Source organism: Mesorhizobium sp. Cs1299R1N1 (genome assembly GCF_037179655.1).
Classification (GTDB): domain Bacteria; phylum Pseudomonadota; class Alphaproteobacteria; order Rhizobiales; family Rhizobiaceae; genus Mesorhizobium; species Mesorhizobium salmacidum.
Genome location: NZ_JAPYKR010000009.1, coordinates 1 through 56,863, shown reverse-complemented (window position 1 = coordinate 56,863; position 56,863 = coordinate 1). Strand labels below are relative to the sequence as shown.

Sequence of the window (56,863 nt, the reverse complement as noted above, 5' to 3'; positions counted from 1 at the left end):
CCGCACCAGGTCGGCGAACTTGTTTGCCCCTTCCCTGCGCACCGCCACCACTTCGGTGTTCAGGCACACCTCCACCCCCTCGCGCGCCAGCGCATCCGAAAGGATCTGCGCGGCGTCGCGTTCCTCGCCGGGCAGGAACATCGGATCGCTCTGCGCCAGGATGACTTTCGCGCCGAGCAGGCAGAAGGCCTGCGCCGTCTCGCAGCCAAGCGGCCCACCGCCGATGACGAGGAGCCGCGGCGGGCATTGCGTAAGGTCGAACATCGTCTCGTTGCTGAGATAACCGGCTTCGACCAGTCCCGGAATGGCAGGGAAGGCCGGATGCGCGCCTGTCGCAATCAGCGCCTTCTTGAAATGCAGCGTGCTGTCCGCGACCGTGACCGTATCGCGTCCGGCAAATCGCGCCTCGCCGAAATAAAGATCGATTCCTTCCGAAACCAGGCTCGCGGCGGAATCGGCACGGCTGATCCGCTGCCGGATCTGCCGCATCCGTGTCATTGCCCGTTGAAAATCGACACGAAGATGGTCCGGCGGGTCGCCGCCAAAACTCTCGGCATCGCGCATGTCGGCATAAAGCCTGGCTGTACGGATGATCGACTTCGACGGAATGCTGCCGGCATTGACGCAGGCGCCGCCGATCAGCCCACGCTCGATTAGCGCGACCTTCGCTCCAAGGCTCGCCGCGTCACGCGCAGCGGTCAACCCTGCCGGCCCGGCGCCGATGACGACGAGATTGTAGGGGCCGTTCGGGATCGGGTTCTTCCAGTGCGGGGGATGCGCGCCCCTGATCAGTTCGACGTCGTTGCGGTCGACGGGGAAGGCGGCGGCTCTCGTCGGTTCACCTGACATCGCGCCCCCCGGTTGCCGGCCGCGACAGCCACCCGCCGGTGAAGCCGGCCTTGCCCAAGCCGCGACGGATATGGGGATTGGAGCGCATGAGCTCCCAGATCAGGCCGGAACGGTGGTTTTCGATCATCATCACCGCAATACCCTGGTCCAGTCCGAAATGGCCTTCCGACACCCAGCCGTTGCGGCCGAATTTTCGCCGGTTGGCCAATGTCGGGTTGAAACCGCTCGGCAGCCGGAAATTGTCGATCACGTCCGGGTAACGATCGACGAGGTGGCGTAGCGCCGCCAGGCAGATATCCGGCGCGAAAGGCAGCGACGCCGGATAGGACCATGGCGCGATCGTGCCGTCATCCGGACCGAAAGGCGCGCCGCGCGCCGCATAACCGGAAAACCGGTGGCGCCGTCGCTCCACGCTGGCGCGGAAGCCGCCTGGTCCGTCGCCTGCCGAAAGGCCCCACAGGTTCTCGCCATAGCCGTCAAAGCCGTAAGGATTGTGCCGGGCGTAATCGCGGTGAAGGTGTGTCGAGCGGCGGCTGTTTTCGAAATAGTCCGAATTCTTCTCGCGCATGAAAGCGTCGCGGATGCCGGCGAAATCGATCCAGGCATGTGAGAACTGGTGCATGAACAGCGGTCCGCCATAGAGCACGTCGTGGCCGTAGATGTTTTCCCATTGATAGGTCGCCGTCCAGGCCTCGTAGCTGCCGTCGGAACTCGGGCGGTCCGGTGAGGCCATGGACAGCACATAGAGGATCGTCGCCTCGTTGTAGCCTTCCCAGCCATAGTGCAGAAAGCCGCTCCTGGCCTTCCAGCCCTGGCGGAGCGTCGGGCTGCTGCCTTGCGCCCATCGCCAGTCGACGCGCCTGTAGAGCGCCTCGGCCAGTTGGCGGATTTCGGCCTCATCGTCATTGTTCCCGGAAAAATAGGCGCCCGCCACCAGCATGCCGGCGATCAGCAAGGCGGTGTCGACCATCGACAGCTCGCAGCGCCAGACGCGCAAACCAGTCCGCATGTCGAGGAAGTGGTAGTAAAAACCCTTGTGGCCGGTGACGTCGTGGCCGCTGCCTTGCGTGCTGGTCTGGAAGAAGCGTAGCGCCGCAAGGGTCAGCCTGGCAGCCGCGTCGCGCGCTATCCAGCCACGTTCGACGCCGATCGGATAGCAGGACAGGGCGAAACCGACGACGGCGATGCTGCACGGTGAATTGGGCCGCGACGTGTCGGCGACCAGCCCGTTGCCGGGGTTCACATTCTCCAGGAAATAGCCGAAGGCGGCGCGTTGATAGCGGTCCAGAAGCTCGTCATCGGCCAGCGCGGCGGGATCTGCTCTAAGCAAACGATGCAAACTCCAACATGATGATCGCGGCTCCCGTTGGTCGCACGCCACCGGCACGGTGGCCGGGGGGCGTCGCACCTGCCGGGCTCTCTCGTCGTGTCATGGCATTTCCCTGTTATGGCACGTTCATTGAGACGTCAGCTTCCATAAGCCTGTCCAGCTCCAATCGTTGCTTCGTCACGCGGAATTGTAGTTGGCTCGCGCCAACTCGGAACTGCCTCGATACGGCTCAATAAGTGGCGCGGCCGCCCGAAACGTCAAACACGGCGGCCGTGGTGAACGAGCATTCCTCCGAGGCGATCCATGAGATCAGCGCCGCCACCTCCTCGACCTCGCCGAAGCGAGCCATCGGTATCTTGGACAGCATGAAGTCGATGTGCTCCTGGCTCATCTGCTTGAAGATCGCTGTGCGTACGGCGGCCGGCGTCACGCAATTGACCGTCACCTTGGTCTTGGCGAGCTCCTTGCCGAGCGACTTGGTCAGGCCGATCACCGCCGCCTTCGACGTGCTGTAGGCGGAAGCGTTGGGATTGCCTTCCTTGCCGGCGATCGAGGCAATGTTGACGATGCGGCCATAGTTGCGCTCGAGCATGTGCGGAACCAGCGCCTTGTTGCAGTAGAAGACGCCGTTGATGTTGATGTCGACAACTTTTTGCCAATCCTCGGCCGAATAGGACCAGGTTGTCATGTTCGGCCCAGTGATGGCGGCGCTGGTGACCAGTATGTCGACGCCGCCGAGGGCTTCGATAGTCGATTGTGCGGCGGCCTCCACACTTGCCGCATCCGCAACGTCCATCATCACCCCATGCAGGCCGGGAATAACGGCTTTCGCCTGTTCGATCTGTGCGGGATCGCGATCCCAGACACTGACGCGCCCGCCTTCGTCGACGATCCTCTGCGCGACCGCCAGGCCGATGCCCGAGGCGCCGCCGGTAATCACCGCCGCGCGGCCGGCGAAGCGTCCCGCGAAATTCATCGGCATGTGATTCCCCCTGTCCATCTTGACTGAAAGCCGATCTATGTGATGGCCTTTCCATCCGAGACTGTGAGGTTACCGCCGGCCGAGTTCAAGTCGGTATCCGGTCGGATCGTCTGGGCCAACACCGGCCGGATTATGGGGTGTGATCTCTCGGCGATCGCCGCGCTGTAAGACAAGGTGACCGGATTTGCCATTGAGCATGGGGTGCGATAGGTTATATTGCACTGCACAATGGAGACGCCGTTTCTTGCACGCCCATGTTTGCGGATATGCCGGCTGGTTTGCGACCTGCCGGTCCCGGGTCGTGTCGACGGGACCCTTTAGATGAAAATTCCCAAATCCCTGATCGTCGATCCCGAGAAGAATTCGGTCTATGGCAGCTTTGCCGTTGCCGTCTCGATCTGGGCGTTCTCCTATTCCGTCATTTTCGGCCAGGTGCTGATCCTGGCCTATTATGCCGTCTGGCTTCCGCTCATCCTGGTCGACTACCGCCGGTTCCTGCGGCAACTGTCCAGTGCCTGGCTGCCGCTGCTCTTCGTGGCCTATGTCTGCTTCTCCGTGTTCTGGTCGCAGGCGCCCGGCGTCACCGCCAGAACGGCGGTCCAGTACTTTTCGCATATCGCCTGCGCCTATGTCGCGGCGCGCACCGTCAGCGTGCGCACCCTGACGATAGGCGCCCTGGTCGGCATATTCTTCGTCCTGGTCTATTCTCTGAAGGTCGGTGGCTATTCCGAGGACGTGCTCGACGGCACCTATAATTTCGTCGGCGCCTTCGCCTCCAAGAACCAGATCGGTTTTGTCGGCTCGCTCGGCATCTATTTCTCCGTCGTGTTCCTTGCTTTTCTGCGGCGTGGCCGGCTGAGCTTCATGCTGACCGTGCCAGTCGTGCTTTTGTCGGCCTATGTGCTGGTCGTCTCGCATTCCGCCACCTCGATGGCCTCGATACCGGCCGTCCTGGCGCTTATTGCGCTTCTTGCGATGAGCAAGCTTTTGTCGCGGCGTTATCGCCGGGTGATCTTCCTGATCGGCGCCGGCATGATCGTCGTGGTGGCTATTGTCGCCCTCAATCTCGGGCTGATGGATTTCGTGCTTGGCATCTTCGGCAAGGATTCGACGCTGACAGGGCGGACCTATCTGTGGGAGCAGGGCTGGGACGCCGCGCAGCGCTCGCCGATTCTCGGCGTCGGCTATGCCGCCTATTGGGTGCAGGGTTTTGCCGAGCCCGAGCGGCTTTGGAACGAATTCTACATCGCCAGCCGTACCGGCTTCCACTTCCACAACACCTATGTCGAGGCCCTTGTCGAACTCGGCTTCACCGGGGCGGTGCTGATATCGCTGATCTTGCTGCGCACGCTCTATGGCCACGTCGCAGCGGTGATCTTCAAGAGGTGGCAAGCCGAACCGGTGGTTCTCTTCGGCGTGATGGTATTGCTGCTCATCCGTTCCTTCGTCGAGGTCGAGACCCTCAACCCTTACATCATGGGCTCCTTCCTGATGTATTTCAGCTACTTCAAGCTGGCGCGGCTGCCTGTTACCCGCACGCGACGGTCCCCCGCCATCGAGCCGGCGAATGCGAAGGGCGGAGAGGCCTGGCCTCACCGTCCGGCGGCGGCCGAGTAATGATGAGGTTCGCTGGATAGAGCCGTTCCAGGAAAAGTGCGTGGCGGTTTTCCGTCCGGCGCTAATGCATGTCGCGCAAAAGTGACCTCGGCTTTGCGACAACGGCATGCATCAAGCAACAGCCTAAAGCGCGCCGCATGAATCCGTTTCGACGCGACGCGCTTTAGGTAAAGCTGGAGCGGGTCAGAGCCATTCCAGGAAAAGAACGTGAGACGGTTCTCCGCCCGGTGTCGCGTCAACAGCCGTTCTGGTTTCCCGGTGTAGGAAATCCTGCCAGCAAAAACCTCCGCCCGGCAGGCCAGGCGGAGGTTCAAAGTCTTTGCGTTATGGATCGACCGCGACGGGCCGCGCGAACTTCCGCTTTCCTACTGGCTGGCCAGCGGTGCCAGCTTGATCTTGATCACATCGCCAGGCAGCACCGGTGTGTCTTCCTTGGCGGCGATTTCGCTGGTCTTGCCGTCGACATTGCGCACCAGCGAATAGAGCAAGCTAGGCTGCTGGTCGTTGGTGATGGCGGCCGTCGTCGCCGGATCCGTGGCCTGGGTTATCAGGCCTTTTTGCATATTCACCTTCAGCGCGGCCTCGTTCAGGTCGGCTTCGGTCTGCTGCCGGTCCACGGCAAGCTTCGAGCTCAAGGTGTTCTGGGCGTCGATGGCGTCCTGCGTCGCCTTGCTGATAGCCTGCTTGGCGGTGAGGATGGCCGTCTCATAATCCAGGATCTTGCCCTGCAGGTCGGTGACGGACTGCTGAGAATCCAGAAGTCTCGCATTGGCGACCAGGCCTTTCTGGGCAAGCGGACCGATGCTGGTCAGCTGTTGCTGCGCCAGGTCGACCTGCTTCTGCTGGTTGACGATCTTCTTCTGCAGCGATTCGATTTCGGCCTGCAGCACACCCTTGAGATCGTCCAGCGCCTCGAGCTTCAGCTTCAGCGCCTTCTGGTCGGCGGTCAGGATCGTCATCTCGTCATTGACGATGGTCGGCAGCCGCGGATCGCCCTCGACCTCCTTCGGCGCTTCGAAGCTCGTCTTGCCAGCCATATCGGCGTCGATGCGGGCGCGCTTGACGAGCAGTCGCACGCGCAGGTCGTCGGAGATATCGAAATTGCCCTTGGCTGTGACCAGGTCCTTGCCGAGCTGGGGACCGTAGTCGGCGTTGCGCCTGATGCCGCCGGCGACGCTGATCGCCTTCAGCACCGTAAGGTCGGGCACATAGGGAAATTGGCCGGGGTTCTGCACTTCGCCCGAAATGTAAAACGGCCGGAATTGTGCCATTTCGACCGAGGCTTCGGGCTTGTCCGACAAAGCGAGCTTGTGCTGCAGCGCCTCGCCGATCGCCGCGGCGATCTCCGCCGTGGTCTTGCCGGCCGCCGGCAGTTCGCCGACGAAAGGCACCGACAACGTGCCGGCCGGACCGACCGTGTATTGGCCATTGACCGACGACCAGTCGCGGAACGCGCTTTCGACGGTCTGCCATTCGGCAATGCGGATGGTGAGCTTGTCCTGGGAACCCAGACGGTAATCGTCGGCGGCGGCCAGCTGGGGGAAAGCGAGCGACATCGCAAGGCACGTCGCCACGAGCCGCGAGCGGCCGGAAAATGGGCCGCTGCCAAAGGCTTCCAACATGTCTATCTTCAACTGAACATTCCGATCCGTTTTAGCCCCATCGCCCAATGAGCTTGCCGCAGGATGCCTGGGGCAGCCGGCCGATCAATAAGAGCCGCGTGACATCCAGACGGCCGGTACGGTCCTGATGATGATGCGAACGTCCTCGAACAGCGACCAGTTCTCGACATAGTGGCGATCGAACGCGACGCGGCTGTCATAGGAAACGTCGTTGCGGCCGCTGACCTGCCACAGGCCGGTCAGGCCGGGCCGGGACTTCAGATAATAGACGGCCGCGCTGCCGTAGATTTCCAGTTCGTCACGGACCACCGGGCGGGGCCCGACCAGGCTCATGTCGCCCTGGAGGATGTTGATGACCTGCGGCAACTCATCGAGGCTGAGCTTGCGCAGGACCGCTCCGACGCGGGTGACGCGTGGGTCGTTCTTCAGCTTGCGGGTCGCTATCCATTCCGCATTGGCCTCTGGATTGGTCGCAAGATAGGCAGTCAGCACCTTGTCGCCGTTCGGAACCATGGTGCGGAACTTGAGGCAGGAGAACAGCCGTCCGCCGCGCCCGATTCGGCGGTGACCGTAGAAAATCGACCCGCCATCGGAGAACTTGACGAGCAACGCTATCATGATGAACAGCGGGCTGAGCGCGATCAGCCCAGCCAGCGAGCCGGCGATGTCGAAGCTCCGCTTGATGAGGCCGCCGATCGGCGGCGGAAAGTCGGTGTCAGCCTGCGAAAAGTCCGCCGTGGCCGACTTGGCAATATCCCTCATACGGAAACTCCATGCGTTGAACGAATGGTTTACCGCACGATACCAAAAAAATGCTGCAGCGCAACACACAATTTCCAACCCTCTTGAAATAGTCGCGTCATGAATTGACTAAATAATAAGCTCGCCCTGCACAAATTTCGAAATCTTTAGCACATTTGTGACAATAAATGGGCAAGGATAAAAAAATCAGGACATTTTTGAGGCGATTCCTAGGCGACGCGTTCTCGGGGCGAGGGCCTGGAGCATGTCAGTGCTTTAGGAAGATGCCATATTCGAAACTATTCACCTAAAATACTGCTTAATATTATAGATTGTACTCGCAGCTTATGGCGGCTGCAGGTTGAGTGAATTGCGATCGTGTGCGTTGCAGCATGGCAGAGTCGAAGGCGTAAGCTCAATCAAAAATATGTGCGGTTGGCCTTGCCGCCTTCTGCTCGCCTTAATAGAATTGCAAATTATACCTGTCATAGTGACGACAGGTTGAAAGGCCGGAAGCAACCGGTCGGCAGCGGGTGACTCAACAAGCCCGCATGACAAGGGACGGCGCTCGGGTGGGGCTATCGTTGGATATGACCCGAGCCGGTTTATGGGCTATTGGGTATGTCGCTTCCAAAATTCATCGTTGGGATGCTCTTCGCGCTCGCGATCGTCGTTGCCTGGTCCTGGCTAGGTGGGGCTTCGCTTGGCACGACACTGATGCGCATCATCATCTGCGCCGTGGTCATCCAGGCCGGTTATTTCGCGGTTGTCTATGCCATGATCGCCAGTAGCGCGCCGACACCAGCCGACAGGCTGCGCGAAGCCGAGAGAAAGCAGAACTCCACCGAAGTGCCCAAGGGCGAGAAGCTTGGCAGCGCCCGGCGGGGCCTGCATTAGATCCCACGGGGACATCACAGTCCTCAAGCCACATCGGCGGGTTCAGTCTCCGATTGTTCTCCCGACAGCATCCGGGACAGCCGGCTCCCCGGCTTCGCCTTCAGCCGCTGATATTGCCCGACTTCCACGACACGGCCCCCTTCCATTGCCACCACCCAGTCGGCGAAGGCGATCATCGATGGCCGGTGCGCGATGGTCAGGATCGTCATCGCGCCGCGCAGACCGTCGATCGACCGGGCGATAAGCGACTGGTTCTGCCAGTCGAGCGCGCTTGTTGCCTCATCCAGGATGAGCAGCGAGGGTTTGCGCAGCAGCGCGCGCGCCAGCGCGATGCGCTGACGCTCGCCGCCCGAGAGGCGTACGCCGCGGTCGCCGACCACCGTCTCCAGTTCCCGGTCAAGCCGTTCCACGAATTCGCCGGCGTGCGCGGCGCGCAGTGCCGTCCACAATTCGTCGTTGCTGGCCTGCGGGGCGGCAAGCCGCAGGTTCGCCGCGATCGTGTCATGCAGCAGGAACACGTCCTGCGGCACATAGGCCACCCGATCGCGCCAGCGGCGGCGATTGCCGGCATCGATCTCGACGCCATCGACGAGGATCTTGCCGGCGGTCGGCTCGAGCAGCCCGAGCAGCATGTCGGCGATCGTGCTCTTGCCTGATCCGGACGGGCCGATCAGGGCGGTGACCTTGCCGGCCGGGAGGCCGAAGGTGATGTCGCTCACCACCGCCTTGCCGGCACCGTCGTCATAGGCGAAGGAGACATCACGAATGTTCAGCCCCGTATCGAGCGACAGCTTGCGGGCGTCCCTGGGTTCGATATGGCCCGGTTCGCGCTCGGCGTCGAAACGTGCCTGCAGGCTACGCATTGCTGTGTAGGCGGGCAGGTTGATCAGCAGCTGCTGGGCCTGCGTCTGCATGTCCATGAAGCGCGGCGCGATTCGCATGAAGACCAGGAGCAGCACGACGATCTCGGCCAGCGACAGGTGGAAGCGGACCAGCGCCACGTAGATGAAGACGCTCAAGCCCACGACGCTCGCCACCTGGAACACGGCGGTGCCGATCGAGGAATTGCGGACATAGGCGATGTTGTCGGCCTTCATCTTTTCGAGCGTGGCCTGCAGCTGCGCGAAATAGCTGGCCTCGACGTTCAGGCTCTTGGCCACCTTGATGCCGCCGAGAAATTCCGAGACCGTGCGGTACTGATCCTGGCGATTGGTCGTCAGGATCCGGCCGAAAGCGGTGGCCCGCGAGCGAAACGGCTGCAGCGCTATGAACATCACGATGCCGATGACAACGGCAAACGCCGTCATGACCGGCGAGATGAACATGGAAATCAAGAGATAGCCCGCCAGCAGCACGGCGATCTGCACCAGCATCAGCAGGGAAAAGGCCGCCCCCTGGACGCGGTCTATGTCACCGGTCAGGGCATGGTCGAGATCGGAGCCGCGCATGCGCGTGAACACGCCCCATCGCGCCTTGCCGATGCTCTCGAACAGGTTCATGCGCAAGCGGTTGATGAAATCGAAGAGCAGCCTTGCCATATAGACCGACTTGAAGCGGTTGAAGGCTGCCTGTACGGCAACAAGCCCGACCAGCGCACAGAGCACCGTGGTCAGCTGCAGCGTTCCGCCTGGCACCAGCCAGCGCACAAAATCAATGTTCGGCAGCCTGACCGCGAAATCCTGGTCGGCGCGGCCGACCAGATGCAGCAGCGGCACCAGCAGCAGGATGGAGATGCCTTCCGTAAGGCTGCCGAGGATCAGGAACAACAGCGCCGTCCAGGTTCGCCGCCCGCCGATCTGGGCAATGACGGCACCGAACGCCGCGACATCGCGAAACAGCGACAGGCTGAAGACCAATGACCTAGGCATCTCCAGCCAGTTCCTTCTCGATCAGCGCTACGGCCTCGCCGATCCTGTCGATGCCCGTCGGAACGTCCAGCCGGCGCACGCTGACATGGTTAGCGATTGCTGAACAGTGGCGAAGATGCGTCGCCGCGAAATCGCCGGAGAGTGCAGCGCGGCCAAACCGCGTCACGTAGGAGAATTTGATGATGGCCGGCAAGGCGGCGATGTGAGGCAAGGGGGTGATCCCAGCCCTTTCGCCGCGCTCGAGGATGTAGATCCTGGCCGCCGGCACCTTGTTGCCGGAGAAGGCGCCGTGCAGGCGATGCTGCATTTTCTCGATCGCGGGATGCACTTGCGGCCGCACGTGCGCCTGCCCAAGCGAGATCGCCGCCGCGGCATCGGCGGCAAGCTTGATCTGCGGAAACCCCGGAACGATCATCGGCTGGTTCGGGTGTGCCAGGTCGATCGCCACGACGTCGTCGGTAAGCAGATCGTGTCCGGCCCGGACCAGCGCGCTTGCCGTCGTCGATTTGCCGGCGCCCTTGTCTCCCATGAAGATGGCGCCCCTGCCGGTCACCGCAATGGCGCTGGCATGCAGAACCAGCAGGCCGCGCTGGTGCAGAAGCAGCGCCAGCACCGGCCCCAGCAGCGGGAAGGCAAGCAAGGCGTCGTCGACGCCGGGCGCCGGCTGGACATCGATGCGGCGCGCGTCGCTGATCAGGAATGCGCCGACGGCCTCCCAGGCCAGATACTGCCGGCCGGGCTCGAAGCGGAAGACGGTCGCGGCCTCCGCCGAGGGCTTGGGCATGTCGATCGGGCCGATGGCGATCTCGATGTCGGCCGTCGCCGGTTCCGCCGGCTCCAGTTCGGGCAGTGACACGTCGGATGCGATGATCAGGCCGTAGGCGCGGTAGTAACGTCGTTCTCCCGCGATCCCGCCGCGCTGGGCAAGATGGTCGAGATCGCCGCCGAACGGCTCATGGCGAGACATCATGCGGGGCCCCCGCCATGCTGGACCTGCCGCAGCCACAGCGACAGTGACGCCGAGCGCCAGACATACTGGACATCGAGCGGTGCCGCCTGGTCCGGCTGGCGCAGCAGCCGCGCATAGGCGGCGTTTACTTCAGGCAGGTTGACATAGGGCGCGATGCGACCCGCATCGCCTACCAGCAACTGCTCCAGCAGGTCGCGATGATTGCGCACCATGCCGTTGACGAGATTGGCGGTGAAATCGATCTTGTCGCGCCGCCATTGGACCGCCGCCGGCAGGATGCCCTGCATGGCCTGGCGCAGCACGTAGCGGCCAAAGCCGTGACTGAGCTTCCGCTCGCCCGGCAGCCCCAGGCAGAATTCGACCAGCGGCTTGTCCCAGAACGGATAACGCGGCTCGACGCCGAAATTGGCGGCGGCCTTGTCCAGAACCTCGAAAGAATGCGGGACATATCCGTTGGACAGGATCCAGCGGTGGCTGAGCGCGTCGCTGGCCTGGATGTTGGGCGGCATATAGCCGGCTCGGTGGAACCGGTCGATGAGCTCCGTTCGCCGGGCAAGGTCCGGATTGATCAGGTCGCGCCAGCTCCGGCCACGCTGCGATTTGGCAGGCCTGCGTATCCTGTTCAGGGCTCGGTTCCCCAGCTGCCTCAGCCTGGCGATGCGCCAGGCCGGTCCGTAAATGGTGAGAAACTGGAAATAGAGGCCGAGCGTGCTGCCGCCATAGGTGTTGGAGGCGCTGCGGACCTCGCGCCAGAGGTCCAGCCATCGGCCGCCATTGGCAAGCTCGTGCAGATGGCCATGTCCCTGCGAAACGACTTCGTCGCCGCCATGGCCGTCGAGCAGCACCTTGATGCCCTTGGCGCCCGCCGTCCGGTAGATGCCGCGGGTCAGCGTCAGGCCCGGCGCCAGGAAGGTGCCTTCCTGCTCCTCCAGTACTCGTTCGAACTCAGCGAAAGGCGCATAATTGCCGACAGGGATCAGCGTCGGATCGGCCTTCTGCTGATCCAGCACCGCATCGATGAAGGAGCGCTCGTCCATCGACGAACCCTTGTCGAAAACCAGTGAGAAGGTCGGCAGCTTCGGCTTGCGCCCGGCCGCATTTTGCTGCCCGGCCACGCAGGCGATCGAGGAGGAATCGAGGCCGCCGCTCAGCATCGCGCCGACCGACGGACTTCCCCGCATGCGATTTCGGACCGCTTGCGAGAACAGATGGGCGAATTCTTCCGCGGCATCAGACCGCGGCACTCGCTGCGATGGTTCGATCTGCCAATACCGGCGCAGCACCAGACGTTGCGCGGTGACGGTGAGGCTGTGACGCGCCTGCAGGGCGAAGATGTCGCTGTAGGGCGTGGATTGCGGGTCATCGGCAAGCCCGGCCAGGAATCCAGAAATCCGGTGCTCGCTGAGGCGCGCATCGACCCCGTCGAGGTCGAGCATTGGCCCGATCTCGGAGGCAAAGGCAAAGCGTCGCTCCGCGGCGTGGTAGTAGAATGGCTTGACCCCGAAATGGTCCCTCGCGCAGAACAAAAGTTGCCGCTCGGCATCCCAGACGGCAAAGGCGAAATCGCCTTGCAGATGCACGGGGCAGGCTTCACCCCAGCGCAGATAGGCTCGCATCAGCAATACCGCATCGGCGACTGAGCTGTCCCTGATACCGAGCCTGGCGAGCAACTCGTCGCGGTTGTCGAGCCGGCAGTCGGCGGTGATGGCCAGCTTGCCGCCGGCCATGGTCAGCGGGCCGGGGCCGGCTTCGTCGGTCGTGTTCAGCCAGGCGTGGCCAAGCGCAATGCCGCTGTCCTGCCACCATGAGCTTCCGTCTGGGCCACGATGGCGCATGCGCGCCAGCATCTGCTGGATGCCGCTCGCCGCTTCAGCCGGCGCGGGGCCCTGTCGCAGCAGGATTCCGGCCACGCCGCTCATCGGCTGCCGTGGTCGACCAGATGGGCGAAACCATCGACGGATCCGCCAAGCACGATGTGGTTGTCGCTGACCAGCCAGGCATGCGCCTTCAATTGCTCGCCCGTGCCGCGCTCGATGCCGATGCGGACATTCGAGGCATTGCCTTGGCGCGCCAGGAGGTATTGGCCCGAAAGCGCCTGGGTCAGGCATGTGGCGCCCGGCACCAACCGTGCGGCCGCTGCAACCCCCCAGGCGACAAGCCGCAACTCGCCCATGCTGGCACATTGGCGCGCGTTGAGCCGTGTCACCATCCCGCGGACGCGGTTGTAGGAGAACAATGTCAGCCCGAGCCGGACGGCCGCGACCACCAGCAGGCAGCGGCACAGGAAAAGCGCTTCCGAGCCGCTCAAGGACAAAATCCTGGCCAGGCGCCGCCCGCCAGGCCGCTGCTTCATCGGCCGGGGATGTCTCTGTGTCACAGGTCTTTGCTGCGGAACCATGGCCATTTGCGACACCTGCCTAGACGAGGGCCTCATGCTCAAGCCTCGCAAGCCCGTTTTCCATTAAGCCTTTCAGCAATGCATCGACGTCGGCCTTGCAGCGTTCGGCGTCGACATTGTAGCGAGCGAGAACCGCGCTGCGGATATCGGCGATCGATTTGGGTTCCTGGATCAGTTCCCAGATGAAGGCCCCGACACCGTTGAGGCTGTAATAAATATTGGATTTCAGGTTGAGAAGCGCGAGGCCATTGCCGAATTCGCAAGCAACGGCGTCCTTGGTGGCCCTTACGCAATCGTGCTCGGAGGGGTTCCAGTTCATCCTAAAACCTCGTTTGCAACACACGGCCTACACGTCGTCGGTTCAAGGCGGAAAGTCGGGGATTTTCATCCCCGGCTCCATTTTGGTCTTGGATCCTGGAGGCCCAACGTCACTCCTCCAGCATCGGGCTGGTCTCAGGAGAAAGTCAGGTCGCCGATCGGGGTGTGCGCGGGAAACGACGCGTCGAGTGCCGTGCTGCCACCGCCGCCCTGCGTAATGGTTTCAATTGAACCATGTACCGTCAGGTTTGGCGTTTCATACTCATGCTTTTCAACATTCTGTTCCATTTTACTCTCCATTAGGACTTGAAACGGCCTGTCGATTGCCGTCAGCACTTTAATGCTGCATTGCAATAGCTGCACGGCAACATTTATGAGTCAAGCCTCATTTACCTTGCGTTAATCAATTATGGGTTGCGGACGTCACCCGGTATAAGAGACTCGCCTCTTTTGACATAAAGCCGCGTGCAATCGCCGCTTGCTGCTATAAGCCCTGTAAACCTTTGATTCTACTGTTTTAAGGGAAAATAACGGAGGCGATTGATTTTAGACAACACTAGACTATATCCCTCTTTGAACTGACCGCCGCCGATAGCCCGGCGGTCGCAAAATTTTGCACTGCGAAAGGAAAGGCTTTACGGCGCCGCGGTTTTTAAGGATGCTTTGCTTCGCAGTTGCAGCATAGCGCGACGCGCAAACCGTTTTTGGAGACTGTGCGCTCAATGGCCTTGCCGGAAAGCTCTTATGAAAGATTGCGCGCCACGGACTGCGCCAATGAGATCGCCTATGTGCAGGCCTGCTTACGATTGTATTTCGCAGGAACGGCCGCCTCGGCGGGCGAGGTATCGCCGGCGGGCCTTTCCGTCGCTGTCGTCACCGATATCGCCAGGCTCAACAAGGTCGGTACCTTCGTTCTGAAGGTGCTGTCGCGTGCGCCGGCGAATGAGAGGCCGGCCGAGCTCTTCCAGTGGCTTGAAACCTATCGTAGAAGGACGGTTTCGATGAACGCCGCCTGCCTGATGGATTCGATGGCCATCAACGAGGCGCTGCTCGACAGGCGGATTGATTTCGTCTTCCTGAAAGGGCCGTTCCAGCAGCATCTGCTTTACGACGATCACTTCATGAAGCCTGCGGGCGATGTCGACATCCTGGTCTCGCCGGCCGGGTTCTCGAAGGCACGCGAAGTGTTGCGCTCGATCGGCTACGAGGTGTCAGGCAAGTCACGTTCGGTCTGGTGGGTCCGCTTCCTCGGCGAACAGCACATGGTTCGCGGCAATGGGCCGAAATCATCCACGGTCGATCTTCATTACCGGCTCCAGCAGCCCGGCTCGCCCAGTCCCCGCGATGCCGACGGGTTCCTGCGGCGAAAACGGCTGGTCGAGATCACCGGCGCCGAAGTCCCCTTCACGTCAGCCGCCGACACTTTGATGCTGTCCTGCATAAGCGTCGCCAAGGCCCTGTTCAACCGCGAGCCCTGCGCCGGCTATGTCTGCGATATCAGGGCCAGCGCCAGCCGATTCGACGAGGCTGATCAGCAGCGTGTGCTCGATGCCGCGGTGAGCCAGGGACTGGAAGACACCTTGCTGCTCGGCCTGCGCGCCGCCGATGTGCTGCTGGGCGGCACCGGCACGCTTCTGTCGGAGCGGGCCAAGCCGATCCTGTCGCGCATCGGCAATGAGGATCTGCTCAACATGGTCATTGCGCCATGGCTGTTGTCGCTGCGCTGGCCGCAGCGGCGGACGGTGTTGTGGGAATTGTGCGGGCGGGCTCCCGTCCGCTATCTGGCCGAGGTTGGCTGGGCCGCGTCGGCGGACATCAGCCGCCGCATCTTCGAACGGCCGGCCAGTCCATGATGGCAGTGGGTATCGAACGGGTACAGGGCGAGGGCAGAACGGAACCTGTGCAAGAGGCAATTCCATGTCGATGACGAAATCCCAGGTCTGCGTGATCATCGCGGCCAAGAACGCGGCGCGCACCATCGCGGTCGCCATCGGATCCGCGCTGCGCGAACCGGAAGTGGCGGAGGTCGTCGTCGTCGACGACGGCTCTACCGACACTACGGCCGAGGTCGCCCGCTCCGCCGATGATGGCAGCGGTCGGCTTACCGTCATGCGCCTCGATGTCAACCGCGGCCCGTCCTTTGCCCGCAATGCCGCGATCGCCCGCTCACGAGCGCCGTTCGTCAGCATTCTGGACGCCGACGATTTCTTCCTCGAGGGCCGGTTTCGCAACCTGTTTGCCGGCGCCGACTGGGATTTCGCCGCCGACAACATCATGCTTATCAGAGATGACGCGACCGGTGACGCGACCAAAATCGTCGCCCCGGATTTTGCCGCCGATCCGGAATTCCTGGATTTCGAAAGCTTCGTGGAAGGCAACATCTCCAGACGCCGGGTGCAAAGAGGTGAACTCGGCTTCTTGAAGCCCGTGATCAGCCGTGCCTTCCTCGACCGCCACGGATTGCGCTACGACGAAAGCCTGCGACTGGGCGAGGACTATGAGCTTTACGCGCGGGCGGTCGCCCACGGGGCACGGTTCAAGGTCATCCGCTCCTGCGGTTACGGCGCCATCGTGCGCGCCGATTCGCTCAGTGGCCGCCACAAGACGCAGGACCTGAAGCGGCTGGCCGATGCCGATCTGGCGCTGCTGGCCATCGACAGCCTGCCGGAAGGGTCCAAGGCGGTACTGCGGCGGCACGAGCGGCATGTGCGCGACAAATACCGGCTGCGCAATTTCCTCGATGTGAAGGCCGAGCGAGGCCTGGCTTCGGCCGCGGCCTACGCCTTCGCAAGCCAATCCAACCTCATTCCCATCGTCCAGGGGGTGGCATCCGACAAGCTCGAGGCGCTGTTTCGCAGTGTTGGCCTCGTGTCCAGGAACAAGCGCGTGCCGACGCTGCGTTTCCTGATGGACGGAACCAGCACGGGCAAGGGACGGTAAGGCGCGGGACCGTCCGGTGCTGCCCGCCGCCCGGAAGCGTGCCACGCAAACCATTTCGATCGGATTTATGAGTTTACGAATTGGGTGGTTGCCTCGCGGCTCCGGGGATGGCAGTCTATGTTGCGGTGCAGCAAATTGACGGCCAGCCGAATTGGCCCCCGGTCGAACTGGTCCGAAGTCTCTCTTCTTCGGCGAAGTGGACGCGGTACGAGTTTTCAGCCCCGGTTGCGGGGATCGGCCAGTGGCCCGGCCGGAAGCCGGCCCGGAAAGCCGGCGATGACGGGAATTTAAGCTCATGGCCTCGATATTCGGCTTCAGATCAAGGGATCCTATCCGCGACAGGCAGACAGACGTTGCGCGTCTCGACCGGCTGGCGAAGCTGTTCGAGCAGGTCGCGGCTGAAATCGATGCCGAGAAAACCAGCCTGGAGAGCCGCTACCGCAAGGAGGCGACCAACGCGGCCTTCCCGGTCGAAGCCGTGGAAAACGGTTCCGCCTCCGACCGCCGTTCGTCCGAGGTCAGCGCTTTGACGCAGTCGATCTTGAACTGCGAGCGCCGCATCGCGGCACTGTCGCGCCAGGGCGGCATGATGCGCGAGCTCCGTCATTCGCTGGATGTGGTCTTCGACGAGAATGCGGCCACCGATTCGCCGGCCACGGTCGCATCGGCCTGGCGGGCAGGAGCCGGCCGGGGGTGAAGGCGGCGGCGCGGGACCGTTACGACGGAGGTGATGCAAGACTGGAGGAAGTCGGGAGGGTGATTGAAGAGGTCAAGGTTGGCCCGTTTGGAGGCGGTTCAAACGTCGACTTTGGGTTGGGGACGCACAGCGCAAAGGTGAGTTTGTCATGAATTCGGATCCCAAAATCATGTCCACGACAGCAATCGACGCCCCCCTGCATTTCGGCTGGCGGTCCTGCCTGGCAGTCGCTTTGCTGCTCGCCGCTCTTGGCAGCCTGCCGGCAACCCCGTCTCATGCGCAGGATGTCCAGTCCGCGCCCTCTTTCGTCGACGACTTCAAGAGTTTCGACCACGAGCGCTGGTACGTTTCAGATGGCTGGACAAACGGCAGCCATCAGAATTGCACCTGGTCGAAAGGCCTGGTCCAGCTTTCCGACGGCGTTCTTTCGCTCGGTTTCGCGAAGCAGAAGACCAAGGATCGTGAGTTCGCCTGCGGTGAGGTACAGACCAAGCAGCGCTTCGGCTATGGTACCTATGAGGCGCGAATGAAAACCGATACAGGCGCCGGCCTCAATGCGGCCTTCTTTTCCTATATCGGCCCGTCCGACAAGCAGCCCTGGGACGAGATCGATTTCGAGGTCCTCACCAAGGACACGTCCAAGGTGCAGGTCAACGCCTATATCGCCGGCAAGGGCAAGAACGAGAAGCTGGTCGACGTGCCCGGTGGCACCGACAGTGCCTTCAACGACTACGCCTTCGTCTGGGAGAAGGATAGTCTGCGCTGGTACCTCAACGGCCAGCTTGTGAACACCATCACCGATCCTGCGAAGCTGCCCAGCCATGCGCAGAGGATTTTCTTCAGCTTTTGGGGCAGCGATACGATGAAGGGCTGGATGGGAACGTTCGCCGATCCGGGCCGCAAGCTTTCGCTGCAGGTCGAACGTGTCGCCTTCACCGCGCTCGGCCAGCCCTGCCAATTTCCGGAATCGCTGGTGTGCAGTATAAAGGAGTTGGGAAAGACGAATTGAACCGGCAGGGCCGAGAAGAGGCCCGCTGCCTGATGGGAATCAAACCGCATGAACTTGACGGTGTTTGGAATTGGCTATGTCGGCCTCGTGCAGGCGGCGGTGCTTGCCGAGGTTGGACACCAGGTCGTTTGCGTCGACATCGACGCAAGCAAGGTGGAGCGGCTCAACCAGGGCCTCGTCCCGATCTTCGAGCCAGGCCTTGAAAGCATCGTCAGGGAGAATCACGCCGCCGGCCGCATCAAGTTCACCACCGATGCGGCGGCCGCCGTCAGGCATGGCGAAATCCAGATGATAGCGGTCGGCACGCCGCCCGGCGAGGACGGTTCGGCCGACCTCAAATACGTGTTGACGGTCGCCGAGACCATCGGCCGCGAGATGGATACCGCCAAGATCGTCGTCGGCAAGTCGACCGTGCCGGTCGGCACCTGCGAAAAGGTGAAGGCCAGGATCGCCGAGACGCTGAAGAAAAGGGGGCGCGAGGATTTGCGCTTCGATGTCGCCTCCAATCCCGAATTCCTCAAGGAGGGCTCCGCCGTCGCCGACTGCATGAAGCCCGACCGCATCATCGTCGGCACCAGCAGCGAGGACACCGAAGCGGTGATGCGCGAACTCTACGCGCCCTTCAATCGCAACCATGAGAAGATGATCGTGATGGACGTGCGGAGCGCCGAATTCACGAAATACGCCGCCAACTGCATGCTGGCGACCAAGATCAGCTTCATGAACGAGATGGCGAACCTCGCCGAGCAGCTCGGCGCCGATATCGAGGAGGTGCGCAAGGGTATCGGCAGCGATCCGCGCATCGGCTACCACTTCATCTATCCGGGTCTCGGCTATGGCGGCTCGTGTTTTCCCAAGGACGTCCGCGCTCTGATCAAGACCGCCGAGGGCGTCAAATTCGACGCCAAGCTGCTGCGCGCCGTCGAGGAGCGCAACAACGACCAGAAATCCGTCCTGTTCGACAAGGTGCACCGCTATTTCAAGGGTGATCTCACGGGCAAGACCTTCGCGCTGTGGGGCTTGGCCTTCAAGCCCAACACCGACGACATGCGTGAGGCGCCGGCGCGTGTGCTGATGGAAGCGCTTTGGAACGCCGGCGCGACCGTGCAGGCCTATGACCCCGAGGCCATGCAGGAATGCCAGGCCATCTATGGGCTGCGCGACGACCTGATGCTGTGCGGCACCAAGGAAGCGGCATTGCGCGGCGCCGATGCGCTGCTGATCGCCACCGAATGGAAGAATTTTCGCGCCCCGTCCTTCGATGCGCTGAAGGCTGCACTGACCACGCCGGTCATCTTCGATGGCCGCAACCTCTACGATCCCAAGGTCGTGGCGCGCCACGGCATCGAATATCACTCGATTGGCAGGCTGGTGGCGTGAGCAGCTGAATGCAATCACGACAGCTGTTAACCCGGCGTCGTGCGCTCCGCGCTCTGGGCAGTTTGCGCGACATGCATCAGGTCGACGGAAATAGGCCGGCTTGAATTGGATAGCCGGCTTTGAATTCGTGTAGCCCCGTGCAACGTCACCAACGCGCCCTCACTCCAGCTGAGCAGCGCGTCATCGTGGTTGTGTGAATTGAGGCGATCATGTCGATCGCTCGACGCTCACGGGGCTGGCCACCACGCCACTTCAATGCGACGCGCTTTAGGCGGTTCGGGGCTTGGCCGAAAACATCTTGTTGAGATTTTGCACAGGGCTATCGACCATTCTTCGGAAAATGTCGGCCACCAAAAGCGACACTGCAAGAACCATGGGCAGGACGATCCACACAGGAGCATCAATCAACGTACCTATTTTCGCGACAGCGATGAGCACAGTGAAATGAGTGAGGTACAATGGGTAAGATATATCCCCCAGCCATATCAGCGCCGGCTTATCGAGGAAACGGCTACTCCCGGGCGAAGCGAACGCCATAAGAATTATGAGGCCAGCACCAACCCCGGAGGAGATGTGGCTGAAAAGTAACCCGTCATAGATGATCCAACGAGCCTCCAGAAGAAGAATTCCCATGGCCCACATCAACGCAACGACAACGGTTGGATATTTGGCGATAGCTGTTTTCAGTGTGTCTCGATAGACGGCCAGGAAAGCTCCGCCGACAAAGATCGGGATATAAATGGAGGTCTGCAGAAGAGACTGCGTTACGCTGCTGGCGGTAAGGCTAAATGCTTCGGGCCAGATCGCCCCGGGCACCAAGAGGACCAACGACAAAGTTACCATGGCCTTTGGAAATTTCAGAACGCCCCAGACTATGAATGGCATCGCGATGGATATTCTTATCTCGTGTACGAGAGACCACATTATGGGCGATAGCGTCATATGTTGGGTCAGTCCTGTCATCAACAAATGACCCACGACGGACTTGATTGAAATCGCACCAGGTGGCATTTGCTGGAGCCATTCGCTGTATCCATCTCCGATGGGTTGAACGAAAAGAGCCTTTGATGCAATTATTGCCAGCAACAATGCGACGGCAAAGGGCATCCAAATTCGCACTATTCTCTTTGCGGCATAATTGGCAAAAGAATCCCGTGCCTTGAGAATAGCCAACGTCAAGACAAAGCCGCTTAATATGAAAAACACCAGTACCGCTTCGTGCCCACTCCAGAAGATGTGGAGCGGAGAATAGGTAATTACGTTTTCCCAGCGCCAGGTGAAATGGCGTGTCGCGTTTGGGTCTGCCCACATAAGCAAATCGATACCTGGAATAGCCAACACCAAGTGGCTCGTTAGTACGACGATAGCTGCAATTCCACGAATTGCATGCAGGGAATTGAAACGGTCTTGAGTCAATATTCGCGCCCTGAATTAATCGACATAGCGGCGGTTATCTAACTGCGAAGAAGTCCCGCTTGACATAGGCACGAAATGCCCGGCGCTGGGATATTCGAGTGCGAGCGCCCCGAAGGGTTGAAATCCTCGCACGCAGGCCGGGTGTCGGCTGCGGCGCGTAAGGTTCGACTTTGAAGACCGACGCAAGCTCCGGAAAGCGCTCCATGAGATCGGTATAAGGCTTGTGGAAACGCCATCCCCATGGCGGGACGGCAGCCTTCCAAGGTTTGGCGGGGCCGGTGAAATGGATGATCTTTGGCGCGAGAATTCCGTGGCACTTGAGCTTGGCGTAGACATTGTGGAAATTATAGGCCGGCGAGAGCGGTTCGACATTTTGCTCAAAGACGGCATTAAGCGCACTCTGGTCGTGCCGAATGAATGTGTCGCCGTTGCTGAAGAATGCGTTTAGCGCTTTGGGACCATAAATGGCCCAAGTGTCCCGGTTGCATGCCAGCACTCCGGAGTTGAAGTAGCTCTGACGCGTGGCTCCCGCCAACACATCGAAATAGCCTTTAGGATTAAGCCCCAACCTATCGTCGGGATCGAGCCAGGCGCTGCCCCTGCCGGCCGCGATCCAACCGTCCCGGACCCGATGCCGAACGAGCGGCGCAATGTCTCCAACGATTTGGATATCGCCATCAAGATAAACGATGTTGCGATACTGCGAAGGCAAATGGTCGGCTATCACGAGCCGCGCCAAAGCGGTGACTGGCACGTGGTTCTTGGCAAACGCCACGCCATCCGGTGGCACATAGGACGTGTCGGGCAGCGCGATGAAGGATATCGCCCGACCTGCACGGTTCTGAAGTGTGTCGATCAGTGCTGGATCGACACCGACCGTGTAGATCATGATGTCGGCCAACGCGTCGATGCCTTGCGCCGTCAACTGAAGTGCCGCCAGGAGTGATGGACCGAGATATCCGTTGTCGGTCACGAAGACGACCGCGGTGTCGTGCTTTTTCCCTGTCATGCCCACCGTCCAAGCAGGCGTGCGCCCCTGCCCATCAAAAGCCGCTTGCCCAGGGCAATCAGTTCAGTTTCGGGTCCTACAGGTCGTCGCATCAAATTCCACTGCAGCAATTGCGCTCCGGCAAAAGAGATCGCTCCAATGGCGATCTGTGACGCGAGGTTCAAAATCATCTCGGACGTTTCGACGCCGTATGGAAGCGCGGACCGAGAGACGAGCACGGCCGCGATCATGACTCCGGCACTTGCCAGGCTTCGCAGATTGGGGCGCACCTGTGCCAGGTAGCCAATGCCGGTGAGTTGCCGCACGACCTGAAGATTGAAAAAGATGCCGATGACCCCCGCCACCGCTCGCGCGATCGCCACGCCGGCAAGTCCACCAAGCCAAAGTCCCACGATGACCGAGGGGACGCGCAGGATGAATGCCTGAACGTCACGCTTGAACAGCAATCGCGTGTCGCCCGTTGCCATCGCCAGCGGTTGCGCCAGGCTTCCCAGGGTTTGAATGGCAAACACGGCAGACAACGCCTGGATCACGATTACGGCGGGAAGCCACTTGTCCGTCATCGTCAGCCGGACCAATGGTTCGGCGATCAGCGCCATTCCGACACCGACGGGCAATGCGATCATCGTGACGAGCGCTTGCGACGACTGGTAGACCTTCTCCAGGCCGCCGTCGTCGCGGTTCTTCACATGGGCGAATGCAGGAAACAGCACCGAGGTCAAAGGAGCGATCGCCTCGCGCGTCGGCATGGCGGCGAGATTGTCGCCCACCGAATAATATCCAAGCGGGGTCTTGCCGAGGAAGGCCCCGATCAGCAGGTGGTCGAACCGCCAGTTCAGTGTGTTGATAGCCTGTGCAAGGGTCAGCCAGATGGAATAGCCGAACATCTCGCGCCAGTGCCGCAAGCCGGGCTTTGGCTTGAAGGGCGCGACTACATAGGAAATGACGAGGCCAGTGAAATCCGATGCCAACGTTCCCGCAACAAGCGCCCAGTAGCTTTTGAAGATGAACGCGAACACGGCCGACACGATGAGCCCGACAAGCTTCTGGGAAACTTCGACCAGGAATTGCTGCCAGAACACCAGGTCGCGCGTGAGGAGAATTCGACGCGGACTGCCAAGCCCTGCTATCAGTGTCGAAATTGCCAACGCCGCCAGCACCGGCGGCAAGCGCGGTTCCGCGAACGCCGATTCGGCCGGCATCGCGACGACCATAAGCATCGCGGCGACCGCCGCGGCACGCACTGCGCTGAGCGTCCAGGCGGTATCAAGATGTTCCTTGGTGGGATTTGGATGATGGATGAGCACAGCGCCGATCGAAATTTCGGTGACTGAGTTCAAGATCGCGAGCACGGTCCAGCCGAGGGCGACAATTCCGAAATCGCCGGGAGTGAGCAGCCGCGCTAGGACAAGCGTGCTTACCAACCCCAGGAGATTGGTGATGAGCCGAGCCGCGGTGATCCATGCCGCGCCCTTGGCCAGTCTTCCCTTGATTCCATCCACGCGCCGGCGCCTCCAGTACACTCAGAACCGACACATCCCCGCCCGCGATCGATATTCGATCAATGTCCGATGCGACCGTTTTTATTCCCCGTCGGGTCAGGGCGCAAGCATTTATGCCGCAGTGCAGCATTAAAACGGATGTGGCTATTGTGCACCGCAGTCGGTGGGGCAAGATGGAAAAGAGCGACACACAAAAGGATCGACTTCTGATGACGCACCAGAAATGGCTGGAAGACCCTCCGCAAGGGAGCCGAACGACCGAAGATCTTCAAATTGCCTTGCGGCATCGTATCAGAGAAGTCTTGCTCCCGCTGATAGCCGGACGCGGCGAGCGCATCCACCTTATTGATCCACCGGAGCATCCCAACGTCGGCGACTGCGCGATCTTGTTGGGCGAATTGGATTTTTTCAAACGCGAGCTTCCCGGCAGCCAAGTGGCATTCCACGACTGGAGTACCTACAGCCCGTCATCTGACCGACACATCGAGCGCGCATCCGTTCTCTTGATGCATGGCGGGGGCAATTTCGGGGATATATATCCTCACCACCACGAGTTTCGTTTGAAAATCCTTCGGCGCTTTCCCAATCGACCGACCATCCAGCTGTCTCAAAGCATCCATTTCGACTCACCGGCGGTGTTGCAGGAAACGCGTGACGCCATCGCCGCGCATTCCGATTTCACATTGCTGGCTCGTGACACAAAAAGTGAAGCCTTTGCCCGGGCGAATTTCGATTGCCAGGTGGTGCTCTGTCCGGACATGGCATTCGCCATGGACCGGATCGTCCGCAAGCCGGCAAATGTGGACGCGTTCTGCCTGTTGCGCACTGACAAGGAAGCGGTGGCGCCGCATGAGGAAATCAAGAGGCAGCTGAACCAGATGGGGCTTTCCGCAGAGGCGAGAGACTGGTTGGATGATCCCAGGACCGCGGCTCGATTGGGGGACATATTGTTCTCCAAATTCACGCGTAAGTTTCCTGCCGCCTATCCGCTGCTGGCACCCTTGGCGCTTATCGCACGCCGACGCTACGCGGAGACCCGGCTGAGGGTGGGTATCGATCTGTTGAGCCGCGGGCGTATTGTGGTCACCGATCGGTTGCATGCTCATATTCTGAGCACGCTTCTCGGAATCCCGAACGTCGTTTTCAGATCCTTCGATGCCAAAGCTGCTGCTTTTTACGACACTTGGACACATGCGGCGCCCATCTGCCGGCTAGCTGATGGTCCCGCCGACATGGTCCATGCTGTCCAAGCCGTGATGCCGCCGAAATGAGCCAGGTCATTGGAATGCCGGATTGCAGCTCTTCGCCGCATTACGCGGCGGTGATCCGCGCATATCAATGCACGCCGCTCCTGATCGAAGTGATAGAAGCGCTGCGAAGACAAAGCGTGCCTCCTAAACGGTTGATCATCGTGGATTCGTCGCGCGATCCGGCCGTATCCAGCGCGTTTGAAGAGCTTGGTGCGGATATCGTGACATATCCTTCCGAGGACTTCAATTTCTCGAAAGCGATCAATCTCGGTGTCGCAATCAACGACCAGCCTCTCACGCTCATCATCAGCAGCCACATGCTCATTCGGGCGCCTGACCTGATAGCGAAAGGATGGGACGCTGGTCTTAGTGGGGGCATGGAGATTGTCTACTGGAGGCATCCACCAGCACAGGATGCCCCACACGAGTGCCACACCGTTATGACCAATCACAACTTCAACGGCAGAAATGGCCTGTCCAACACCATGGCCATGATCCCTACTCGACTGCTACGAGAGCGTCCCTTCCGGGAGGAGGTCTTTTCGGCCGAGGACCAGGAATGGACCAAGTACTATTTGGCATCCCGCCGTCACGCGATGTTGCGCATCGACACCAGGGATGTCAGCTACAGCAATCCCAACCACAACGCCGAGACATGGAGCGAGACCAAGCTTCTGCGGGAGGAATTGGCAATTGGATACTTCGTCAATCGGCGGCTACTTTTGCCGGACAGGATCATCGCTCGGCTTCTGCGAGGTATTCTCGCCACTTTGCGCCGCAGACCAGAAAAAGCTCGAATACATTTCGGCTTTGCCTGGGCCATGACTAAAGCAAATTTCAAGCAACCAAGTGCAAAGTCGCGATATTTTTGAGCCGTGGAGCGTCTCCCAGGGCATGGTGGCTGACACTTTTGGCGTTCAAAAGACCAGAACGGCTTTTTTTGATTTTAAGGAGCGGTGATGAGGAATTCTGTTGATGAAAATATCAACATAGTATGCGTGTCCGACACAAACTATGTGCCGCATCTGGTTACACTATTGAAATCAGTCCAATCAAATTCTGACCGTGATGACACCTTCACGGTGCATATTATACATGACGCCATAAGTGAAGATTTGCAAAAATTAATATCGGCAGAATTGAGAGGAATGGAGGTTCGCTGGTATTCAATTGTCGGCCACGACGCTCTGACATTGCCTCCTCTTCTGCAAATAAGCCGCGCTACATATTTGCGTCTTATCATGGACGAGGTTCTGGATGAATCGATATCCCGTCTCATATACCTGGATATCGATATGGTTGTAACGGGCAGCCTGAAAGAGCTTTGGCAATGTGAGTTGGGTGACTGTGTTTGTGCGGCTGTTCCTGATCCTGGTATAAATATCGAAGCGTTCGCGCAGAAGTATAATTTGGCCCTCCCCGGTCAATATTTTAACGCGGGGATGATGGTATTTGACATGCAGCGCGCTCGTATTGACGGAATTCTGAGAGGTGCATTGAATCTGTTGCTGGAGCATCCATCCAAGTTTGAATATGCCGATCAGGACGCCCTGAATGTCGTGTTGTGGGGTAAGTGGAAGCAGGTGGATGCGACTTGGAATTTCCAGAGAGAGTTTATGTATGATGATCTAGCCGCATGGCGCGTGATGTCGAGAGATAGGCACACCGTGCCGAAAATCATCCACTTTACGGAGAGCGTTAAGCCGTGGAAGGCTGGAGAGTGGCACCCGTTTGCGTGGCTTTATTGGAAGCACCTGCTCCGGTCGGGATTCGCCGGGGAGGTCATGCGAAAAGAGAACATCAGGTATCGAGACATTATCAAAATGTGGCTTAAGTACCTATTCAAGAAACCGAATTTGGCTCGGGGCTCGGCCAATCCGTAGGGCGCCATCCTGCTTCGTCTCGATCCACGCATTTTATGCTGCAGCGCAATATGCACTGTGGACAAATTTATCGCCAGTCGATGGTTTTCCGCGGCCTGACTCCCCAAGGGAAGCGTCCCGATCTGGCAAGCCTTTGAAATAACGTAATAAATCTATTCAGAGCGAGTGGTTCTCCTGACTGCCGGGCATTCGCCTTGATCAACGCGCCGGGTCGATTTTTGCTACGCCGCAGCAAAAATGTTGCGATGCAGCAAGAGCTGTACTAGGCTCCCCTCGGGTGGGTCAAACAGCGGTCGAGTTTTCATGCTGCATGTCTTGTACCTTGTACACGATGTTTCCGATCCGGCGGTTCGCCGGCGGATCACGATGCTCCGGACAGGTGGCGCCCAGGTCACCCTGGCTGGCTTCCGCCGTACCGCCACCCCGGTTGCCGATATCGAAGGATTGCGGCCGGTCGACCTTGGCGCGACGCGTGACGGCCGATTCGCGCAGCGTCTGACGGCCGTGGCGAAAACAGCAGTTTCAATAGGTTCGAAGCTCAAGGGCATGCCGAAGCCCGACATCATCATCGCGCGCAACCTGGAAATGCTGGCGTTGGCGCGCCGGGCAAGGTCGGCTTTCGGCGCCGCGGTCCCGATCGTCTATGAATGCCTTGACATTCATCGCCTGGTGCTCCGCGACGATGTCCTGGGCAAGGCGCTGCGCGCCACCGAGCGCCATCTGGCGCGGGACGTGAAGCTGCTGGTGACCAGTTCGCCCGCCTTCATCGCCAATTATTTCAAACCCTTCCGCCAGGTCGCGGCACCGGTGGAACTGGTCGAGAACAAGTATTTCGAGGCGGCGGCTGTTCTGCCTGGCGAACGCGCTGTTCTGCCTGGCGAACGCGAGGCGGTGGAAGGACCTGGCGCGCCGCCATGGCGTATCGGCTGGTTCGGGGCGCTTCGGTGCCGCCGCTCGCTCGAACTTTTGGCCGGCTTCACGCGCCGTATGGAGGGCCGGTTCGAGATCGTGCTGCGCGGCCGCCCGGCACTTTCCGAATTCCCGGATTTCCATGCCTTCGTCGATGCCGAATCTTACCTGTCGTTTCGCGGGCCGTATCGCAACCCGGAGGACATGGCGGCGATCTATCAGGACGTCCATTTCTCCTGGGCGATCGATTTCTTCGAGGAGGGACAGAACTCCGAATGGCTGCTGCCCAACCGCCTTTATGAAGGCTGCCGCTTCGGCGCGGTGCCGATCTCGATGGACAACACCGAGACCGGACGGTTCCTGCGGCATCGCGATATCGGCGTTTTGTTGCCGCAGGCCACGCCCGAGGCGCTGGAAGCAGCACTTGGCAGGATGGAACAACACCGCTTCGGCAGGCTCAAGGCGCGCGTGCTGGCCCACAATCCGAGGATGTGGAGCTACGATCGCGGCGACTGCAGCGCCCTGGTCGAGAAACTTCGCCGACTGACCATCGGGCGCGAGCCTTTCACAACCGAAGTTTTGGCCTAGGAGAAACATCGCCCGATGACGCAAGCGCCTGCCGCCAGCCTGATCGTGATCCCGTGCCTCAACGAGGCAACTCATATCGGTGCACTGCTCGACCAGCTCTGCCCGGCGGCGGAACGGCTTGGCGCGCGGATCCTCGTTGCCGATGGCGGCAGCACCGACGGTACGCTGGCAATTGTCGGTGAGCGCCAGAAGAACGATCCGCGCATCATCCTGCTTCACAATGAAAGGCGCATCCAGAGTGCCGCGATCAACCTGGCGGTGTCCAAATTCGGCGAGGGCGCGCAATATCTGATCCGCATCGATGCCCATGGCGGTTATCCCGACGACTATTGCGACCGGCTGGTCGAGGAGGCGCAGGCCACCGGCGCCGATTCGGTGGTGGTTTCGATGCTGACCAGCGGCAGCGGCACCGTGCAGAAGGCGGCGGCGGCGGCGCAGAATTCCAAGCTCGGCACCGGCGGCTCCAAGCATCGCCACCTCTCCGCCGGCGAGTGGGTCGACCACGGCCATCACGCGCTGATGCGGATATCGGCCTTCCAGGCCGTCGGCGGCTATGACGAGACGTTCAGCCACAACGAGGATGCGGAACTCGACTATCGGCTGAGGCACGCCGGCTACAGGATCTGGATGAGCGGCAGGACGCAGATGGTCTACTATCCGCGTACTTCGCTGCGCGGCCTCTATTTCCAGTACCTCGGCTATGGCCGTGGCCGGGCCAAGAATGTGCTGAAACACCGGGTGATCCCGAAGGTTCGGCAGATGGTGCCGTTGGCGGTCTTCCCGGTGGTTCTGTTGGCGGTCTTCTCCTTCGTGCACTGGATTGCCGCGCTGCCGCTGTTGCTGTGGGTGGCGGTGTGCCTGGGCTACGGCCTGGTGACGGCCATCAGTCAGCGCAATGCCGATATCGCGCTTGCCGGCGTCTCGGCGATGGTCATGCATTTCGGCTGGTCCGTCGGCTTCTGGCTGCAGCTTCTCGGCCTCGGCGCGTGGCGGAGGGCGGCGTGATGGCGGTTGGGGCCAGGAACCGCAGCATCGACGTCGGCGTGTGCACGTTCCGGCGGCCGGAACTGGCCGACACGCTGCGCTCGCTCGCCGCGCTTGCAATGCCTGACGGCTTCGAGGTCGGCGTCATCGTCGCCGATAATGACGACATGCCAAGCGCCAGGGCGTTGGTGACGGCGCTGTCGCAGGAATTGAAGCTGCCGGTCCGCTACCGGCATTGCCCGGCGCGCAACATCTCGATTGCCCGCAACGCTTGCCTCGACGCCAGCGAGGCGGATTTCCTGGCCTTCATCGACGACGATGAGACCGCCACCGCCCACTGGCTCGCCGAACTGGTGGCGATGGCTGAACAGAGCGGTGCCGCCGCGGTTCTCGGCCCGGTGCGCGCGCTCTATCGCCCGGATGCGCCGGACTGGATGCGCCGCGGCGATTTCCATTCCACCTTGCCGGTTCGCGTGCGCGGCGAAATCCGCACCGGCTACACCTGCAACGTCCTGCTGCGCATGCGATCGGACAGCCTGCGCGACCGCCGCTTCAGTCTGGCGCGCGGCCAGACCGGCGGTGAGGACACCGAATTCTTCGACCAGATGCACAAGGCAGGCGGCCGGATCGCCTTTGCGCCGGGAGCATGGGTGGACGAGGCGGTGCCGAGGGCCAGAGCCGCGTTCGACTGGCTCAGCCGCCGCCGTTTCCGGGTCGGCCAGACGCACGGCCATCTCCTGGGCCGCAATGCCAGCGGCATCGCGCGGGTGAAGCAGGCCGGCCTTGCCGCGGCAAAGGCCGCTTATTGCTTCGCCGCCGCACTTCCGGTTGCCGCCAGCCCGATTCGCAGGAACCGCAGCGTACTGCGCGGCATCATGCATGTCGGCGTCGTCAGCGGCCTTGTCGGTGTGCGCGAACTGCGCCTCTACGGCCAGCCTTCACCAGGGGAAGGGGGCAAGCATGCAGCCTGATGGTACCTTTGTCCCCGATGTTTCTTTTGTGATTGCGGCCTTCAACGCCGAGGCAACCCTTGATCGGGCGATCGCCAGCGCCATCGCCCAGCAGGGTGTCAGCCTCGAAATCATCGTCGTCGACGACAAATCGCGTGACGGCACACTCGATGTGGCGCGAGCCTATCCCGAGCACATCGTACGCGTCGTGGCGCTCGAAAAGAACAAAGGCCCCGGCGGGGCCAGGAATGCCGGGCTCGACGCCGCGCGCGGCAGATGGATCGCGGTTCTCGATTCCGACGACGCCGTCTTTCCCGGCCGCATCGCCGCCATGATAGGCCGCGCCGAAAAGGCGGACGCCGAGATCGCCGTCGACAATCTCCAGGTCGTCCGTGAGGACGGTGTGGTCGAGGACGCGATGTTCCCGCACCAGTATCTGGAAGATCTGCGCGAGATAACGCTCGCCACCTACATCGCCGGCAACGTCGTCTTCGAATCGAAATTCAATTTCGGCTACCTCAAGCCGATCTTCCTGCGCAGTTTCCTCGACGAAAACCGGCTGCGCTATGATGAGAAACTGAGGATCGGCGAGGACTACATCCTGTTTGCCGACGCCCTGGCCAAGGGCGGCAGATGCGTGGTCGAGCCTACTATCGGCTATGCCTATCATATTCGCAGCGGCTCCATCTCCCGTGTGCTCGAGCTTCATCATGTCGAAGCGATGCGCAAAGCAGATGCGGTATTCGCTCAAACCCACCAGATGGATGAGGCTGCCCAGGCAGCGTTCGCCCGGCGCGGCCGCAGCCTGCGCAAGGCAGCCTCGTTCCTGGCGATGGTTCAGCACATCAAGGCGCGGTCCCCGCTCAAGGCGATCCGGACTGCGCTCAGCGACCCGGCGGCGGTCGGGCATATGGGCATGCCGATCGCCGTGCGGTTGCGAAGAGTAGCGGCACAGTTTGCCGTTGGGGTGGGGAGGTGAAGATGCAGGCACATGGAGGGATTTTCGTGGCCTGTGAATGGACTGAAGTCGATCTCCTCAGAAGGAATTTGCGATGAAGAAAATCAGGAAGGCCGTGATACCGGTGGCGGGGCTTGGGACAAGGTTCCTGCCGGCGACCAAGTCGATGCCGAAGGAAATGCTTCCCGTAGTCGACAGGCCCGTCGTGCAATATGCGGTGGACGAGGCCTTCGAGGCCGGCATCGAGCACATCGTGTTCGTGACGGGCCGCAACAAGGCGGTCATCGAGGACTATTTCGACCTCCATCCGGAATTGATCGGGACCCTGGAGCAGACCGGCAAGAAGGCGCAATTGCAGTCGCTGGAAAGCCTGCTTCCGGTGGCCGGCGCCACCTCCTTCATCCGCCAGCAATCGCCGCAAGGCCTCGGCCATGCCGTCTGGTGCGCGCGCGAGGTCATCGGCAACGAGCCCTTCGCCCTGCTTTTGCCTGACATGGTCTCCTTCGGAGGGCGCGGATGCCTGGCCGAGATCACCGATCTCTATGCCGAGACCGGCGGCAACGTCATCGCCGTCGAGCGCTGCGATCCGACCGAGACCAACAAATATGGCATCGTCGGCCGTGGCGCCGACATTGGCGGCGGCTTCGAGGTGACCGCCATGGTCGAAAAGCCGGCGCCAGCCAATGCGCCGTCGAACTTCTACATCAACGGCCGCTATATCCTGCAGCCCGAGATCTTCCAGCTTCTGGGCAACCAGCAACGCGGCGCCGGCAATGAGATCCAGCTGACCGACGCCATGGTCCGCCTGTCGCAGGAGCAGCCATTCTTTGCCCAGCCTTTCAAGGGCCGCATGTTCGACTGCGGTTCCAAGGAAGGGTTCATCCAGGCCAATATCGCCTTCGCGCTGGCGCGCGACGACATGAAGGGCCCGGTTTTCGAGATGCTCCGGGAGTTCGTCCGGACGCATGAACGCCAGGAAGAAGCCGCATAATGCCCATCTTTCGGGAGCATTGTCGGATGGCTGACGGCGGGGGGGCCGGTCGGCTCCTCGCTGTCCGGCACCAAGCGTGTGTCGCGTCCGCCAATGCTCCCGATCTTTCTGGGGCCCGCGAGCGAGACAAGCCAGAATTGGACCGAAGATGAATTATGCCAATTTTCCTCTCGACAAGAGGATGCCATTGCCGAATTCGGACGCAGGAGACGGCGACGACTTCATCGATATCGAGCGGCTGCTTGGCATGGCCGCACGGCAGGCCAAGGTGGTTGGCGTGTGCGCCATCATCGGTCTTTTCCTGGGCTTGCTCTATCTGCAGACGACGCCGCCAAAATTTGTGTCGGTCTCCAGCGTGCTGATCGACGAGGGCCTGAACAAGATCGTCGACGACATCTCGGCGACATCGACAACCATGCAGACCGATTCGGCCATCCTGAGCCAGATCGAGATCCTGACCTCGACCCGGCTCGCCGCCGTGGTCGTCGACAAGCTCAAGCTCGACCAGAACGACGCGTTCATGAACCCGCCACAGTCGGCGCTTGCCCAGGGCGTCGGCATGATCCGCGGTCTGATCCAGTATGTCCATCCGAGCCAGTCCACGCCAGGCGCCGGCGATATCTCCAAGCTCGACCCCGCCGCGCGCGATGCGCTGATCGCCACGTCGCGACGCGACTATGCCATCCTCAAGCTGCAGAACGAGATCCGGGCCGATCGCGTCGGGCGAAGCTACGTCATCGCGCTTGGCTATCAAGCGACGGATCCGGGTTTGGCGAAAGCCATCACCAAGGCCTATGCCGACGCCTATCTCGCCGATCAGCTCGATGCCAGCTTCGACGCCACCGAGCGCGCGGCGGTCTGGCTGCAGGGCCGGCTGACCGAACTGCGCGAGAGCTCGCAGCAGGCATCGCTGGCGGTCGAGAAATTCAGGGCCGAACATGGCCTGTCCGCCAACAGCGACGGTCAGCTGATGAGCGACAAGCAGCTCGCCGACCTGAACGCCCAGCTCATCGTGGCGCAGGCCGACACGGCACGTGCCAGCGCCCGCTACCAGCAATACAAGTCGATCGTCGACAGCGGTTCGGACAACGCTTTCAAGGACGCCGCCATATCCAGCGACCAGCCAAGCAGCGCAGTCATCGCGGCGCTGAAGACGCGCTACCTCACCGTCGCCAAGCGGCAGCAGGATGTGGAGGCGAATTTCGGCCCGCAGCATCCGCAGGCGGTGGCGCTCGCCAAGGAGAAGGCCGACATATCGGCGCAGATCTTCGGCGAACTGAAGCAGCTGACCCAAAACTATCGCAACGAGTATGAGGTGGCGCTGGCGCGCGAGACCGCGCTCAGGGCCAATGTCGCCGCCGCGCAAGGCAAGAGCTCCATCGACAACCAGTCGCAGGTGAAGCTGCGCGACCTCGACCAGAAGGCGACGGCGCTGACCACACTCTACCAGACGTTCCTCGGCCGCTACGAGGAAGCCGCGCAGCAGCAATCCTTCCCGGTCGGCAAGATCCGCATCATCTCGGATGCGTCGACGCCGCTTGCCGCCTCGAGCCCGCGCACCGTCATCGTGCTCGGCCTTTCGCTGGTGCTCGGCGTTCTGATGGGCGCCGGCTTCGGCGGGCTGAACGAATTCAACGAGCGGTTCTTCAGGACCGGCGAGGAGGTGCGCGACCGCGTTGGCCTCAAATTCCTCGGTTACCTGCCCACCATCGGCAGCAAACCGACGAAGGAAGACAAACCGGACGAGCCCGATCTCAAGGTCGCCAGATCGCCGGCCGCCATTGAAAGGCGCGCGCGAATGCGGGTGAGCATCGACGCTCCGGCGTCGATGTTCTCCGAAACGCTGCGCAGCGCCAAGATCGCTTTCGATGTCGTCATGGAAGGGCAAGCCAGCCGCGTCATCGGCGTGGTCTCGGTGCTGCCCGGCGAAGGCAAGTCGACGGTCGCGGCCAATCTCGCCGGTCTGCTCGCCGCCAACGGCGCCAGGACGCTGCTCATCGACGGCGACCTGCGCAATCCGGGCCTCAGCCGCAGCCTCGGCATGGAAGCCGAGCAAGGGTTGATGGAAGCCGTGGTGAGCGGCCAAACCTGGCAGTCCGTCGGCAAGATCGACAGGCAGACCAAGCTGGCGATCATTCCGGCGGTGTCGCGTGGGCATTTCTCGCACACCAGCGAGCTTCTCTCCTCGGCCGGCATGCGGCGCTTCATCGAGAACGCCAAGGAGACGTTCGAATACATCGTCGTCGATCTGCCGCCGCTGGGGCCGGTGGTCGACGCCAAGGCCTTCGCGCCGCTCGTCGACGGCTTCGTTCTGGTCGCCGAATGGGGCCGCACGCCGCGCGCCATGGTGCGCTCGATGCTGGAATCCGAACCCTATGTCGCCAACAAGATCGTCGGCGCGGTGCTGAACAAGGTCGATCTGAAGAAGCTGGCCAAATACGGAACGTTCGGCGCGTCGGAGAAATTCTTCGACAAGTACTCGAGCTACTATCTCGACAAGTCGGAAGTGCGGCCGAAGACAGCGGCCTGAGATAGGCCGCCGCTCTCATTTCGAGATTGCGCAAAGTTTCAGCCGTCCCGCCCTGCGGCCGGCAATGCTCCCTACACGCCGATGCCACGCGCCTTCAGCGCCGCCGTGATTTCCTCGAGAATGGCGGGGTCGTCGATGGTCGCCGGCATCGTCCACGCTTCCTTGTCGGCGATCTTCTGCATGGTGCCACGCAGGATCTTGCCGGACCGCGTCTTGGGCAGCCGCTTGATGGTCACCACGGTCTTGAAGGCGGCGACCGGGCCGATACGCTCGCGCACCAGCGCGACGACCTCCTTCTCGATGGCGCCGCCTTCGCGCGCGACACCGGCGTTCAGCACCACGAAGCCCAGCGGAATCTGGCCCTTCATCGCATCGGCGATGCCGACGACGGCGCATTCGGCGACGTCGGGATGGGCGGCCAGCACTTCTTCCATCGCGCCGGTCGACAGCCGATGCCCGGCGACGTTGATGATGTCGTCGGTGCGGGCCATCACGTAGAGATAGCCGTCCTCGTCGATCATGCCGGCATCGGCCGTCTTGTAGAAGCCGGGGAACTCATCGAGATAGGCCTGGCGGAAGCGGGCATCGGCGTTCCACAGCGTCGGCAGGCAGCCCGCCGGAAGCGGCAGCTTGACCACAACGTTGCCCAGTGTGCCGCGCGGCACCTCATCGCCGGCATCGTCGAGCACGCGGATGTCGTAGCCCGGCATCGGCACACCGGGCGAGCCGTATTTCACCGGCAATAGGCCGAGCCCGGCGGGGTTGATCGTCATCGGCGAGCCGGTCTCGGTCTGCCACCAATGGTCGATCACCGGCACGTTGAGCTTCTGCTCCGCCCATTTGATGGTTTCGGGGTCGGCGCGCTCGCCGGCGAGGAACAGCGTGCGGAATTTGGACAAATCGTATTTCGGCACGAACTCGCCCTTGGGGTCCTGCCCCTTGATGGCGCGGAAGGCGGTCGGCGCGGTGAACAACGCGACCACGCCGTGTTCCGCGATGACGCGCCAGTAGGTGCCGGCATCGGGCGTGCCGATCGGCTTGCCTTCGAACAGCACGCTGGTGCAGCCATGCAGCAGCGGTCCGTAGACAATGTAGGAATGGCCGACCACCCAGCCGACGTCGGACGCCGCCCAGAACACTTCTCCCGGCTTGACGCCGAACTCATTGTCCATCGTCCATTTCAGCGCGACCATGTGGCCGCCATTGTCGCGCACGATGCCCTTGGGCTGGCCGGTCGTGCCCGAGGTGTAGATGATGTAGAGCGGGTCGGTCGCCAGCACCGGCACGCAGTCGACATTGGCGCCGGCCGCCCGTTCGCGGGCGACGGCGTCGGCATAGTCGATGTCGAAATGGTCCTTCAAATCGCAGCGCAACTGGTCGCGCTGCAGGATCAGGCAGGCGTCCGGCTTGTGGCGGGACATCTCGATCGCGTTGTCGAGCAGCGGCTTATAGGCGACCACCCGGCCCGGCTCCAGGCCGCAGGAAGCCGAGATGATCAGTTTCGGTTTTGCGTCGTCGATGCGGGTGGCAAGCTCATGCGAGGCAAAGCCGCCGAACACGACCGAATGCACGGCGCCGATGCGGGCGCAGGCGAGCATGGCGATGGCCGCTTCGGCCACCATCGGCATGTAGATGATGACGCGGTCGCCTTTGCCGACGCCGCGGTTCTTGAGCACGGAGGTCAGCGCCACCACTTCGCGTTTCAACTCGGCATAGGTGAACTTCTTCACCGTTCCGGTGATGGCGCTGTCATGGATCAGTGCGATCTGGTCGGCCCGCCCGCCGGCGACATGCCGGTCAAGGGCGTTGTAGCAGGTGTTGCAGGTCGCGCCGGTGAACCAGCGGCCATAGACGCCGGCGGCGGCATCGAACACCTTGTCCCAGGGCGAATACCAGTCGATGGCCTCGGCCGCCTCCGCCCAGAATTTTTCCGGGTCGCGTTTCCAGCCGTCATAGACCTCGTGATAGCGTGAAGCCATCCGTAACCTCCCCAGGAACGATTTGCGGTCCTCGGCAATAGCCTATGTTGTTTCTTCGGGCGATGTCTCCCTGCATTTTCGTCTCAGTCGGCCGCGTCTTGACCTGACACGCGCGGTGTCGTGAAGTGGCGGCTATAGAGGGGGGTGAACGAATGCACCATCGGTGGTCTATCGCGGCAAGGCCGGCGATTGGGCTGGCAATTAGCGTGGCACTGGCGGTTTCAGCCGGGACCGCCCATGCCGGAGATGCCGCGGCACGGCGCATCATCGGCTTCTCGCCCGATGGCGTCTATTTCGCCTTCGAACAATACGGAACGCTCGACGCCGGTGCCTCGGCCTCCGGCTATTCCGAGATCGATATCATCGATATCAGAACCGACGAGTTCGTCGGCGGCAAGCCGATCCTGATCGTCGACGAATCCGAGGAGTCGACGCTGAGCCTCGATCAGGCAAGGGCGCAAGCGACCGCCAAGGCAGGACCCACCCTTGCCAAATATGCCATCGCATCGCGCGGCAAGCAGACGGCTTCCGACAAGTTCACCTTTCCCGGTGAGATGGTCGCCTACAACGACATTCCCCGCCTTGAGCAGGTGTCACAGAAATGGCTTTCGCCGCTCTATGACGAAACCGGGGTTTCGACGATCCAGTTGGAACAGCTTCTGGCCGGCAGCACGGCCGATTGTTCGGCGAGCTTCGATGACACCCAGCAAGGCGACTCATCGGGCAAGGCGCTCGGGTTCCGGCTGACGCTGCAAGGCCAGGACGGCAAGCCTTTCAGGACCTTGCATGAGGACAAGGCCGTGCCGGGCTCGAGGAACTGCCCGAGCTCCTACAGCCTGTCGGAATCCTATGAATACACACCTGCTGGCAAGCCGGCGGTGATCGTCGTGCTGGTGCAGCGCTTCAGCCAGGGCTTTGAAGGGCGTGATCGCCGCTTCATCGCCGTGACCGGAAAGCTCCGCTGAGCGATCCATCGATAGCCGTCTAACGACCCGGATTCGCTAGACAAATGTGGATTGCACTAGATCGGCAAGGCCACCAGCATGAGGCCGACACCGCCGAAGATCAAAATGGCTGTCGCAAGAGCTTTTCGATGACGTTCGAAAGTCGTTGGAGCCCGCTCCCAATTGTAACGCATACGCTTATCTCCCCAAGTCCCGGGGAGTTCTTACCTTACCCAAGGGAAGAAAAGCAACGGTCTTGCCGGTCAACGCACTCGCCTGGCACGTCATTCCGGCGACTATTTCTGGGACGATTTCGGTCGTGGATGAACGTTGCGGCCTGACAAGAGCTTGTCGCAAACACAGAGCTGCGCGGGCCATCCCCCGGACGGCCGATAGACAGCGCCCCACCACCGCGCTATCTCATTTCGGGGTTTTGCATGGCTTTTGGGGGTCGTGATGGAAATTGCCTCTGGAACGGTTCTGCGGCTGGCGGACGATGCCTCGGTTCAGCATGTCGGCGACGGCGCGGTCGTGCTTTTGGCGCGCAGCGGCCAGCTCTATACCTGCAACGGCACGACCGAAGCTTTTCTCGACAAGGTGGATGGCGCGCGCAGCCTCGGCCAGATCGTCGGCCTGCTTTGCGAGGAGTTCGAGGTCGACAAGGACACGCTTGACGAGGACATGGCGGCGCTGGCGACCGATCTGGTCTCGGAAGGCATCCTCGCCGCTCCAGGGCTTGATAGCTGAAGGGCTGCTTGATGGCGGACAGTCCCCTCCTGCGCGCCTTGTTCCGCTGCCATCTCTGGGCAAGCGCGCGGCTGATGCCGGTCCTCATTGCCAACCGCAGCTTCGAGGAGGTGCTGAAATGGGCGCCGCTCGCCTCGCGGACGCCCTATCGCGGCTTGCCAGCCGCCTACATTGTCGCCCGCGTCAACCGTGCCGTGCGCCGTCCCTGGCTGATGCGCGACCGCAGATGCCTGCGGGAAGGACTGCTCGGCCATCGTTTCCTGCGCCTTGCCGGCTTCGATCCGGAGTTGCGCTTCGGCGTCGATCCGAAGTCGCTGCAGGCGTCACGGCTGTCGGCGCATTGCTGGGTCTGCCTCGACGGCAGGCCGGTGGTCAGCGACAGCCTTCCCGGCATGGTCGAGATCTATCGCCACCATGACCGCGCCTCGAAAGTGCGCGCCGCTTGACCAGACCTTGCGCCTTCTATGATCTCAACGGCCATGTCCTCGGCATTTCGGCCGACCGTGCCGAGCTATGGCGGGACTTCGACAGGATGCTCGCCAGCCTGCGCGTCGAAGGTTCGACCGAAGCGGATTTTCATCTCGACATCGTCGAGGCGGAAGCATTGGACGAGACACCCGCCGGATCCCTGGTCTTCGACGGGGAGATCCTGGACGACGGCTACTGCCGGATGATCACGGACGGCGCCAGCGTCCATCTGGTCCTGCCAGGACGCCAGACCGTCGAGATCAACGAGAAGGGCTGGGCTCGACTCCGCATCGTGCCCGACAGCAAGGCCGCCTGGACGCCTTCGATGCTGATGCTGGACGCTGCACTTGATGCCGGCGGCCAACATATGCTGCACACTGCGGGCCTGACGCTGCCGGGCCGCGACGCCGTCGTGCTGGTCCATGCCCCAAGCGGTACCGGCAAGACCACCACATCGCTGGCCTTGGCAACGCAAGGATTCGGCCTGTGCTCCGACGATGCCATGATCCTGAATGTCGCTTCCGCCACGCCTGTTGCCTGGGGTTTGCCCCGCCACATCAAGATCCATGAGAAGACAGCGCGGATGATCCCGCTTGTGGCGCCATGTCTCGGGCCGTCCTGGGACCGTAACGGCGAACAGGCTGTTTCGCTGGAAAAGCTGGGCGGGATCGTAAAAATCGAAAACCCGACCGCCCGTCCGGTAGCAGCACTCCTGCACCTCGCGCGATCGGCCGACGAAGAAACCCGGCTCGCGCCCATGGCCCGGACCGACGCGATGGTGGCGCTGGCGATGGACAATGTCCGCACCGGCATGACCGGCCTGCTGCCGCTGCAGAAGCGCCGACTGGCGACGATCGGCAAGCTGGTCTCCTCGGTGCCGACCTTCACCCTGGAAGTGGGCGCGCGTCCGGCCGATGCGGCGGCGCTGATAAGCGCCACATTGAAGTCACGGGACTGACGGCCACTTCAAGCCGCGTATGGCCTGGCCTTGGCCAGCCGCTGGATCCAGCGGAACGCATCGCGACGCAGGCGCGAGCCGATCTTCTCCCGGGAATTGACCCTGAGCAGCGTGTTCGTCGTGATCAGCTTTTTGGCCAGCCGTATCGACAGGTCGGGCTTGATCCGTCCGGCCAGTTCGAGCGCATGCGGTTCGTCGAACAACTGGCCGGTCACGTTGAGCACGATCGCCAGTTCGAGTTCGATGCCGGTCATGCGGGCGGCATCGAGCAGACGTTGCTCTGCTTTCAGCGACTGTAGCGCCCGTACGCCTTGCAGCGCGTCGACACAAAGCTGCAGCCGGTGGAATTTATGCCCCCCTGCAGCATGCACGATGGCGATCGTCAAAAGGGCTGCCGGCGTGTCCGTCGCCTCGCCGTCAATGATGCCCAGCTCGCGAAAGCCCAGGGACAGGCGCCGCCGCATGCCGGTATCGTGCACAAGGTCGCCATGCAGCTCGACCAGCAGGCTGGCGTTCTCCTTTTCCAGCCATTTGAACTCCTGCAGCTGGTAGGATTCGGCTTCGTTGCTGCCAAGCTCGAAGCCTGACGCCGCGATCACCTGGTTTGCCCGCGCAAGATTGGCGGGCTCGACGAGGATGTCGATGTCGGTGAACGGCCGGTCGGAAATGTTGCGGTAGAGTTTTCGCGCGAAGACCGGTCCCTTGACGATCCGCGCCGGAATGCTTTCCGCCGCCATCCCCTTCATGATGCGGTCGCCATGATACTGCAGCAGCATCGACTGGCCGGTGGCGATCGTCGCCTTCTGGCGCAGATCGTCCAGCTTGGATTGCAGGCCTGGATCTTCAGGCAGGCGCGCGCCGCCGCGCTCCCTGAGCTTGCGCAGCATAATCGGCAGGACGCCGTGGAATTCGGCATTGTCGAGCAGCGCCGACAGTGCCTTCGCCGACAAATTGTCCTCGACCGCCGCGGCCTCCGGATCGGCCAAGCGCAGCAGCAGTCTTTCTTCTGCGAAGGTGAGGGAGGGCAGCATCAACCCGGGCAAATCCATGGCTAAGTGGATTGTCCAGAATGGTTGCAGAAAAGCGCGGCCGAAGCCAGCCTTATAGGCCCCAGCGCAGCGCGGCCGTGTGGACAGGTGCGTCCCACCAGTCCGTCAATTCGTCGTCGAGCAGGGTCAGCGTGATCGAGCAGCCGGCCATGTCGAGCGAGGTGACATAGGTGCCGACCAGCGAGCGGGTTACCGTCACGCCATGTTTCTCGAAAATCCGGCGAGCGCTGTTGTACATCAAGTAGAGCTCCATCAGCGGCGTGCCGCCGAAACCGTTGACGAACAGCAGCGCCGGGCCTTTCGCCTTGCCATCCAGATCCCCAAGGATCGTGGCACAGATCTCCTGCGCGATCGCATCGGCGCTCTTCAAGGTGTCGCGGCGGCGGCCGGGCTCACCATGGATACCGACGCCGAATTCCATCTCGCCATCGCCGATGTCGAAGGTCGGTTTGCCGGCCGCCGGCACGGTGCCGCTGGTCAACGCCACACCCATCGAGCGGGTCGCGTCGTTGACGCGCTCGCCCAGCGCCTTCAACGCCGGCAACCCCAGCCCGTGCTCGGCGGCGGCACCGACGATCTTTTCCACCACCAGCGTGCCGGCGACGCCGCGCCGTCCGGTCGTGTAGGACGAATTCTCGACAGCGACGTCGTCATTGGTCACCACCTGAAGCACGCCTTCCGACATTTCCGCTGCCATGTCGAAGTTCATCACGTCGCCCTCATAGTTCTTGACGATGAACAGGCAGCCGGCGCCTGTGTCGACGGCTTGCGCGGCCGCCAGCATCTGGTCCGGCGTCGGCGAGGTGAACACCTGGCCGGGGCAGGCGGCGTCCAGCATGCCATAGCCGACAAAGCCGCCATGCAGCGGCTCGTGGCCGGAGCCGCCGCCGGAGATCAGCGCCACCTTGCTCGGCTTGAGCATCTTGCGGCGGATGAATTTGTGCTCCTCGCCAAGCACCAGGATGTCGGCATGGGCGGCCACGAAACCGTCGAGGCTCTCGGTCAGCACCGTGTCCACCGAGTTCATGAATTTCTTCACGGCCGTCTCCTCCCGAAATAGCCTGACATCAAGGGGTCAATCAGCCACTCTTGCCGGTGATGCTGGTGACCTTCTGGATGAATTCGTTGATCGCGCGGTCGAGCGCCGCATTCTGTTTGTCGTCGCCGAAATCCGGCACGATGAGCGAAACGTGCCTTGTCTTGCGCGCGCCCGCGGCGACCGAGATCTTCCCTGGATGCGCCTGATGGTAGGCGGCGAGAAACTGGTCCCGCTCGGCCTGGCTGAAATGGCAGACGGAAAAGATGGCGGGCAGATGCTTCGACGGAATCGGGATCGAATAGGTGGGGCTCGAAATCTGCGTGACGAAACTGCGGTGTTTGCCAAGCGCGTCGGCAAGGCGCTGGCGCATGCCGGACGGGCGCTGGTCGATGACCTGTGACAGGATCGTCTTGTAGGCGCGGATCGCTTCTTCGGAGCCGGGCTCGGGTTTGTTGTCGATCATGCCTGCCGCCTAGACCGGGACGTCCGCGATGGCCGCCTTGGCCATGGCGAGTTGCGCCGGCGCGACCGAGAGATCGCGCAGGCCGGCCTCCAGCAGCGACGGGATCGAGGCGGGGTCGCCGCCGGCATCCCCGCACAGGCTGACCGGAATCCCGGTTTCCCGTCCGAAGGCCGAGACCGAACCGACCAGCCTCAGCACCGCGGGATGACGAACAGAATTCAGGTGGGCCACAGCGGCATTGTCGCGCGCGGCCGCCATCACATATTGCGTTAGATCGTTGGAACCGATCGACAGGAAGGCGACGCCGGCGAACGCCTCCGGCGCGATGGCCACCGAAGGCACTTCGACCATGATGCCGAGCGGCGGCATCTCTTGCGCGATGCCGCGCGCGGCAAGGGCTGCTCGTTCCTCGGCGAACAGGGCGGCGGCGCGTTCATACTCTTCTGATGTGGCGATCATCGGAAACATGACTTTGAGATTGCCGTGTGGTGCGGCGCGCAGCAATGCCCTGATTTGAACACGGAATATGTCGAGCCTGGCCAGCGACAGCCTGATGCCGCGCAGGCCAAGGAACGGATTGCCTTCCTCGACGGTGAAGCCCGGCACCGGCTTGTCGCCTCCGGCATCGACGGTACGGATCGTCACTGGTTTTTCGCCGGCCCATTCCAGCACTTTGCGATAGGCGCGATACTGGGTCTCTTCATCCGGCAGCGTCTTGCCGAACAGGAATTCCGTGCGCATCAGGCCGACACCGTCGCAGGTTTCGATATCGATGGCGTCGACATCGCTGGGGTCGGCGATGTTGACCTGCACGCGCACCGCGATACCGTACTTCGTCGCCGCCGGCCGTGCCAGAAAGGTCCGCGCGTCGCCTTGGCGGGCGGTGAAGGCGGAGGATGCCTGCCGGAACGAGCCGATCTCCACAGGCGAGGGCGCCAGAACGATATTGCCGTGCTCCGCGTCGAGCAACGCGATGCCGGCAACAGCGGTGAGCGGCTCGCGCAAACCCACGACCATCGGCACGCCACGCGAGCGCGCCAGCATGGCGACGTGGCTGGCGGTGCTGCCTGCTTTCAGCGCGATGCCGCCGCCATGGCTCCAGTCGGTTTCGAGAAAGCGCGTCGGCGCGATATCCTCGCCGTGGAGGATGGCGCCGGCCGGTGCCGTGCTGCCACCGTCCTCGGTCAGGGCGCGCAGCACCTGGTCCCTGATGTCACGCAGGTCCGTGGCGCGGGCGCGGAAATAATCCTGGTCCGAGGCGTCGTAGCCGGTGATCTCGGCATCGAGTGCCTGCCGCCAGGCCGCGTCGGCGGGTTGTCCGGAAGCGATCGACGCGAAGGCCGGTCCGCTCAGCGCGTCGTCTTCCAGCATGGCGAGGTGGAATTCGAGTATGCCGGCGGCATCGCTGTCGGCGGTCTCGATCATGGCAACGAGCCGGTTCGCCGCCGTGCCGATCGCGGCCTCCAACGATGTCTTCTCCTCGGCAGGGCTCGCCTTGCTCGCGTAGATGCTTGCAGGCCGGCCGAGGTCGAACAGAGGCCCCTCGGCATAGCCGGCCGATGCTGGAACACCCTCAATGCGCATGGCCCGCATTCCCAGCGGGCAGGCCAAGGCATGCATCGACCTCAAGCCGAGCGGACATGGCCGGCATCCTCGTCGAAATCGCGCTGCACCAGTTCGATCAGCGCGCGGACAGCATCATCGGCACCATCGCCTTTGGCCCTGATGTGCAGCACCGTGCCCTTCGGTGCCTTGGCAGCCATCACCTTGACGATGCTCTTGGCATCGAACCATGGGCCGTTGGCGGCGAGTGCAATTTCCACGTCGGCGGCAAAGCTCTTGGCCAGCCTGGTGAACTTCACCGAAGGACGCGCATGCAGGCCCACATCGTGGGTGATCAGGACGGTCGCTTCAGCGGTTGCGGACATGTCTTCAAAAATCCCGTTCACTCACGACGGCGACAATTCGTGCGCCGTCGCGACCACTTCCCGCAGCGAGGCGCCGCCGGATGCCTCGGTCGCCGCCATCACCGCGCCCTCGACGATCGGCGCGTTGCAGACGATGATTTTGTGCGCCCGCGGCTCGCCGATCATTTCGACCGCCATTTCACTGTTGGTCTCGGCGCCGCCGAGATCGACAAGGACGGCAACGCCAGCTTCCGACCAGGCCCTGTCGATGGCGCCCATGATCGCCTCGACATTGGTGCCGAGCCCGCCATGGCCATTTCCACCGCACCACGCTAGCGGCACTTCGTCGCCCACCATCTGGCGTACCATGTCGGCCGTGCCCTCCGCGACCAGCGGCGAATGCGACACGATCACGATCCCGACATTGCTCATGCTTTGTCCCCGATGATTTGCGCCACTGTGCGCACCAGCAGCGCGGTCGAGCGCGCGCCGGCATCCATATGGCCGATGGAGCGGTCGCCGAGGAACGAGGCACGGCCGCGCAGCGCCTTCATCGGCACGGTCGCTTCGGCGGCGGCGTCCGCGATGTCGGCTATTTCAGCCGCCGTTTTGCCCTTGGCCAGCGCGTCACGCACCGGCTGCAGCACATCAAGCATGGTTTTCTGTCCAACTTGGGACTTGCCGCGCGCGGCCACCGCTTCGATCGCCTTGCCGAAGGCAGCCGTCAAATTGGCATGGTCGGGCTCCGCCGAAATCTCCTTGCCGAGCGCCATGAACAGCGTGCCGAAGAGCGGGCCGGAGGCACCGCCCACCGTCATCACCAGCTTGGTGCCGATCGCCTTCAGGGCGTCGGGCAGCGGCTTTGCCGCGAACAAGCCGGTCTCGGCGCGCACGGCTTCGAAGCCGCGATTCATGTTCAATCCGTGGTCGCCGTCTCCGATCGCCTGGTCGAGCGCCGTCAATTCCTCGGCGTGAGCGGCAATCGTGTCCGCGGCGGCCGTGATCAGCCTCGAAAGGTCCAGCGCCGTCATGTCGCCCGAATTCCCGGTTTCCACCTTGCCCGCAGTAGCGAAAGAACGGTCGTTCGACAACTGGTGCATGCGTCAGGCCGTGACAAGCAGCGTAGCGGCAGCCGCGAACACTTCGGCCACGGCATGGGCGCCGGGGTCGACCACGCCGTGCAATTTGGCGCCGACATAGGCTGACCGGCCGGCCTTCGCCTTCTCCATCGCGGCGGTTGCCTCGGCGCCTCGCCGGGCCGCTATCGCGGCTTCCTCCAGACCCTTGCCGTCGAGCGCCTTCAAGGCCGGCTCCAGCGCGTCGACCATGGTGCGATCGCCCGGTTTGGCGCCACCGTAGAAGGTCATGCGCTCAAGCCCGGCAAGCAGCCCCTTGGATAGCTTCGCACCGCTGTCCATTGCCTGCGCCGCCGCCGTGAAGAAGATCGACAGCAGCACGCCGCTGGAGCCACCCATCGAGGCGCTCAGGATATCGCCCATCGCGCCAAGGGTCGCGGCCGGGCCGGCAAGCGGCAGCGAATCGAGCCTTTCGAGGATGCTGCGCGCGCCGGTCGCCACGGTCGAGCCGGTGTCGCCGTCGCCCGCCTTGGCGTCCAGCCCGTTCAATGTCGCTTCGAGCGAAATCAGCCTTTCGCAGACACTGGCGATCAAGCGCCTGGTGCCTGCATCCTGGCTGGCCTTGCGCGCCGCGCCTTGTCCGGCTGCCTTGGTCATAGGTACGACAGCAGGCGCAACGACCGGCTTTGCCGGCATCCAGGCATGCGGGCCCACCGGCGCCAGCAAGGCAGCCTCGCGCGCCGCATCGAGCTTGATCAGCGACAGCGAGAACCCGTTCATGTTGAGCGCCGTCATCAGCGGCCCGGGGCCGATCGTCAGCTCGACGGTCTTGGCGAGCGGCGAGGCAAGCACCGCATTGGCAACCAGCGACATTTCGAGCGGAGGCACCGAGCCCAGATTGTTGATCAGCAAGGCATAGGTGACCTTCGGGTCGAGCCGCGCCACGAGCCGCTCCGCCATAACAGCCACCAGCCGGTCGGCGCTTTGCACCGCGATGCGCTCGACGCCGGGCTCGCCATGGATGCCGAGGCCGAGCTCTCCATCGTCGGCGCCGAACCTGTCTTCGTGCTGTTGGCCTGGGATCGAACAGGACGACAGCGACATGCCGAGCGAGACGATATCCTTCGCTGCCGCACGTGCAGCTGACACGATCTCGGCCAGATCGCGGCCGGCTTCCGACAGATGACCTGATATCTTGTGCACGAACAATGTGCCGGCAACACCGCGCGGCTGGGCGATATCGGGCAGCGCGATGTCGTCGGCGACGATCACCATTTCGATACGAAAGCCTTCGGCGCGCGCCTTCTCGGCCGCCAGGCCGAAATTGAGCCGGTCGCCGGTGTAGTTCTTGACGATCAGCAGGCAACCCGCCGGCCCGGTGACCGCGCGGATGGCCGCCAGCACCGCTTCGACGCTTGGCGAGGCAAAGATCTCGCCCGAGACGGCAGCCGTCAGCATGCCCTTGCCGACGAAGCCGGCATGCGACGGCTCGTGCCCGGCGCCGCCGCCGCAGACGATGGCAACCTTGGACTTGTCCCAATCGGCGCGCAGCACGACCTTGATCTCGGGATAGCCGTCGAGGCGCGCGAGGTCGCCTGAGCCGATGGTGCGCAACAATCCGTCCAGCGCCTCGGTGACGATCGTTTCCCTGCGGTTGAAAAAGTGCTTCATCGAATTCGTCCCGTATTTCGCAATCGTCAATCAGAAGCCGGCATCACTTCGCGGGGATGCCGAAAACCATTCACATCAGTCGTTGTCCGTCGGCGCCGAAATAGAGCGGCGACCGGTAGCGGATCACCACTTTGTCGCCCTGCGCCAGATCGGTGTCGGGATCGGTCAGCGTCACCAGTTTCTTCGGGCCCACCGTCACATGCAGATGGTTCTGGTCGCCGAGATGTTCGACCCAGTCGACGACGCCGTCGGCATGGCCGTTCATGGCTTTCTCGATCGCCAGGTGCTCGGTGCGCGCGCCGATCGTCTTGGTGCCGGCCGGCGCGCCGCCGTCAGGCAGCAGCCCGGTCGGCAGAAGATTGATCGCGGGCTGGCCGAGCCGTGCCGCCACATGCAGGTTTGCCGGTTCGGAATAGATGGTTCGTGGTGAGCCGATCTGCACCAGCACGCCGTCGGCGAGGATGCCGATCCGGTCGGCCATGGTCATGGCCTCGATCTGGTCGTGCGTGACGTAGAGCATGGTGGCGCCGAGTTCGGACTGGATGCGCTTCAATTCGAGCCTGAGATCCGCGCGCAGCTTGGCGTCCAGAGACGACAGCGGTTCGTCCATCAGGTAAATGGACGGCTTGCGCACCAGCGCGCGGCCGATGGCGACGCGCTGCATTTCGCCGCCCGACAATTTCGTCGACCGGTTGGCGAGCTTGTGATGAATGCGCACCATCTTCGCCACCTCCTCGACCCGGCGGCGGATCTGGTCTTCCGGTATTTTCCGCGCCGGCGAGCGCAGGGGGAAGGCGAGGTTGTCGAACACCGACAAATGCGGATAGAGCGAATATTGCTGGAAGACGAAAGCGGTGTCGCGCTCGGCCGGCGACAGGTTCGTGGCATTGTGGCCGCCGATCTCGATCGTTCCGGCATCCGGCCGCTCCAGCCCGGCGATCAGCCTCAGCGTCGTCGTCTTGCCGGCGCCGGTCGGTCCGAGCAGCACGACGAATTCGCCGTCCGATATATGCAGGTCGAGACTGTTGACGGCGGTCTGCTCGCCAAAATTCTTGGTCACGCCCTTGATGCGCACATCAGCCATGCTGCACTCTCCGCTCCGAGGCAGTATCGTGGATCGCCGTTCTCACCGCGCGCCCGGAGCCCTTGTCGAACAGCGACAGCCGCGCGCTGTTCAGCGTCAGGCCGACATGGTCGCCGGCGTTGAGCCGGATTTCGGCCGGCACGCGCGCCTTGATGATGCCGTCCGCCGTCTCCACCGCGACGATCTGCGTGGTGCCGAGATATTCGGTGCCGTAGATCGCGCCGCGCAGCTTGGAGGCATCGTCGAAGCGGATGTGCTCGGGCCGGATGCCGAGCGCCATATCGGCCGGCGCGATGTCCTCGCGCACTTCCGGCACCGCTACCTTGGCACCCTGGACGACGATCTCCTTGGCGCCTTTGGAAAGCCCACCGCCGAAGCCCAGAAAATTCATCGGCGGCGAGCCGATAAAGTCGGCGACGAACATGGTAGCGGGGCGGTCGTAGATCTCGCGCGGTGTGCCGAACTGCTCGATGACGCCGTGGTTCATGACGGCGATCTTGTCGGCCATCGACATCGCTTCCATCTGGTCATGTGTGACGTACACAGTCGTCGCATGGATACGGTTGTGCAGCTCGCGCAACTCATGGACCATCAAATCGCGGAATTCGGTGTCGAGGGTCCCCAGGGGTTCGTCCATCAGGAAGCATTTCGGCCGCCGCACGATGGCGCGGCCGAGCGCGACGCGCTGGCGGTCACCGCCCGCCAGTCCCGAGACCGATTTGTTGAGCAGATGGTCGATGCGCAGAAGCTTCGCTGTCTCCTCGACGCGGGTGCGGATCTCGGCCGACGGCATGCCTTGCGCCAAAAGCGGGAAACCGATGTTCTTGCGCACATTCATGTGCGGATAGAGCGCGAACAGCTGGAAGACGAAGGCAATGTCGCGCTCGCGGGCCCGGAGCATGGTGACGTCGTCGCCGCCGAGCAGGATTTGGCCGCCCGTCGGCAGCTCGAGCCCGGCGATCATACGCAAGGTGGTGGTCTTGCCGCAGCCAGACGGTCCGAGCATGACGAAGAACTCGCCGTCCTCGACGACGAAGTTGGAGTCCTGCACCGCGACGAAATCGCCGAAGGCCTTTCTCAGATGTTGGACGCGGATCTCGGCCATGATTATTCCGGGAACTTCGAGACGATGATGAACATCACCGTGCCGGCAAGCATGGTGATGAAGGAATAGGTGTAGAGCGACAGCGCGAAGGGCTGGAACAGCATCAGGAAACCGATGGCGATCAGTGCGGTCGCGATGTTTTCCATCAGCCCGCGCCTTGCCCAGCGTGGCCATGATGACTTCCTAGAGATGGCGGGGCGCGTCATGCGTAGCTCCCTTCCCTTTCCCCCTTCAAGGGGAGAGATGGCTGCCAAGTGGTTCCCCCACTCCGTCGCTGCTTCGCAGCGACACCTCTCCCCGCTCCGGAGGGAGAGGAAGGGAGCCTTGCTGGATGAAGTTCGCGCCCTTCCTCTCCCCCGCCGATCGGGGGAGAGGCGTCGAGCGAAGCTCGACGGAGTGGGGGTCGACTTATTCCCAGATCAATCATTTGCGCACCGCGCCGAAGGTGATGCCGCGCAGCAATTGCTTGCGGAGCAGGATGGTGAAGACAAGGATCGGAACCAGGAAGATCGTCGTGCCGGCCGCGACCGCCGGCCAGTCCTGCCCGCCTTCGCCGATGATGGTCGGGATGAAGGGCGGCGCCGTCTGCGCCGTGCCCGAGGTCAGAAGAGCGGCGAAGGCGTATTCGTTCCAGGCGAAGATCAGGCAGAAGATGGCGGTCGCGGCAATGCCGGTGGTCGCCTGCGGTAGCACGGTGCGCCAGAAGGCCTGCAGCCGCGTGTAGCCGTCGATCATGGCGGCTTCCTCGTATTCGCGCGGAATCTCGTCGATGAAGCCTTTGAGCAGCCATACCGCCAGCGATACGTTGACCGCCGTGTAGAGCAGGATCATGCCGAGCGCGGTGTCCGACAGGCCGAGTTCGCGGTACATCAGGTAGATGGGGATGGCGACCGCGATCGGCGGCATGAAGCGTGTCGACAGGATGAAGAACAGAAGGTCGTCCGCGAGCGGCACCTTGAAGCGCGAGAAGCCATAGGCCGACAGCGTGCCGAGAAAGACGGCGCAGAAGGTCGAGCCGAAGGCGATGACCAGCGAATTGATGAAGCGCGGCAGGAAGTTGGACGGGCCGGCAATCACCATGTTGCGCTTGCGCACCGTCTCGTCGCAGAAGCCGGTCGCCGGTCCGAGCGAGTTGATGTATTCCGGCGTCTGCCTGGTCCGCGTCGTGAACAAATTGCAGTAGCCCTCGATGCTGGGCTGGAACACGATCTTCGGCGGATAGGCGATCGAGTCCGGCGGCGTCTTGAAGCTGGTGGCGAAGATCCACAACAGCGGCACGATCGAGATCAGCGCGTAGGCGATGATGATGGCGCCGGCGATACGCTTCGAATTCGACGAAGGCGCGACGACCGAATGGGCAGTGGTCAGGCTCATCTCTGCTTCACCTTGTTGAGCGCCTTAACGTAGATGTTGGCGAGACCGAACACCGCGACGAACAGGATGATGGCGAAGGCTGACGAATAGCCGGTGCGCCAGCTTTCGAAGGCCTGCCGCTTCAGCGTGATCGAGGCCACCTCGGTGGTGGAGCCCGGTCCGCCGCCGGTCAGCAGATTGACCATGTCGAACATCTTGAAGTTCTCGATGCCGCGAAACAGCACCGCCAGCATGATGAAGGGCAGCGCCATCGGCAGGGTGATCGACCAGAACTGTCGCCAGTTGGAGGCACGGTCGACCTCGGCCGCCTCATAGATGTATTCAGGGATGGAACGCAGGCCCGCGAGGCAGATCAGCATCACGTATGGCGTCCACATCCAGGTATCGACGATGATGATCGACCACGGTGCCAGCGAGACGTTGGAGAGCATCTGGATGCTTGTCGGCGGAATGCCCGACACGAACGAGATCACATAAGAGAACAGCCCGATCTGAGGCTCGTAGAGGAAGCGCCAGAAATTGCCGACCACCGCCGGCGACAGCATCATCGGCACCAGGATCAGCGTCGTCCAGAAGGCGTGGCCGCGGAATTTCCTGTCGATCAGCCAGGCCAGCGTGAAGCCGATCAGCGTCTGCAAGAGGATGGTCCAGAACACGAAATGCGCCGTCGTCTGCATGGCGATCCAGATGTCCTGGTCACCGAGGATGCGCTGGTAGTTGGCGAAACCGAGGTTCTTCACCACTTCGTTGGGGCGGTTGGCGCGGAAATTGGTGAACGACAGATAGATCGCCCAGAACAGCGGAAAGATGTTGATGGCGAGCAGCAACAGGATCGTCGGCGAGATGAACAGCCAGGCGAGGCCCTTGTCGCTGATGCCCCGGACCTTGCGCGCCAACGGTTCCGGGGTTGCCCGGGCAACGTTCTCCGCGGTCCGATTGAGCATGGTAAGTCCTGCTTCGGTCACTTGGCGTCTCTGTGATGGAATTTATCTGAACCGCGTCCCGTGCCAAGGGCGGCACGGGACGCGGCGGTCACAGCTCGGGAGGAGCCTTGGATATTGCCTTGCGGCTACATCTTGCCATCGTCCTGGAAGACCTGCGTCCAATCCTTGACCAGCCCGTCGAGCGCATCCTTGGCCGAACCCTGGCCGGCGACGACATAGTCGTGGAAGCGCTTCTGCGAGGCCTGCAGCAGCGGTGCGTAGCTCGGCTCGGCCCAGAAGTCCTTCACAATGGCCATCGAGTCGAGGAAGGTTTGAGCATAGGGCTGGCTGGCCGGGAATTTCGGATCCTTGACCACCGCGTTCAGGCAGGAATAACCACCGAGCGACCACCACTTGGACTGCACGTCCTTGTTGGCGAACCATTTGATGTATTTCAGCGCCGCTTCCTGCTTGTCGGAATAGGACACCACCGAAATGCCCTGGCCGCCGAGCTGGGCGAACTGGTCGCCGTCCGGCCCCTTGGGATTGACGAAATAGCCGATCTTGTCGCCGCCGACATTCTCGTCCTTCTGCAGGCCCGGCCATGTGAAGGCGAAGTTCATGTGCATCGCCACCTGGCCGGATTTGAAGGCATCGACGCCTTCACCCATGTAGCTGTTCGAGGCGCCCGGAGGGGTGCAGCAGTCGTAGAGCGCCTTGTAGAATTCCAGCCCCTTCACCGATTTCTCGGAGTTGACGAGGCCTTCCATCTCGTAGGGCTTCTTCGGGTTTTCGTACTGGAAGCCATAGCTGTAGAGCACGTCCATGGCGCCCATGGTGATGCCTTCGGAACCGCGCTCGGTGTAGATCGAGGCGCCGTAGACCGTCTTGCCGTCGACCTGCCGCTTCTGGAAGAATTCGGCGATCTGCTTCAACTGGTCGAAGGTGGTAGGCGGGCCGAGATCCCAGCCATACTTCTCCTTGAACTCCTTCTGCAACTCGGGCTTGGAGAACCAGTCCTTGCGGTAGGTCCAGCCGACGACGTCGCCCATGGCCGGCAGCGCCCAGTAGTTCGGCGTGTTCTTCGGCCATTCCGAATAGCCGACAACGGTCGCCGGCACGAAGTCGTCCATGCTGATCTTCTCCTTGTCGAAGAAGTCGTTCAGCTTGACATAGTGGCCGTTCTCGGCCGCGCCGCCGATCCACTGGCTGTCGCCGATGATCAGGTCGCAGAGCTTGCCGTGTGAGTTCAGCTCATTGAGGAAACGGTCGGCATAGTTGGTCCACGGCACGAATTCGAATTTCATGCCGATGCCGGTTTCCTTGGTGAAATCCTTGGACAGTTCGACAAGCGCGTTGGCCGGGTCCCAGGCGGCCCAGCACAGCGTCAGGTCTTCAGCGTGCGCGGCGTTCGAGACGGCTGTCGACGCTGCGATCGCCGAGGTCAGTCCCAACGCCAGTTTCAAGCTCGATTTCATGCCTTCCTCCCATTTGTGAAACACGCCCGGATGGCGGTCTCAAGAACCTCAACCTCTCTCCTCAGAGGCCCAAACATGGCGGCATCGTTGCGCCGCGGGATGTTTAGTAATTTGTTTAGTGATGCAATTTTTACTAAACAAGGCAAGCGAATTCGTTGCTGCGCCGCAACATGCTGAAGTCGGTCTCTGAAAACGTTGGGAAAAGCGCCAAAGGCCCGGCCGGATGAGCGCGGATTGTGGACGCGGTCCGGAAGGTCAGTCGACCCGCTTGGTGCTCACCATCACCGTCCTGATCGGCGGGGGTGGCGGAAGCAGCGCGCGGATGTCGCCGAATGGAAACGTCGGCTCGAAGCGGAAGGCTTCGGCCAGCGAGCCTTGCGCGCCATTGCATTGGCCCGAGCGAAAAAGGTTCTGCGTCAGCGCGATATCGACGAAGCGATCCGGGTCCTGCGACTGGTGCATGCGGATCGCCCGGGCCTTGATGTCGGCATGAGCGGAAATATCGACATAGTGGGTCGGCGAGAACCCGGTGCCGCCCATCGTGTCGGCATGCAGCACGGGGACGCCGAACGACGCAGCGATGCGCACGCCGTCCGACAGCGCGCGATGGTCGGCGTGATAGTCGTTGGGCGCGTGCGTGATCACAAGATCCGGCCCGATTTCGCTGATCAGTGTTTTCAGCGCATCGATCAGTGCGGCGTCCGCCACCAGCCCGCCATCGGGAAAGTCGAGGAAGCGCGGCACCGCCCCGAGCAGCGCGGCCGCGGCCATCGCTTCCTGGCGGCGGACACGAGCCAGAACGGCGGGATCGCTCTTGCCGCCCCTGGCACCATCGGTGGCCACGGCAAAACTGAGTTCCGCGCCTTGCGCGGCATAGGCGGCCATCGTACCGAACATGAAGATCTCGATGTCGTCCGCATGCGCACCGAGCGCCAGTATTTTCAACTTTCTCTCCCGGAAATGAAAAACGTGCCGAACGGAATCCTGCTCGCCCTGATCGCCTATGCAAGCTATTCGGGCAGCGATGCCGTTATCAAGAGCCTGGGGGGCAATTCACGGTGTTCGAGATAGGCTTCTTCTCGACATTGTTCGCCGGCTGCTTGGTGTGCGAGGAAGCGCGGCTGCGTAAGGTGCGCTGGAATCCGTTTTCGCGCACCCGGCTTTGAACCGGCGCGACTTTCGCGAGTTGCACGGCGCCCGCGACCGCTGATATGCGATCGCAATGACGACCAGACCCTTGCCGGAGCTTCCGGTATCCGCCGTGCTGCCGGCGCTGAGCGAGACGCTCGGCTCCGGCAACAGCGCCGTGCTGGTGGCACCGCCCGGTGCCGGCAAGACCACGCTGGTGCCGCTGGCGCTGCTCGATGCGCCCTGGCTGGGCACGGGCAAGATCGTGTTGCTCGAACCACGCCGGCTTGCCGCCCGCGCCGCGGCGCGCCGCATGGCCGAACTGCTGGGGGAAGAGCCCGGCGCCACGGTGGGCTATGCCATGCGTATGGAAAACCGCACCTCGGCGCGGACGAAAATCCTGGTCGTCACCGAGGGCGTGCTTGCGCGCATGATTCTTGATGACCCTGAACTGCCCGGCGTTTCGGCCGTCATTTTCGACGAATTCCACGAGCGCTCGCTCGACGGCGATTTCGGTCTCGCTCTCGCCCTCGATGTACAAGGCGCGCTGCGGCCGGATCTGCGTTTGCTGGTGATGTCGGCAACGCTCGACGGCGCACGGGTCGCAAAACTCCTGTCGGGCGCGCGGGTGATCGAAAGCCAGGGCCGCGCCTTCCCTGTCGATGTCAGGTATGACGAACGACCGGCCGGGATGCCGACCGAGGACGCCATGGCCAAGGCAATCCGCTCCGCGCTTGCCGACGAGAGCGGCAGCGTGCTTGCCTTCCTGCCCGGCCAGCGCGAGATCGAGCGCACCGCCGAGCGGTTGGCCGGCAAGGTCGGCGCCGACACCGATATCGTCCCGCTCTATGGCCAGCTCGACGGCAAGGCGCAGGACGCGGCGATCAAGCCGGCGCCGGGGGGCCGCCGCAAGGTGGTGCTGGCGACCTCGATCGCCGAAACCTCCATCACCATCGACGGCGTGCGCGTCGTCATCGACTCCGGTCTGTCGCGGCTGCCGCGCTATGAGCCGGCCAGCGGCCTGACACGGCTGGAGACAGTTCGCGTCAGCAAAGCTTCCGCCGAGCAGCGCGCCGGCCGCGCCGGCCGTACGCAGGCCGGCGTCGCCATCCGGCTGTGGCGGGCTGAGCAGACGGCGGCACTTCCCGCCTTCACGCCGCCGGAAATCCTCGAGGCGGACCTATCCGGCCTGCTGCTGGACTGCGCCGCCTTCAGTGTCTCCGATCCCGGGACGCTCGCTTTCCTCGATCCGCCGCCGGCTCCCGCGCTCCATGAAGCAAGGGCGCTGTTGCGCGCGCTCGATGCCATCGACGAGGCAGGCCGGTTGACGGAGGCGGGCGCTTCGATGCGCAAGCTCGCTCTGCCGGTACGGCTGGCGCATATGGTCGCCGAGGCGGCGAAGGCCGGAGAGGTGCAGGAAGCGGCCATGCTCGCCGTGCTGCTCACCGAGCGCGGCCTTGGCGGCGACGGTGCCGATCTCGAACGGCGGCTGATGCGCTTTCGCGGCGAGAAATCGCCGCGTGCCACGTCGGCGCGCCAGCTTGCCGAGCGCCTGGCCAGGCAGGCAGGCGGCGCGAAGACCAGCGGAGCTGTTCCAGCCGGAACCCTGCTCATCCACGCCTGGCCGGACCGCGTCGCCAAGGCGCGCGGCGAGCGCGGCCGTTTCGTGCTGGCCAATGGCTCCGGCGCCATGCTCGATGCCGCCGATCCGCTGGCGGGCGAACCCTTTCTGGTCGTCGCCGACCTGCAGGGCAAGGCGCAGAATGCCCGCATCACGGCGGCGGCGGCAATCAGCGAGGAGGACATCCGGTCAGCGCTTGCCGGCAAGATCGAAACGCGCAGGCAGACGAGCTTCGACCGCGAGCGCCGCGCCGTGCGGGTGCGCGAAACCGTGCGCCTCGGTGCCATCACGCTCGCCGAACGCATGCTGCCGGCGCCGGCCGGCGCCGATGCCGACCGCGCCATCATCGAGGCCTTGCGCGAGCATGGGCTTTCCCTTTTGACCTGGAGCAAGGAGGCCCAGACGCTGCGCCAGCGGCTGTCCTGGCTGCACAAAGGCTTAGGCGCGCCCTGGCCCGACATGTCGGATGAAGCGCTCATCGGACGCCTCGACGACTGGCTGCTGCCGTTTCTGTCCGGTGCGGCATCCCTGGCCGCTATCGACCCCGGCACTGTCCCGGCCGGGCTGGCGTCGCTCGTGCCGCACGACCTGCAGCGCAAGGTCGAGACGCTGGCCCCGACCCATTTCGACGCTCCGTCGGGCAGCCACGTGCCGATCCGCTATGACGGCGAATGGCCGGTGCTGGCGGTCCGCGTCCAGGAACTGTTCGGCCTCGACCGCCATCCTTCGATCGCCAACGGCACCGTGCCCTTGACGCTCGAATTGTTGTCGCCGGCACACCGGCCGATTCAGACGACGCGCGACCTGCCCGGCTTCTGGCGCGGCTCCTGGGCCGACGTGCGCGCCGACATGCGCGGCCGCTATCCCAAACATGTCTGGCCGGAAAACCCGCTACTCGCCGCCGCCACCGCCCGCGCCAAACCGCGAGGGACCTAGCCTTGGCGATTGGCGCTCATCATTTCGTCATCCACGGGCGAAGCAAGGAGCGTAGCGACGCAGCGTAGACCCGAGGATCCATGCCGAGACATCAAGGCCACGCGATGGTGCGGAATTCTGCTCCGTTGCACGCTCCGGCTAAGGTCACGGCCTGGATCCCAGGTTCTCCGCGACGGAGCTTCGCTCCTGCTTCGCCCAGGGATGATGGGTGGACGGCCCCTTGCGGCATCGAATGTGCCAAACTGGTCGTGTTGAAACCCAGCGGAGGAGACCGTCCGTCATGCAAGCTATCAGATTTGGTATCGATTTGGCCAAGAATGTGTTT

At 62.5% G+C, this 56,863-nt stretch carries 51 protein-coding genes (1 of these 51 cut by a window edge); 21 read left to right on the top strand and 30 right to left on the bottom strand.

The window, feature by feature from the left end; genetic code table 11:
* The 3 genes from O7A70_RS20225 to O7A70_RS20215 form a co-directional block, all read right to left on the bottom strand.
* Positions 1-849: the 5' portion of a mercuric reductase gene (locus O7A70_RS20225; protein WP_337141964.1), read on the bottom strand. 681 nt of this gene lie to the left of the window's left edge; only the first 849 of its 1,530 coding nucleotides appear in the window; the start codon lies at positions 847-849; its stop codon lies beyond the left edge, outside the window.
* The gene (locus tag O7A70_RS20220) at positions 839-2,179 is read right to left on the bottom strand and encodes a glucoamylase family protein (protein ID WP_337141963.1); all 1,341 of its coding nucleotides are present in this window, start codon (positions 2,177-2,179) and stop codon (positions 839-841) included. The genes O7A70_RS20225 and O7A70_RS20220 overlap by 11 nt, the downstream gene beginning before the upstream one ends.
* Before the next feature lie 229 nt (positions 2,180-2,408).
* Complete coding sequence (locus tag O7A70_RS20215) at positions 2,409-3,161, bottom strand: SDR family NAD(P)-dependent oxidoreductase (RefSeq protein ID WP_337141962.1); 753 nt, start codon at positions 3,159-3,161, stop codon at positions 2,409-2,411.
* Positions 3,162-3,482: 321 nt separating this feature from the next.
* Here O7A70_RS20215 and O7A70_RS20210 point away from each other — a divergent pair, with 321 nt between their 5' ends.
* Entirely contained in the window at positions 3,483-4,778 is a 1,296-nt protein-coding gene (locus tag O7A70_RS20210; RefSeq protein WP_337141961.1) for an O-antigen ligase family protein, read from the top strand.
* Between the two features lie 365 nt (positions 4,779-5,143).
* On the opposite strand, the gene O7A70_RS20205 is transcribed toward O7A70_RS20210, so the two are convergent.
* Both O7A70_RS20205 and O7A70_RS20200 read right to left on the bottom strand, forming a co-directional pair.
* Positions 5,144-6,400 carry a polysaccharide biosynthesis/export family protein gene (locus tag O7A70_RS20205; protein WP_337141960.1) on the bottom strand — a complete coding sequence of 419 codons (1,257 nt, stop codon included), beginning with the start codon at positions 6,398-6,400 and terminating at the stop codon, positions 5,144-5,146.
* An 84-nt stretch (positions 6,401-6,484) separates the two neighbouring features.
* The gene (locus O7A70_RS20200) at positions 6,485-7,162 is read right to left on the bottom strand and encodes a sugar transferase (RefSeq protein ID WP_337141959.1); all 678 of its coding nucleotides are present in this window, start codon (positions 7,160-7,162) and stop codon (positions 6,485-6,487) included.
* Positions 7,163-7,762: 600 nt separating this feature from the next.
* Between O7A70_RS20200 and O7A70_RS20195 the strand changes: the two genes are divergently transcribed.
* Positions 7,763-8,038 carry an exopolysaccharide production repressor exox gene (locus O7A70_RS20195; RefSeq protein ID WP_140506657.1) on the top strand — a complete coding sequence of 92 codons (276 nt, stop codon included), beginning with the start codon at positions 7,763-7,765 and terminating at the stop codon, positions 8,036-8,038.
* 23 nt (positions 8,039-8,061) lie between these two features.
* Here O7A70_RS20195 and O7A70_RS20190 read toward each other — a convergent pair whose 3' ends face one another.
* The 6 genes from O7A70_RS20190 to O7A70_RS20165 all read right to left on the bottom strand — a co-directional run bounded on the left by O7A70_RS20190 (position 8,062) and on the right by O7A70_RS20165 (position 13,880).
* A complete protein-coding gene (locus O7A70_RS20190; protein WP_337141958.1) occupies positions 8,062-9,906 on the bottom strand; it encodes an ABC transporter ATP-binding protein in 1,845 nt (614 codons plus the stop codon).
* Positions 9,899-10,876 carry a serine kinase gene (locus O7A70_RS20185; protein ID WP_337141957.1) on the bottom strand — a complete coding sequence of 326 codons (978 nt, stop codon included), beginning with the start codon at positions 10,874-10,876 and terminating at the stop codon, positions 9,899-9,901. The genes O7A70_RS20190 and O7A70_RS20185 overlap by 8 nt, the downstream gene beginning before the upstream one ends.
* Positions 10,873-12,795 (bottom strand): lasso peptide isopeptide bond-forming cyclase, encoded by a 1,923-nt coding sequence (locus tag O7A70_RS20180; protein WP_337141956.1) that lies wholly within the window; start codon positions 12,793-12,795, stop codon positions 10,873-10,875. Before O7A70_RS20180 ends, O7A70_RS20185 begins: the two co-directional genes overlap by 4 nt.
* Entirely contained in the window at positions 12,792-13,184 is a 393-nt protein-coding gene (locus O7A70_RS20175) for a lasso peptide biosynthesis B2 protein (protein ID WP_245262077.1), read from the bottom strand. The genes O7A70_RS20180 and O7A70_RS20175 overlap by 4 nt, the downstream gene beginning before the upstream one ends.
* A gap of 109 nt (positions 13,185-13,293) precedes the next feature.
* Positions 13,294-13,593 carry a PqqD family protein gene (locus O7A70_RS20170; protein WP_337141955.1) on the bottom strand — a complete coding sequence of 100 codons (300 nt, stop codon included), beginning with the start codon at positions 13,591-13,593 and terminating at the stop codon, positions 13,294-13,296.
* A gap of 134 nt (positions 13,594-13,727) precedes the next feature.
* Positions 13,728-13,880 carry a lasso peptide gene (locus tag O7A70_RS20165; RefSeq protein ID WP_084636520.1) on the bottom strand — a complete coding sequence of 51 codons (153 nt, stop codon included), beginning with the start codon at positions 13,878-13,880 and terminating at the stop codon, positions 13,728-13,730.
* A gap of 434 nt (positions 13,881-14,314) precedes the next feature.
* On the opposite strand from O7A70_RS20165, the gene O7A70_RS20160 reads away from it, so the two are divergent.
* The 5 genes from O7A70_RS20160 to O7A70_RS20140 all read left to right on the top strand — a co-directional run bounded on the left by O7A70_RS20160 (position 14,315) and on the right by O7A70_RS20140 (position 19,618).
* Positions 14,315-15,445, top strand: coding sequence for a nucleotidyltransferase family protein (locus tag O7A70_RS20160; RefSeq protein WP_337141954.1), 1,131 nt, complete (start codon positions 14,315-14,317; stop codon positions 15,443-15,445).
* 64 nt (positions 15,446-15,509) lie between these two features.
* Complete coding sequence (locus tag O7A70_RS20155) at positions 15,510-16,532, top strand: glycosyltransferase family 2 protein (protein ID WP_337141953.1); 1,023 nt, start codon at positions 15,510-15,512, stop codon at positions 16,530-16,532.
* Positions 16,533-16,827: 295 nt separating this feature from the next.
* On the top strand, positions 16,828-17,229 hold the full coding sequence (locus O7A70_RS20150; protein ID WP_337141952.1) for a hypothetical protein: 402 nt from the start codon (positions 16,828-16,830) through the stop codon (positions 17,227-17,229).
* Positions 17,230-17,377: 148 nt separating this feature from the next.
* A complete protein-coding gene (locus O7A70_RS20145; RefSeq protein ID WP_337141951.1) occupies positions 17,378-18,238 on the top strand; it encodes a family 16 glycosylhydrolase in 861 nt (286 codons plus the stop codon).
* A gap of 48 nt (positions 18,239-18,286) precedes the next feature.
* The gene (locus O7A70_RS20140) at positions 18,287-19,618 is read left to right on the top strand and encodes a UDP-glucose dehydrogenase family protein (protein WP_027142864.1); all 1,332 of its coding nucleotides are present in this window, start codon (positions 18,287-18,289) and stop codon (positions 19,616-19,618) included.
* A 267-nt stretch (positions 19,619-19,885) separates the two neighbouring features.
* Here O7A70_RS20140 and O7A70_RS20135 read toward each other — a convergent pair whose 3' ends face one another.
* Genes O7A70_RS20135 through O7A70_RS20125 form a run of 3 tightly spaced genes read right to left on the bottom strand, consistent with a single transcriptional unit; the run spans position 19,886 to position 23,545 of the window.
* Positions 19,886-21,034 (bottom strand): acyltransferase family protein, encoded by a 1,149-nt coding sequence (locus O7A70_RS20135; protein WP_337141950.1) that lies wholly within the window; start codon positions 21,032-21,034, stop codon positions 19,886-19,888.
* Between the two features lie 34 nt (positions 21,035-21,068).
* A complete protein-coding gene (locus tag O7A70_RS20130) occupies positions 21,069-22,043 on the bottom strand; it encodes a glycosyltransferase family 8 protein (RefSeq protein ID WP_027142866.1) in 975 nt (324 codons plus the stop codon).
* Positions 22,040-23,545, bottom strand: coding sequence for a lipopolysaccharide biosynthesis protein (locus O7A70_RS20125; protein ID WP_337141948.1), 1,506 nt, complete (start codon positions 23,543-23,545; stop codon positions 22,040-22,042). The genes O7A70_RS20130 and O7A70_RS20125 overlap by 4 nt, the downstream gene beginning before the upstream one ends.
* Before the next feature lie 62 nt (positions 23,546-23,607).
* On the opposite strand from O7A70_RS20125, the gene O7A70_RS20120 reads away from it, so the two are divergent.
* The 9 genes from O7A70_RS20120 to O7A70_RS20080 all read left to right on the top strand — a co-directional run bounded on the left by O7A70_RS20120 (position 23,608) and on the right by O7A70_RS20080 (position 34,588).
* Positions 23,608-24,816: a polysaccharide pyruvyl transferase family protein gene (locus O7A70_RS20120; protein ID WP_337141947.1), complete on the top strand. Its 1,209-nt coding sequence runs from the start codon at positions 23,608-23,610 to the stop codon at positions 24,814-24,816.
* The gene (locus tag O7A70_RS20115) at positions 24,813-25,667 is read left to right on the top strand and encodes a glycosyltransferase family 2 protein (RefSeq protein ID WP_337141946.1); all 855 of its coding nucleotides are present in this window, start codon (positions 24,813-24,815) and stop codon (positions 25,665-25,667) included. Before O7A70_RS20120 ends, O7A70_RS20115 begins: the two co-directional genes overlap by 4 nt.
* Before the next feature lie 87 nt (positions 25,668-25,754).
* A complete protein-coding gene (locus O7A70_RS20110; protein ID WP_337141944.1) occupies positions 25,755-26,678 on the top strand; it encodes a glycosyltransferase family 8 protein in 924 nt (307 codons plus the stop codon).
* A gap of 303 nt (positions 26,679-26,981) precedes the next feature.
* On the top strand, positions 26,982-28,175 hold the full coding sequence (locus O7A70_RS20105) for a glycosyl transferase family 1 (protein ID WP_337141942.1): 1,194 nt from the start codon (positions 26,982-26,984) through the stop codon (positions 28,173-28,175).
* Positions 28,176-28,190: 15 nt separating this feature from the next.
* Complete coding sequence (locus tag O7A70_RS20100; protein WP_337141940.1) at positions 28,191-29,180, top strand: glycosyltransferase family 2 protein; 990 nt, start codon at positions 28,191-28,193, stop codon at positions 29,178-29,180.
* Positions 29,180-30,130: a glycosyltransferase gene (locus O7A70_RS20095; RefSeq protein WP_337141939.1), complete on the top strand. Its 951-nt coding sequence runs from the start codon at positions 29,180-29,182 to the stop codon at positions 30,128-30,130. The genes O7A70_RS20100 and O7A70_RS20095 overlap by 1 nt, the downstream gene beginning before the upstream one ends.
* The gene (locus tag O7A70_RS20090; protein ID WP_337141938.1) at positions 30,120-31,088 is read left to right on the top strand and encodes a glycosyltransferase family 2 protein; all 969 of its coding nucleotides are present in this window, start codon (positions 30,120-30,122) and stop codon (positions 31,086-31,088) included. The genes O7A70_RS20095 and O7A70_RS20090 overlap by 11 nt, the downstream gene beginning before the upstream one ends.
* 73 nt (positions 31,089-31,161) lie before the next feature.
* Positions 31,162-32,058, top strand: coding sequence for a UTP--glucose-1-phosphate uridylyltransferase (locus tag O7A70_RS20085; RefSeq protein WP_140746177.1), 897 nt, complete (start codon positions 31,162-31,164; stop codon positions 32,056-32,058).
* Positions 32,059-32,206: 148 nt separating this feature from the next.
* A complete protein-coding gene (locus tag O7A70_RS20080) occupies positions 32,207-34,588 on the top strand; it encodes a polysaccharide biosynthesis tyrosine autokinase (RefSeq protein WP_337141937.1) in 2,382 nt (793 codons plus the stop codon).
* 71 nt (positions 34,589-34,659) lie between these two features.
* Here O7A70_RS20080 and O7A70_RS20075 read toward each other — a convergent pair whose 3' ends face one another.
* Entirely contained in the window at positions 34,660-36,567 is a 1,908-nt protein-coding gene (locus tag O7A70_RS20075) for a propionyl-CoA synthetase (protein ID WP_337141936.1), read from the bottom strand.
* A gap of 152 nt (positions 36,568-36,719) precedes the next feature.
* On the opposite strand from O7A70_RS20075, the gene O7A70_RS20070 reads away from it, so the two are divergent.
* From O7A70_RS20070 to O7A70_RS20055, 4 genes are all read left to right on the top strand, one after another.
* Positions 36,720-37,532: a DUF2259 domain-containing protein gene (locus O7A70_RS20070; RefSeq protein ID WP_337141935.1), complete on the top strand. Its 813-nt coding sequence runs from the start codon at positions 36,720-36,722 to the stop codon at positions 37,530-37,532.
* Between the two features lie 435 nt (positions 37,533-37,967).
* The gene (locus O7A70_RS20065) at positions 37,968-38,258 is read left to right on the top strand and encodes a PqqD family protein (protein WP_337141934.1); all 291 of its coding nucleotides are present in this window, start codon (positions 37,968-37,970) and stop codon (positions 38,256-38,258) included.
* A gap of 11 nt (positions 38,259-38,269) precedes the next feature.
* A complete protein-coding gene (locus O7A70_RS20060; RefSeq protein WP_337141933.1) occupies positions 38,270-38,704 on the top strand; it encodes a lasso peptide biosynthesis B2 protein in 435 nt (144 codons plus the stop codon).
* Positions 38,701-39,684 (top strand): serine kinase, encoded by a 984-nt coding sequence (locus O7A70_RS20055; RefSeq protein WP_337141932.1) that lies wholly within the window; start codon positions 38,701-38,703, stop codon positions 39,682-39,684. Before O7A70_RS20060 ends, O7A70_RS20055 begins: the two co-directional genes overlap by 4 nt.
* 8 nt (positions 39,685-39,692) lie before the next feature.
* Here the strand turns inward: O7A70_RS20055 and O7A70_RS20050 are convergent, their stop codons facing one another.
* From O7A70_RS20050 to O7A70_RS19980, 15 genes are all read right to left on the bottom strand, one after another.
* A complete protein-coding gene (locus O7A70_RS20050) occupies positions 39,693-40,715 on the bottom strand; it encodes a nucleotidyltransferase family protein (RefSeq protein ID WP_337141931.1) in 1,023 nt (340 codons plus the stop codon).
* Between the two features lie 70 nt (positions 40,716-40,785).
* Positions 40,786-41,772, bottom strand: a complete 987-nt coding sequence (gene dhaK / locus O7A70_RS20045; protein WP_337141930.1) for a dihydroxyacetone kinase subunit DhaK — start codon at positions 41,770-41,772, stop codon at positions 40,786-40,788.
* Positions 41,773-41,812: 40 nt separating this feature from the next.
* A complete protein-coding gene (locus O7A70_RS20040; protein ID WP_337141928.1) occupies positions 41,813-42,235 on the bottom strand; it encodes a hypothetical protein in 423 nt (140 codons plus the stop codon).
* Positions 42,236-42,244: 9 nt separating this feature from the next.
* On the bottom strand, positions 42,245-43,819 hold the full coding sequence (ptsP, locus tag O7A70_RS20035) for a phosphoenolpyruvate--protein phosphotransferase (protein WP_337141926.1): 1,575 nt from the start codon (positions 43,817-43,819) through the stop codon (positions 42,245-42,247).
* A gap of 41 nt (positions 43,820-43,860) precedes the next feature.
* Positions 43,861-44,163, bottom strand: coding sequence for an HPr family phosphocarrier protein (locus tag O7A70_RS20030; RefSeq protein WP_337141925.1), 303 nt, complete (start codon positions 44,161-44,163; stop codon positions 43,861-43,863).
* A gap of 21 nt (positions 44,164-44,184) precedes the next feature.
* Positions 44,185-44,574, bottom strand: coding sequence for a dihydroxyacetone kinase phosphoryl donor subunit DhaM (gene dhaM, locus O7A70_RS20025; protein ID WP_140506598.1), 390 nt, complete (start codon positions 44,572-44,574; stop codon positions 44,185-44,187).
* Complete coding sequence (dhaL, locus tag O7A70_RS20020; protein ID WP_337142274.1) at positions 44,571-45,173, bottom strand: dihydroxyacetone kinase subunit DhaL; 603 nt, start codon at positions 45,171-45,173, stop codon at positions 44,571-44,573. Before dhaL ends, dhaM begins: the two co-directional genes overlap by 4 nt.
* Positions 45,174-45,245: 72 nt before the next feature.
* Entirely contained in the window at positions 45,246-46,889 is a 1,644-nt protein-coding gene (locus O7A70_RS20015; RefSeq protein ID WP_337141924.1) for a dihydroxyacetone kinase subunit DhaK, read from the bottom strand.
* A 70-nt stretch (positions 46,890-46,959) separates the two neighbouring features.
* Positions 46,960-47,973, bottom strand: a complete 1,014-nt coding sequence (locus O7A70_RS20010) for an ABC transporter ATP-binding protein (RefSeq protein WP_337141923.1) — start codon at positions 47,971-47,973, stop codon at positions 46,960-46,962.
* Entirely contained in the window at positions 47,966-49,078 is a 1,113-nt protein-coding gene (locus O7A70_RS20005; RefSeq protein WP_337141922.1) for an ABC transporter ATP-binding protein, read from the bottom strand. Before O7A70_RS20005 ends, O7A70_RS20010 begins: the two co-directional genes overlap by 8 nt.
* Positions 49,079-49,080: 2 nt before the next feature.
* Positions 49,081-49,284, bottom strand: a complete 204-nt coding sequence (locus O7A70_RS20000; RefSeq protein WP_140733364.1) for a hypothetical protein — start codon at positions 49,282-49,284, stop codon at positions 49,081-49,083.
* A 217-nt stretch (positions 49,285-49,501) separates the two neighbouring features.
* Positions 49,502-50,452 (bottom strand): carbohydrate ABC transporter permease, encoded by a 951-nt coding sequence (locus O7A70_RS19995; RefSeq protein ID WP_337141921.1) that lies wholly within the window; start codon positions 50,450-50,452, stop codon positions 49,502-49,504.
* Positions 50,449-51,396 carry a carbohydrate ABC transporter permease gene (locus tag O7A70_RS19990; RefSeq protein ID WP_095771946.1) on the bottom strand — a complete coding sequence of 316 codons (948 nt, stop codon included), beginning with the start codon at positions 51,394-51,396 and terminating at the stop codon, positions 50,449-50,451. The genes O7A70_RS19995 and O7A70_RS19990 overlap by 4 nt, the downstream gene beginning before the upstream one ends.
* A 125-nt stretch (positions 51,397-51,521) precedes the next feature.
* Positions 51,522-52,853 (bottom strand): ABC transporter substrate-binding protein, encoded by a 1,332-nt coding sequence (locus tag O7A70_RS19985; RefSeq protein ID WP_337141920.1) that lies wholly within the window; start codon positions 52,851-52,853, stop codon positions 51,522-51,524.
* A gap of 255 nt (positions 52,854-53,108) precedes the next feature.
* The gene (locus O7A70_RS19980) at positions 53,109-53,798 is read right to left on the bottom strand and encodes a PIG-L deacetylase family protein (protein ID WP_337141919.1); all 690 of its coding nucleotides are present in this window, start codon (positions 53,796-53,798) and stop codon (positions 53,109-53,111) included.
* A 277-nt stretch (positions 53,799-54,075) separates the two neighbouring features.
* Here O7A70_RS19980 and hrpB point away from each other — a divergent pair, with 277 nt between their 5' ends.
* On the top strand, positions 54,076-56,538 hold the full coding sequence (gene hrpB / locus O7A70_RS19975; protein WP_337141918.1) for an ATP-dependent helicase HrpB: 2,463 nt from the start codon (positions 54,076-54,078) through the stop codon (positions 56,536-56,538).
* Positions 56,539-56,863: the final 325 nt, after the last annotated feature.

Excerpts from the sequence above, each read along its gene's own strand:
- O7A70_RS20215 (WP_337141962.1), bottom strand. The coding sequence starts at position 3,161 with ATGCCGATGAATTTCGCGGGACGCTTCGCCGGCCGCGCGGCGGTGATT.
- O7A70_RS20210 (WP_337141961.1), top strand. The coding sequence starts at position 3,483 with ATGAAAATTCCCAAATCCCTGATCGTCGATCCCGAGAAGAATTCGGTC.
- O7A70_RS20205 (WP_337141960.1), bottom strand. The coding sequence starts at position 6,400 with ATGTTGGAAGCCTTTGGCAGCGGCCCATTTTCCGGCCGCTCGCGGCTC.
- O7A70_RS20200 (WP_337141959.1), bottom strand. The coding sequence starts at position 7,162 with ATGAGGGATATTGCCAAGTCGGCCACGGCGGACTTTTCGCAGGCTGAC.
- O7A70_RS20195 (WP_140506657.1), top strand. The coding sequence starts at position 7,763 with ATGTCGCTTCCAAAATTCATCGTTGGGATGCTCTTCGCGCTCGCGATC.
- O7A70_RS20190 (WP_337141958.1), bottom strand. The coding sequence starts at position 9,906 with ATGCCTAGGTCATTGGTCTTCAGCCTGTCGCTGTTTCGCGATGTCGCG.
- O7A70_RS20185 (WP_337141957.1), bottom strand. The coding sequence starts at position 10,876 with ATGATGTCTCGCCATGAGCCGTTCGGCGGCGATCTCGACCATCTTGCC.
- O7A70_RS20180 (WP_337141956.1), bottom strand. The coding sequence starts at position 12,795 with ATGAGCGGCGTGGCCGGAATCCTGCTGCGACAGGGCCCCGCGCCGGCT.
- O7A70_RS20170 (WP_337141955.1), bottom strand. The coding sequence starts at position 13,593 with ATGAACTGGAACCCCTCCGAGCACGATTGCGTAAGGGCCACCAAGGAC.
- O7A70_RS20165 (WP_084636520.1), bottom strand. The coding sequence starts at position 13,880 with ATGGAACAGAATGTTGAAAAGCATGAGTATGAAACGCCAAACCTGACG.
- O7A70_RS20160 (WP_337141954.1), top strand. The coding sequence starts at position 14,315 with ATGGCCTTGCCGGAAAGCTCTTATGAAAGATTGCGCGCCACGGACTGC.
- O7A70_RS20155 (WP_337141953.1), top strand. The coding sequence starts at position 15,510 with ATGTCGATGACGAAATCCCAGGTCTGCGTGATCATCGCGGCCAAGAAC.
- O7A70_RS20150 (WP_337141952.1), top strand. The coding sequence starts at position 16,828 with ATGGCCTCGATATTCGGCTTCAGATCAAGGGATCCTATCCGCGACAGG.
- O7A70_RS20145 (WP_337141951.1), top strand. The coding sequence starts at position 17,378 with ATGAATTCGGATCCCAAAATCATGTCCACGACAGCAATCGACGCCCCC.
- O7A70_RS20140 (WP_027142864.1), top strand. The coding sequence starts at position 18,287 with ATGAACTTGACGGTGTTTGGAATTGGCTATGTCGGCCTCGTGCAGGCG.
- O7A70_RS20130 (WP_027142866.1), bottom strand. The coding sequence starts at position 22,043 with ATGACAGGGAAAAAGCACGACACCGCGGTCGTCTTCGTGACCGACAAC.
- O7A70_RS20120 (WP_337141947.1), top strand. The coding sequence starts at position 23,608 with ATGTCCGATGCGACCGTTTTTATTCCCCGTCGGGTCAGGGCGCAAGCA.
- O7A70_RS20115 (WP_337141946.1), top strand. The coding sequence starts at position 24,813 with ATGAGCCAGGTCATTGGAATGCCGGATTGCAGCTCTTCGCCGCATTAC.
- O7A70_RS20110 (WP_337141944.1), top strand. The coding sequence starts at position 25,755 with ATGAGGAATTCTGTTGATGAAAATATCAACATAGTATGCGTGTCCGAC.
- O7A70_RS20105 (WP_337141942.1), top strand. The coding sequence starts at position 26,982 with ATGCTGCATGTCTTGTACCTTGTACACGATGTTTCCGATCCGGCGGTT.
- O7A70_RS20100 (WP_337141940.1), top strand. The coding sequence starts at position 28,191 with ATGACGCAAGCGCCTGCCGCCAGCCTGATCGTGATCCCGTGCCTCAAC.
- O7A70_RS20095 (WP_337141939.1), top strand. The coding sequence starts at position 29,180 with ATGGCGGTTGGGGCCAGGAACCGCAGCATCGACGTCGGCGTGTGCACG.
- O7A70_RS20090 (WP_337141938.1), top strand. The coding sequence starts at position 30,120 with ATGCAGCCTGATGGTACCTTTGTCCCCGATGTTTCTTTTGTGATTGCG.
- O7A70_RS20085 (WP_140746177.1), top strand. The coding sequence starts at position 31,162 with ATGAAGAAAATCAGGAAGGCCGTGATACCGGTGGCGGGGCTTGGGACA.
- O7A70_RS20080 (WP_337141937.1), top strand. The coding sequence starts at position 32,207 with ATGAATTATGCCAATTTTCCTCTCGACAAGAGGATGCCATTGCCGAAT.
- O7A70_RS20075 (WP_337141936.1), bottom strand. The coding sequence starts at position 36,567 with ATGGCTTCACGCTATCACGAGGTCTATGACGGCTGGAAACGCGACCCG.
- O7A70_RS20070 (WP_337141935.1), top strand. The coding sequence starts at position 36,720 with ATGCACCATCGGTGGTCTATCGCGGCAAGGCCGGCGATTGGGCTGGCA.
- O7A70_RS20065 (WP_337141934.1), top strand. The coding sequence starts at position 37,968 with ATGGAAATTGCCTCTGGAACGGTTCTGCGGCTGGCGGACGATGCCTCG.
- O7A70_RS20060 (WP_337141933.1), top strand. The coding sequence starts at position 38,270 with ATGGCGGACAGTCCCCTCCTGCGCGCCTTGTTCCGCTGCCATCTCTGG.
- O7A70_RS20050 (WP_337141931.1), bottom strand. The coding sequence starts at position 40,715 with ATGCTGCCCTCCCTCACCTTCGCAGAAGAAAGACTGCTGCTGCGCTTG.
- O7A70_RS20040 (WP_337141928.1), bottom strand. The coding sequence starts at position 42,235 with ATGATCGACAACAAACCCGAGCCCGGCTCCGAAGAAGCGATCCGCGCC.
- ptsP (WP_337141926.1), bottom strand. The coding sequence starts at position 43,819 with ATGCGCATTGAGGGTGTTCCAGCATCGGCCGGCTATGCCGAGGGGCCT.
- O7A70_RS20030 (WP_337141925.1), bottom strand. The coding sequence starts at position 44,163 with ATGTCCGCAACCGCTGAAGCGACCGTCCTGATCACCCACGATGTGGGC.
- dhaM (WP_140506598.1), bottom strand. The coding sequence starts at position 44,574 with ATGAGCAATGTCGGGATCGTGATCGTGTCGCATTCGCCGCTGGTCGCG.
- dhaL (WP_337142274.1), bottom strand. The coding sequence starts at position 45,173 with ATGACGGCGCTGGACCTTTCGAGGCTGATCACGGCCGCCGCGGACACG.
- O7A70_RS20015 (WP_337141924.1), bottom strand. The coding sequence starts at position 46,889 with ATGAAGCACTTTTTCAACCGCAGGGAAACGATCGTCACCGAGGCGCTG.
- O7A70_RS20010 (WP_337141923.1), bottom strand. The coding sequence starts at position 47,973 with ATGGCTGATGTGCGCATCAAGGGCGTGACCAAGAATTTTGGCGAGCAG.
- O7A70_RS20005 (WP_337141922.1), bottom strand. The coding sequence starts at position 49,078 with ATGGCCGAGATCCGCGTCCAACATCTGAGAAAGGCCTTCGGCGATTTC.
- O7A70_RS20000 (WP_140733364.1), bottom strand. The coding sequence starts at position 49,284 with ATGACGCGCCCCGCCATCTCTAGGAAGTCATCATGGCCACGCTGGGCA.
- O7A70_RS19995 (WP_337141921.1), bottom strand. The coding sequence starts at position 50,452 with ATGAGCCTGACCACTGCCCATTCGGTCGTCGCGCCTTCGTCGAATTCG.
- O7A70_RS19990 (WP_095771946.1), bottom strand. The coding sequence starts at position 51,396 with ATGCTCAATCGGACCGCGGAGAACGTTGCCCGGGCAACCCCGGAACCG.
- O7A70_RS19985 (WP_337141920.1), bottom strand. The coding sequence starts at position 52,853 with ATGAAATCGAGCTTGAAACTGGCGTTGGGACTGACCTCGGCGATCGCA.
- hrpB (WP_337141918.1), top strand. The coding sequence starts at position 54,076 with ATGACGACCAGACCCTTGCCGGAGCTTCCGGTATCCGCCGTGCTGCCG.